This window comes from Gimesia sp. (assembly GCF_048260065.1).
Lineage (GTDB): Bacteria > Planctomycetota > Planctomycetia > Planctomycetales > Planctomycetaceae > Gimesia.
Window position 1 is genome coordinate 472,461 of record NZ_JBLXHC010000001.1, and the last position, 57,671, is coordinate 530,131.

Here is a 57,671-nt window from a genome sequence, read left to right on the forward strand (position 1 = left end):
CGACGGACGCGGTCTTTCAGTGAGAGCGGGGTCTGTTGTTTCTCGGGGGAATCGTTGTCTGGTTCTTCCTCTTCTGTGGAATGCTCACTGGAACGGGACAGAAACGTGCGGGGCTGAGGTGACGCTGTAGAATTCGATTCGTCATCCACCAGAAGTTCGGCAGCAGAAGCCAGGTCCAGGTCGTCGAGATTCACGCCTGCTTCGCTCTCGTCCTCAGTCGATTCCTCCCGTTTGGAAGACTTTGCTGATTTGGAAGACTTCTTTTTTTTGGGTTTCTTCTCTCTCTGTGATTTTTTATCCTGGGGATCTTCCTCTTCTGCTTTTGGCTTGAGCGGGTTCTGTAACACCAGTTCCAGTTCATCCTGGCTGACCGGCTTCAGATCGTACATGGAGCCTTCTTCATCATCTGAAACATCAGGCAGGGGGGCTTCGAGGTCAAGCAGATCGACTTGATCCACAAACAGAATGTCCGCCTCACCAATCCGGATCAGGTCGCCATCTTTCAGCAGGGATCGGCCGGACATGACACCGTTGATTTCGATACCCTCACTGGTTGCAGCGAGAACTTCGAAGCCTTTTTTATTCCAGCTGATACGACATTGCATTGAAGCAACACTCTCATCGTCAATCTGCAAATCATTGGAGGCATGACTGCCGATCGAAACGGGCTGTTGTTTGGACAGCTCGATGATCTGATGTTTTCCAGACAGGAATGAGATTTCTAAACTTGCCATTTCAAATACTTATCTATACTGAAGGTCGGAGTCATACATTGCAGGAGTCTTCTGCCAGGAATGGGTCAGTCTTCGGGCCCCTTGTAAGAGGCGAGTCGGATTTTTTGCATGCCGACTTCATTTGCTGCGTCCACCACTGCGACCACCGTTTCATGTCGGGCTGCCTTATGGGCGCTTAATACCAGTTCCGATTTCGGTTTTCCATCCGCATCGCGTCGATCCAGGATTGCCTGGACGATTTCCGAAGGATTGGAGAGTTTCGTGTCATCAACGTAAATCCCGTTATTATTATCGATTTCGACGATGATGGATTCTTCCCGAAAGTCATCCAGTGTCTGCAGAGACTGTGAGACGCCATCTTCATCCGGATTGGGGGGCGGCACCTGGATACTTTTCTGCAGACTGAATGAAGCGGTAATCATGAAGAAAATCAACAGCAGGAACGTGACGTCGACCATCGGCGTCAGATCCATCTCTTCAAATTCCGAATCGACGGAACGAATAGAAAAACCATCCTCGTCGTCATCCTCTTCATCGTCTTCTTCGGGATGATAATATTTTACAGCAGCAGTCGCGGCAGCAGTTTGGGTTTCTGATACCTCTTCGATCTCTGTTTCTGCAACGGGAGGAGCGGTTGTTTCTTCAGGCTCGGGTTCGATTTCACTGGTGACAGGTTCGGAAACCGTTTCGAGCGGAGGTTCCGGTTCGATCACTTCCTCGAAAACCGCTGGTTCACTTTCTGCGACTGGTTCAGGCTCCGGCTCTGCAGCGAAGGTCTCTTCGACTTCCTCTAAGATATCCTCCTCTTCGAACAGCTCTTCTTCATCTTCCAGGAGTTCTTCGGGAGCTGACTCCAGCTGAGGTGCTTCCTGTTCTGCCGGAGGTTCGGGTTCTTTTCGCTTGTCAGATACCGCAGGTTCAGGTTGCGAGAACGATTCCGGTTCGGTTTCCGTTTCCTGTTCCCAGTCACCGGCGAGCAGTTCGTCCCAGCTTTCGCCGATTGGTCCCAGGTCATCCAGGTCGTGTAATAACTGGTCCTGTTCCTCATCCAGTGGCGTGTCTGCGACTGGTGTGGGGGCTGGCTTTGAGGTTTTCTTTCGAGGCGGGGGAGGTGGTTCTTCCACTGGAGGCGGATTACTACGCTTCTCCTCGCTCTCAAAAGGGATGGTGATCCGGCTGCGGCACGCAGGGCAGGCGACAGACTTACCCGCTTTTTTGCTGGTAATGCTTAACCGTTGACCACACTTTTTACAATAAAACTTGATCGGCATTTGAAATTCAGTGTTTGAGTATCAGTTTGTCAGGATCTAATCTGTCTTACGCTCTTCTGAGCGGGAAATTCAGTTATTTTTCTTTTCTTCAATTCCAATATAAAATTTCACGCCATCCACTTCGGTCACCGCACGTGTGACTTCCTGTACAAATCCATGCGGCACTCCGCGATCCGCTTTGATAATGACATCCATGACGCCGTTCTGAACCCGTTCGCGCACGCGGGCCGTCAGTTCTTCCAGTGTAACTTCAGTTGTGCCACCAGCTTCTTTCATCTCGACCACACTTTGACCGTTAAGTCCGTTTCCATCGTTGTGAACCAGGACGATGGTGGAACCCCGCGTATCGACGCCAACTCCATGCCGTGCCACGGGAACATCGGAGTCCTGAGTGGCCTGCATGGTTGAAGTGACCATGAAAAAAATCAGCAGCAGGAATGTGACATCAATCATCGGCGTGATGTCGAGATCGTCACCCCCTCCAGCAGCCGGACGTTTCTTCCAGCCATCGGAATCAGAGTTGAATAATGATTTCTTGCGTGCCATGTTCTTTGTGCCTTATTGAATCATGACTTCCGGGAGTCTTCGAGAATCTCGAGAAATTCGCCCGTGTGTTCCTGCACGGAATCCTGCAGTTTGCCGATGCGTACATGGATTAGTGCGCCCGCGAGGACCAGTGGAATTGCTACTGCCAGTCCGGCGGCTGTTGTGAATAATGCAAAACTGATTTCTCCCGCCAGTTGACTGGGGTCGCCGCCCGATTCCTGCATGTTGCCGATCTTGTCAAACGCGTTGATCATCCCGATCACCGTACCCAATAGACCCAGCATCGGGGCGCTTTTGACAATCGTACTGATCCAGGACATGCGGTATTCCAGGTCGGCCAGAATATCCCGTTCAAACTTTTCCGCGAGCATCTGCCTGAGTTTTTTTGCAGGACGTTCCAGGTTTGCCATCGCGACCAGAATCAGCTGAGGGACTGCTTTGCTCCAGTAAGGAGGCGAATCGCAGAGGTTGATCACCGATTCATAATCCTTCTTTTCGATGTCTTCATGAATCTGATCGAGAAATTCATTGGCTGCATTTTGTGTCATGAAGCGTTTTTGTGAGATTTGTCTGACCAGCAGAATCACACAAAAGACGCCGTAGAGAGCCGTCAAACCCAGTGATACATAGATGGCAATTCCGGCGGCGTTTAAAATCGGAGCAAGGGAGTAGTTCATAGTTGCCTGCTGATTATCTCATTTAATGGAAATAAGTTTGTCGGGTCACATCAAAGGTATATCCGGAACGATTTCCTCGAACCGTAAAATAGGTTCTGCGGATCTCATCAAAATTTTTATTGCGATATTTTTTTTCCTGCGTCAGTAGCTGGTTTTCCGTTTCCTTGGGATAGAAATGGAACAGGATCGCGCCGGTAACATCATATCCGGCTTTATTAAAGAGGCTGATATCGCTGGTTCTGCGTTCGCCGCCCTGCCAGGTCATATAGAGCCGCTTTTCGTCGGCACCCGAAGTGGCAGTACGCGCGACAGGTTTGTCTGATGACAGATTGGAGAGATAAACCATTTTCCCGCTGCGGAGCAGGGCACCCAGTTCAATTTTGAAATAATCCAGCTGCCGGGCGTAATCAATCAGAGAGCCGCGGTCTGAGAATTTAATAAACCACCGTTGCTCGCGCGGCAGTCCTTTTTTGCCTGGTCCAAAGCCCAGTGCCCGTTTGCCTGTGCCGGCAGCGCTACCGACTTTTCCCGAGTTGGTCAGATCGGTCTGCATCTGCTGTTGAACCTGCTGGGTGGCCTGGTCTGACAGTTCCACGACGCTGTCCAGCATTTCTTCCACCTGATTTTCTTCGGTGGGAGTATCGACCTGGGAAGGATCATCTACCGGATCCTCGGGAGATTCGACCAGCAAGTCCTCGTCGGGTGAACCATCTTCTGCTCCTCCTGACAGATCGATCAGTTCCAGAGCCACCTCGTTTTCTGTTTGCGGCAGGCGATTGGTGAACCAGACGATCGACAGCCAGAGGACGGCAATGACCAGAGCCAGCACAATTGCGATCAGCGACGAACTCACCTGGTCATACTGGGTCACCCGCATGACCGGTGATTTGCGATGATCTTCTTGTGGTGGAGCTTGTGCCATCGTAGGTAACAAATCTGTAATGGTTATGGATCGGAGTTATTTCGACGCGGGGAGCTGGTTGAGTATTTCGTAGAGGTTGAACTTTTCTTCAAATGGTTTGATGCTGTTATACCATTTCTGCCAGCGCTTCGTGGCCTCTTCTGACCATTGGTTGGCAATCTTAATACGTTCTTTATCATCCAGGTTCTCTGGCACGTCTGCCAGAGGATCTTCAGGCATTCCCAGTCCTCTGATTTTACGGCTGAGAGTACAGAGACCGTTGCGCGCTTCTATGCGTACGCCTAAATCGGGATCTTTCAAAGCGTCAATCAGCCGCGGCGCAACCGTAAAATCATTGGTGCGCGCCAGCGCCCAGATCGCAGTTCTGCGGACATCGGGAGAACGGGCTTCGATCAGTTTCAAAACTCGTTCTTTCTGCTGGATCAGTTTCTCTCGATCACCGAGTGTGATCGTCTCAATCAATGATTCCTGCGTGGCTTCCAGATTTGCATTCGCAGGATCTTCGAGTTGTGCCAGCAGTTCGGTGAGATCACCGGCCAGTGATTTACTTTCCACTTTCCCGTTTCGCATCTGAACTTCTGCAAGATTTTTGGGCAGCCCTCTGCCTCCGGCCAGCAGTCCTGCCCCGACCGCTTCGGGTTTGTATTTCGGCTTAATCGATTTCACGGTTGCCTTGGACAGAAAGATGATGGCCAGGCAGGTCGAAGGTGGGACGTTTCCCGCCCCGACCCAGCTGCCGTCTTCGCGTTGAGTCGTGAGCAGGTGACGGGCTCCATCCGCGTACCAGTCGTGAGGTCCCAGTTTTTTTGCATCTGCCAGCGCTGCAATTCGTTCCAATCCATACAGATAATAAATGGGCCAACCGGTCGGGTTACGGATGTTGTAATTTTTAATGACCCAGTTTTCCCCTTTTGATTTACCATTTTCGATTGCACTCAGTGGTACGGTCGGTTTGGTAATCAGGTTTTTTTCCGCTTCTGCAGGATCAGTGAGATTGACAGCTTCCAGAAATCCAAATCGTTTTTTCTTAGTACCATCGGTTGAGGTCTGGTCGGCTATCAGTGGTTTACCATCGGGGTACAGCATCATGGAGATCACAAACAGACTGCCTGTGCCGGCGACACACATCGTATGTTTAGCGGCCGATTCAGAAGCGACTGCCGGATGGTAGCCGAATCCGCCATCACGTAGCTGAGTCGATAAATGCCAGCGGGCCGCTTTATCCCAGACCGTTGTGGGGATCTGTATGCCGGCACGTTCTGCTGCCCAGAGCCCCAGGATGGCATATTGTGTAATACTGGTATCTCCATTGTGGGGAGTATCGCCTGGATAGTACCAGCTGCCGGATGAATGTTGTGTCCCGACCAGAAAATCCACGGTGGTCTGAATCTCTGTGTGATATTTTTCCGGGTCGATTGCTTCGAGGACCATTAACTGGACTCCCGCGCAATAATTGTAGTCTCCCCCCGGATTATAAAATAATTCACCCTTGTCATTTTTCTGATTATGGTCGGCCAGGATATTCTTGACGCAATTCTGAATAATAGGGGAATCCGGCGACTCACCGGCTTTCAGAAGTGTGTAGGCAACAAAGGCATTCAGACCACTGCGACCATAATCACGGCGTTCTTTCAGAAAAGCGACGCCCCGTTTAATGGCAGCATCGATTTCTGCCTGAGGGGGTTGGGCACGTCCGATTGCTGGAAGCAGACTGCATAGAATCAGAGCAGGCATCCACATTTTCAAAAATTGAAGCATGTGATGTCTTACCGGTTTTCGAGTATCTGCTGCGCACTTTGTTTTCATAGTGATGCGATAGCAATTTGAGATGAGAGATCATTGCTGACAGGAAACAGGTTTCACTACTTTCCACGCATCACTCCAGTCTAAATTCCAGAGTGAAGCAGTGTCAATCTTTATGACACAAATCTTGATGGGAATCGCATTTACGATTCAGGGCTTCCATGCCAGATCACAGGTACAAACGGCCTGATTACAGCGGGGACAGCCCTGTACATACTTGCGGGATACCGCCTGTTCCAGATCCACTCCCGCGACATTGGCCATGGTTGCCAGCCAGGCGAGTACGTCCGCGAATTCTTCCTCCAGATTGTCGCGATCCGTGTTATCCCGGAGTGCCGATGACAATTCTCCCACCTCTTCCATGAACCACATAAAGGTCCCTTCAATGCCCCGCGATTGATCCTTTTCATAGAACATCTTGTGGATCACCGCCTGGAAATCAGACAGCGACAAGGCATTCTGCTGTTGCAGATCTTCATTAGTAGAGGCTGAAGAGGGGGGCTGGGGTGTCTCGCTCACGAGGGATCCTTTTGTTAGCTGGTATAATTCTACAGTTTTTCTTTTAATTTTTTGCCGGCAGCATGCTCGGGGTTCTGTTGTAACAGTTGCTCGACTTCGGTTTCCGCTTCCTGTTTTTTTCCGCTTTCGAACAGGGTGTTTGCCAGCTGGTAGCGAGCTTCCGTATTCTTACCATCGAGTTGCAGCAGAACACGGAATTCGCGAATCGCCAGTTCAGACTGCTTCAGCTTCAATGCTGTCTCTGCCAGACATTCATGCGTATCGGGGTCAAGCACGTCAATCTGCAGCGCTGCCTGGCCCCAATGAAGTGTCTCTTCCAGATTACCTTCACTCTGATAGAGATACATTAACTCCTGCATACTGTCTACATCAGTGGGATCGAGGTGGACCAGTTTTAACAGCGCCGCTTTCTGTTTTGGTTCCTCTTTCAGGTGGCGATAAATGATCACGAGTCCCTGCAGCCATTCGGTCTGATAAGGATATTTTTCATGAGCCGCTTCATAGATTTCTAATGCTTGCGGATACTGTTTCTGTTTCAACAGGATTTTACCTGCCAGTTCCAGCACTTCCACATCCTCTGTTTTAGCCTTCAACGCCGGTTGCATGATCGCCAGCGCTGCAGGCAGATCTTCAGACAGCAGCTCCAGTCGCGCCATGGTCAGTGCAGCCTGTGGTTGAGCCGTATCTTTACTCAGGACGGATTGAGCGAGTTCCCGCGCCTCCTGTTTTTTGCGATGTAGCAGCAGGTTTGCCGCATATTCTCCAGCCAGGGTCAGATTTTGTTTGTCGGCTTCATACGCCTTTTGCAGTTCTTTAAAACTGCGCGTTGATTCGGTCTGGTAACCTTTCAGCGAATCGGTGATTTTTTTCAGATAGCCATGATAGCGCTTCTCAAATTCTTCGAGACTGATATGAAAGCATTCTTTCACAGCATCTTCTGTGGAACGCTGGTTCTGGTAGGAAGTCAGCAGCTTTTTTAATGCATCTTCGCCGAATTCTTCCACCATGAAGTCCGCACACAACAGGCTCTGGCAGTAAGCGAAACTCCAGTTATCCGATGACTTCGGTCTGACGAAAACGCCGTCCAGTTCTTCCAGCGAATAGATTTCTCCTTTCGGAACCCGCTTAACCAGCAACTGGTTGAATCGCTGAGGACGCGCGCTGCCTTCACTGCGTACTGCCAAAGCTTCGGTAAACCAGTGGGGAATTTTGTATTTCGTCTGCTGCAGGGTGAAGACATGCACCAGTTCATGCTTCAGCACACTGGCCCAGTTAAAAGGTTCTTTCATCGCCGTCGGTGAAGTCAACGCGACGACAGCGCCTGTGGAAGCACCAATCGTCTGGATCCAGGGGAGACCAATCATGCGGGCGCTGAACCACTGATGAGCGCCCAGTCCTTTGGCATCGTGATAGATTTCAAACTGGGTTTTGCCCGGCGGCTCATATCCGAACTGTGCGGCGAGTTCCGGATAGATCTCTTCCAGGTAATCCGCCATGTACTGCCCGAGGATCGCGTCGGCTTTGGAATCGTAACGAATCACAAAGTGATCGGTCACTATGGCGCCGTAAGACTCCAGTACGCCGAGCACTTTCCGCATATTACTGACACGGACATGGTAAGGATCTGACTTGAATGCTTCATTTAAGGTCTGCTGTGCCAGATCCGTTTTTCCCATCTGCATGTAGAGCATCCCCAGTGACGATTTGGGGCCGGAAAGTTGAGGCATCAGGCTGATGGTTTTCAGGTACGCGAATTCGGCGAACACAAAACGGCGTTTCATTTCCATCAGCTGTGCCAGCTCATACAGGAAGTAGCCTGGCTTGGGATTTTGTTTCAGAAGTTCCATCGTCAGTTTTGTGAAACGCGTTTTTTCCGTTTTCGAAGCTGTCTCTTCAGAGCCTGCGAACAGTTCAGCCAATGATTCGCGGGCGGGGACGCCATCCAGCAGCAGATAACAGCCCGCCAGTCTGGCCAGAACCAGTTGGCTGCGGGCATTGATGTCGGCTGCGGACTGTGCCGTTTTCAACGCCTGTTGATATTGGCCGTTAATCAGCTCCAGGTCACAGCGGGTGAGCAGCGCGTCGATCGACCGGGGATTGATTTCCAGCGCCCGTTCAATCATTTTAGCAGCCAGGTCAAATTCATGCACTTCAATAGAAGAAAGCGCCAGCGCGACATAGACGTCGGCCGCCTGAGGATTGATTTTCAGAGCCGCAGTAAATTCATCCGCCGCTTGGGGACGATTGTATTTTTCCTGCAGAATCGAACCACTGAGGTAAGCCGCCTGCCAGGCCAGCGGGTCTGCTTTGATCGCATCCGGACAGACCGTATTGATGACAAAGGTAAAGATCTGCGACACACTGTTCCACCGTGCGTACTGAGTGGCCCCTTCCGCGATCAGCAGCAGTGTCTCGGCGTCTTCAGGTTGAGCCCGATTATAATAACGGACAAACCAGCGGTAACCTTCGTTGGCTTCATCGATTTTGCCGGCGTCGGTCAGCAGATGTGCCTGGATCAGGTGAGCCAGCGGCTGATTTGCATCCAGTGCCAGCGCGCGCGTCACATACTGATTCGCTTTCTCATAATCTCCGCTTTCATAAGTGAGCCGGGCACCAGTCGCATGTAGAACAGGCTGGTCAGGCAACTGTTTGATCGCTGCTTCCAGTCGCTTGATAGCATCACTGGATTTGCCCATCTGGCGATCCAGTTCGATCAGTCCCCGCTGTAGTTTCAGATAGGCTTCTGCATTCTGTTGTGTGAACGCTCCCAGCTGTTTCGCTGCGTCGTTGTAGACTTCGCGTGACTCTTCGTAACGGCCATGCTGCTGATGCTCGTACGCGGTCTTCAATAATTCTTTGACGTCGGAGGTATCTGTTTTCTCTGAATCAGCCGGTAACAGGACGGGATTCGATGTGACACTGCATATAATAGTCAAACAAAAAAACAGGTTTCGGAGCATGTTGCAAAGAGAGTCTGACATTCTTAGATCCAAAGTAATATGGTGACGTCACCGTTTCTCATATCACAGAAAAGAGGGACGTGGCGATTTTTTATCTGTGGGGCTTGTATCGTTACCAGAAGGGATCAGCTGGTCTTCTGCATTAGACTCGGATTCTGATTCTGCTTCCAGTGCATCGGTGGAATTCTCGTCCTGCAGCTGTTGTCTGTTGAGTTCCTGCTGGAGGGGGAGCCCGAATCCCAGGATCAGTTCCCGCTTGAGTTTCTCTGAAACTTTTGTCAGTAGAAACAGTTCTTCATTCTTGGCCCAGGCAACCAGATTCCCGTTCCACCAGGCAATGCGATTGGCAGGAGTCGCCGGTACGCGTGCATCTTTGGTAAGAATCCCTGTCAGGTTCAGCGGGTCGGTAGCCGACAAGATCGTCAACTCGTCGCTGGTGGGATCGTCACGCAGTTTGCGCAGTTCCTGAATCGTACCCGACATGGCGAACTGCTCACCCGCCACACCGGTCACAAACCGGCCGCCTCGTATTTCGCCACGCGCTTCCAGGCGGCGATAAACCTGCAGCAGTTCAAACCAGCGCGGTGCCCCCGATTCCTTACTGAGTAAATCGCGAAAGACCACGCCCCAGCGTCGCAGCAGCTGCCAGGCCCATTGCTCGACATATTCAAAGTACTGCAGACTGCGTTCTTCCACTTCGCCGCTGGCTTCCCGTCGCCAGATCGACCAGCGTCCGGTGTTGTTCGGCGTCGATCTTTTGCGCACCAGACCAATTCTCGACTTGCGGGAGGAACGTCTGGTTTTAGAGACACGATCTTCCGTAAACTGTCGCATGCCCGAGAAACTGTCCGAAGTGACCAGTCCGCGGGAGATCAGTTCCCCCAGTGAATCGGCAATCTGTGAAGGCATGGATTGTGTTTCCGCCATCAGGTCTGCAGCAAACAGGGCGCCCCGTCGCGTTAACAGTTCCTGAACTTCCTGGGCCGGGCTGCTCAGATAGTGTTCGGTTTCGCTCTCTTCCGGACTGGATGCGACCTGGTTGAAGTTGGTCAGCCAGGGGATGTCTTCTCTCAGAAAGAAGGAGACGGGGGCATTACGCGTGATGCCGGTCATCGACTTGCCCTGGTCCGCTGAACGGCGGGGAGGATACAGTCGACCCCAGCCCACTTCGCCGGTAAAGCAGAGCTCATCCAGTTGACTGCTCTGATAATTCGACAGTCGGGCGGGCAGGATATCCCGTTCCCAGCAGATCGCCGGGATATCGATGCCCTGCAGCATCGAGAGGACTTCAAACAGACCATTGGTACCCGACCGTTTTTCGTCCCCCGTCAGACCATGTAATCTGGTCAGGTATTGAATCAACACGCTGACATCCACGGGTTGAACCTGGACCCGTAATCCCTGCAGTGTCAGACGATGGATGCGGGACAGCAGTCGTCGGTGACACCATTCTTTGGGCGGAGCAGGGGATGTCTCATTTTTTGTTTCTGCAGTCTCAGACTCATCCAGGCTCTGATCCCAGTTTGGATCTTTGACGCGGAAATAGCCCTGCATGGCGATACCTTCGCCTTCCAGTGCCATCAAAGCGGCTTCGGTCTGCGCGTCTGTCATGCCGGCTTGAGTTGCCATTTCAGCAACCGTCAGTGGTCCACAGTTATCTAAAAGACCACGGATGATCGAAGTGCGGGCCTCCGTCGATTCCCATTCCTGCTGCACGCCGGCGGGAACATTTACAGGTGGTGCATGCTGGCTCTCCGGGAACGCAGCCAATGCCGCCGGCAGTCGTTCCGTAGCAACCCAGCTGCGGAAAGGCGCTTGTTCAGGCTCTGTGTTTGATCGAGTCAGAGTGGTGGCTCGTCCGGTCGCTTCCAGTTCCTGATACCAGTCGACCCATTCCGGATGTTCCTGGATGGGGAGATGAATGCGTCCGAGCAGCACATCGTGGAATTCGTCAGCGTTCCGCACGACAGGTTGCGCTTCCTGACAGACCTGCGCGATCGCTTCAGGCGAGAGTCTGCCCAGGTCCTCCACGCTTTCGACCGAAAGGGTATGCCTTGTCGCGACAGCACGGGCACGACGTTCCTGCGCTTCGCCTCCATCCAGAAAAGTATAGGGACTGGAGTTGAGCAGTTCATAACAGAAGGGGGATGGCTCCCGTGTATCACGGGGGATGAGTTTGACCGTTCCCTGTTCGATTTCGAGCAGCACGTTTTTTAAGCCGTCGATATCGAGTTGCTCATTCAAACAATCGGTGAGCGTCTGATCGACAAGGATGTGATCAGGGCGGACGATTTCGCCGATTTCGTTTTCGGGGCAGCCTGTCAGTCGTGGGAAGACTGCGGTCAGTAAGTCTTCAGCACGAAATCGCTGCAACGGAGGCGGAACTTTTTTGCCGTTCTGCATCCGTGAGACGAGCAGGGCTCGCGTGACATTCCATCGCCAGCGTACGTGGAACATGGGGTGATCCAGAATCGCCTGCTCAGACAACTGCTGCACATTTCGGGTATTGAGCATGGAAAACAGGCTCTCCAGCGGAAAGCTGTGCTGCGGCCCCAGAGAAAGAATGATGCCGTTATCGTCGGCCGTGGCTTGCAGTTCAAAGTTGTAGGAGCGGCAGAACCGTTTTCGCATGGTGTAACCCCACGCGCGATTGATGTCGCCACCAAAGGGAGCATGAATTACCAGTTGCATGCCCCCCGATTCATCGAAGAACCGTTCAAATACAATCCGTTTTTGTGTGGGCACCACTCCCAAGGCTGCTTTTTCTGCCTGGACGTATTCCACAATCTGCTTGCTGCCCCATTCGTCAGTGTTGGTTTCGCGGGAGAGCCAGAGGATCGCCTGTTCGGTATCTTCGATGCGGCGTTCGAGTTCTTCTCGCAGGTGAGAGATTTCCGTCGAAAGTTCCAGAGAACGACCGGGCGCTTCACCAAACCAGAACGGAATCGAAGGGGGTGCGCCATGCGCGTCGACCACGGTGACATCCCCGCCCCGCACGTAGCGCACCTGCCAGGATGTGTTTCCCAGCAGAAAGATATCGCCGGCCATACTCTCGACAGCGAAGTCTTCGTCCACGGAGCCGACCACGGTCTGATCTTCTTCAGTGACTACACGGTATGACGCGATTTCAGGGATCGCGCCGCCATTCATCGTGGAGACGAGGCGAGCATTTTTGCGGCTGCGGATGCGGTTCTGAACCTGATCATGATGCAGATAGACGCGGCTGCGACCGGATGTGCTACTGATCCCTTCACTGAGGAACTGAATTGTGCTGTCAAAATCTTTCCGCTTGAGATTGCGATATGAATAAGATCGTGTCAGGGCTGCGAACAGTTCGTCTGTGTTCCATTCCTGGCAGGAGACTTCCGCGGTGATCTGTTGCGCCAGGATATCAATGGGAGCTTCCGGCATGCGGACGGTGTCGAGAATTCCCTGTTTGATCGAACGAACCAGAGCCATGCTTTCTACGAGTTCGTCGCGCGAGAGTGCAAAGATCCGCCCTTTGGGAACCAGTCCCAGCGAATGCCCGGAGCGGCCGATACGCTGCAGAAAAGTGGCGATGCCGCGCGGCGAGCCGATTTGCACCACCAGATCGATGTAGCCGACGTCGATCCCCAACTCCAGGGAGGCTGTCGCAATGACGGCTTTCAGCTCTCCGCTTTTCAGTTTCTGTTCGGTACGATGTCGAATTTTCGCAGACAACGAGCCGTGATGGCTGCCCACGACTTCTTCTCCCAGCCGCTCGGTGAGCTGATGAGTGATCCGTTCTGCCAGGCGGCGGGTATTCACGAAGATCAACGTGCTGTGATGCGAGTTGATCAGTTCGACAATCTGTTCCAGGACTTCCGCCCATTGTTCGTGAGTGCAGATCGCACTCAATTCAGAGGGGGGAACCTGAATGGCGACATCCAGTGTTCGTGCGTGTCCGATATTGACAATGCGGCAGGTCTGCTCGGGGTAGTCAGTCGCAGTTTCAGCAGGGGGATCGGCGGTGATTTCGATTTCGGGACGATTTCCCACCAGATACTGCGCGACACGATCTAACGGTTTCTGCGTCGCAGACAGGCCGATCCGTTGCAGTGGATGCTCGACGAGTGCTTCCAGCCGTTCTAAAGTGATCGACCAGTGCGAACCCCGTTTGTCTCTCAGTAAAGCGTGTATTTCATCGACGATCACCGTCTCGACCGTTTTTAGTGTTTCCCGGCTTTTGGAACCGGTTAACATCAAATAGAGTGATTCCGGAGTCGTTACCAGGATGTGAGGCGGTCGTTTGACAATCGCGGCACGCTGGGAAGAGGGAGTATCTCCCGTACGCAGGCCGACACGGATGGGGGTGAAGATCTCGCCAGCTTCTTCTAACAGTTGAGAAATCTCTTCCAGCGGCTGTGTCAGATTACGGTGCATATCATTCGACAGTGCCCGCAGAGGCGAAACGTAGATGACAGAGATTTCATCATCCAGGTCGCCGGCAAGCGAACGTTTGACCAGACGGTCAATAACCGACAGGAACGCAGTCAGCGTTTTACCACTGCCTGTCGGAGCCGAGATTAAAGTGTGCTCACCCCGATTGATACAGGGCCAGCCCTGCTGTTGTGGTTCGGTCGGACCCTGAAACCGTGTCCGGAACCATTGTTCGATGATGGGGTGATATCCGTAAAATGACATGACTGTCCTTTGGAGTGTCGATTAAGAGTTGCGTCTGTATTGTAAGACGTTGAATCTGAGAATTTAACCTGTTTTCTCTGAAAATCTTCCGGTTTCAACTTTCTGCTCGCGCAGAGAACGTAATGCCATGTCGGTTCTTCAATTGGTTGCTGCCCGAACGAAGGATTCTGTTTGCGTGTCTATTCCAAAAACAGGGAAATTGTGAAGTTTCTGCATCTTGGGGCGTTCCATGGAAACAGCAGCTTATTTCACTCCGGAAAATCGTCTATAATTGGGGAAATGAATTGATCTGACGGATGTAAAATCTCGTTAAAAAGAGTACACCAGATGATCAGTATCTGGCTATGATACAATAATAAAGGATATTGAAACCGTTCCGGGTCCCATTCCGGCTTCAACGCCGAGGGATCACTGGCATTGCATATCTCATATTGATAACGGTGAAAGTCACACGATGAAACATGTCAACCAGATGCTACTGGCTATTATTCTGGGACTGCTGGTGCTCAATGGGAGTTCCACTCTCCGGGCTGACCCGGCTCCCTCTGATAAAAAAGAAAAGCAGCCTGCAGAAGAAAAGAAAAAAGCAGATGAGGAAGCTCCCCCTTCCAAGCCGGCATTGTTTATGACCATCGAGAGTCCGGTGGGGGAGGTGACATACGGCAGAGTTACCAACGCGGCTTTATCACTTCAGAATGAAGCGGCCAAAACAGGACAGAAAGGGTATCTGGTCCTCCAGATCTCTCCCGGCTCCAGCCCCTTTCATCAGGTTCAGGGACTGGCCAAGTTTCTGGCTTCCGCTCAGTTGACCGATTTGAAAACCATCGCCTGGATCCCGGAAACCGTAATCGGAAATAACGTCGTGCTGGCGCTGGCCTGTGATGAAATTGTCATGCATCCCGATGCAGAGCTGGGGGACATCGGTTACGGGAAAGCGCTAGACCGGGATGAACGTGAGTTCGTACTGTCCATTGTTGAAAAAAGGCACAATGCCAAGCTGAGTCGTGCCTTGGCGCTGGGGATGATGGACCCGCAGCAGGCTGTCCTGAAGGTGAAAATCCAACAGGGAGAAGGGGAAAATCGGCAGATTGTATCCCGCATTGTGACTCCCGATGAATTGAAACGGCTGCAGGATAATATGGCCGTGATTACCGACGTCGAAACCATCAAAGAAGTCGGATCAGTGGGAGTCTTTTCCGGAAGCAAAGCCCGCGCTCTGGATGTACTGGTTCAGCAACTGGCACACACACGCGGAGAACTATCCGAATTATATGGAATTCCCCGCGAGAAATTACGCGATGATCCGACCCTGGGTGATGCCCCCAAAGTCATGCTGATTAAAGTGGATGGAATGATTGAACCACTGCTGGAGGCATTCCTTGAACGGCAGATCAATCGAGCCGTTAATTCCGGGGCGAATATGCTGGTTTTCGAGATTGATTCAGGGGGCGGCTACCTGATGTCGGGAACGAATCTGGCAAATATGATTGCTAATCTTGATTCCAGGCAGGTGAGAACCGTGGCTTATATTCCCGATCATGCCATGAGCAGTGCCGCCATTATTGCACTGGGCTGTGACGAAATCTTCATGCGCCCGGGCGCACAAACAGGGGACGCCGGTCCTATTGAAATGAAAGAAGATGGGCAATTCGAGCACGTACCGGAAAAAATCCTGAGTTCGCTGCGTGTGACTTTGAAGGATCTGGCTGAGAAAAAAGGGCGACCAGCGGCAGTCTGCGAGGCGATGTCCGATAAAGACCTGATTGTCTATGAAGTGACCAACAGTAAAACCGGTCAACTCTGGTATATGAGCGAAGATGAAATCCATCAGTCCAACGGCGAGTGGATTCAGGGACCTGCTGTACCTGAATCCCGGAAAGCAAACCTGTTAACCGTTAATGGAGTACGGGCGCACGAATTGAAAATTGCCGAACCCCCTGTCCGCGATATGGATGAACTTAAACAGCGACTGGGAATTCCCGCGGATGTCAGGTTGAAGGCCGTTGGGCGGACCTGGGTTGATACTCTGGTCTATGTATTAAATACCCAGATCATTACCTTTTTGCTGTTCATCATGGGGGCGATCTTCGTCTATCTGGAACTCTACACGCTGACTGGCTTGTTCGGAATTATGTCAGCAGTCTGTTTTGGTCTGTTTTTCTGGAGTCGCTTCCTGGGAGGGACAGCCGGTTATCTGGAAGTGATGATCTTCAGCATTGGTCTGATCTGTATTCTGCTGGAAATATTTGTCATCCCCGGTTTTGGTATATTTGGGATTTCGGGCGGACTCCTGGTAGTGGTTTCGATCATTCTGGCCAGCCAGACCTTTGGCGATTTCAATACTCTCAATCCCGGTTCTGATTTTGCCACCATGTCTGGTACGGTGGGGACGATGAGTGCTTCACTGATCACGGTGATCGTGCTGGCGCTCGTATTGAATCGATTTTTACCCGAATCCAGATTCATGAGTTCCATCGTCCTGGCACCGCCGGGGGATTATCAGCAACCAGCTGCACATGAGATCCAGCTGGATCCCAAACTGCTTCCCGAAAAACCGGGTTTAAAGGTCAAAGGCCTCCAACTCGAAGTGGGAATGCAGGGGGTGGCATGCTCCGTTTTACGGCCGGCAGGGCGGGTTGAAATTGATGGCGTCTGGGTCGATGTCATCAGTGAGGGGCCGTTTATCCAGTCTGGTGCCACGGTGGAGATCGCACAGATCCAGGGGAATGAAGTGGTTGTGCGTGAAGTAACCTGATACTTTTAAATGGTTTACGTTAAACGGACTGTGGCGGAAGCCTGGTGTTCTCCTGTTTAAACAGGTCAAGATTACGAAAAAAAGCAGCCTGTCTGATTCTATTCAGTCAGTTTTCGTAAACGGGGTAGCGTATCCATTGAATAATCTATTCAAATTGCTACATTAAGTACCTTAAATACCCTGAAAGCTAGCGTAATAGCTTTGTTTTCTCTCGCCATTACCAGTCTCAGATGAAGTCAAGACACGGACGTAGTGGCTGTCTTTGCATTGGGTTTTCCCCGATCTTCTCTGTTTGTCAAGTGGTTTGTTTTAAAGGTTTAGGTTAGAAGAATGTCAGTCACGCAGGAACGAAGAGCAGAATTGATTCAAGAATATCAGTCCAAAACAGGGGATACCGGATCTGCTGAAGTGCAGATTGCTGTACTTACAGAACGGATTGTTAATTTAACAGAGCATTTACGGTCAAACGTGAAAGATCACGCCAGTCGTAGAGGTTTGCTGCAGATGGTAAGCCGTCGCCGCAGCCTGCTGGATTACTTGCATAAAAAGAATGCAGAAAGCTATAGGGAAATTCTGGAGAAGTTGAACATCAGAAAATAGTTTCGTTGTTTGCTGCTCTGTGTCGGTTTGTCGGAAAAGAATTAGGAAAATATTGTGAAAGTAGTTGTTGAATGTGAGGTTGGCGGACAGAAACTTAGTCTTACAACTGGTCAGTTAGCGAAACAGGCAGCTGGTGCTGTTCTGGTTCAGTATGGTGAAACAGTAGTCTTTGTTGCAGCTGCAACAGGCCCGGGCAGACCCGGAGCCGATTTTTTCCCACTGACGGTTGATTATCGGGAACGCGCTGCGGCTTCCGGTAAGTTCCCCGGTGGATTTTTAAAACGTGAAGGTCGTCCTACGACCAAGGAAATTCTGACGGCTCGTTTAACCGACCGTCCTATTCGTCCGCTGTTCCCGAAAGGGTTTTACGACGAACTGCAGATCCAGTCCAACGTGATGTCCTGCGACGGCATCAATGAACCGGACGTGCTGTCAATCAACGGTGCCTCAGCGGCGCTGTGTCTCTCACCTGTGCCCTTCAAGGGCCCCATCGGTGCGGTTCGCATCGGTCGTATTGACGGTGAGCTCATTGTCTTCCCGACACACGAGCAGATTGCCGAAGGCGATCTGGATCTGATCGTGGCCGGAACCGTCGAGTCGGTGCTGATGATCGAAGGTTTCGGAAACCAGATTCCGGAAGACGAAATGGCAGAAGCCATTATGCTGGCTCACAAAGAACTGGCAAAAATCTGTAAATTACAGCTGGAACTGCGGGAAAAAGCAGGGATCGAGCCCTTCGAATACGAAGCCCCTCCGGAAAACCCGTTTACTGCCAAGCTGGATGATGCCATCTTCCAGAAACTCAGTTCTGCCATGCAGAGCACTGTGAAGGCAGAGCGACGTGATGGTGCGAAAGCAATCGAAGAAGAACTGATTGCCAAATTCTTCCCGGAAGGTGCCGAAACAACAGAAGACGGTGCCACGATTGGAGAATTCAAAGAAGCATTCCACGATCTGGAAGCCAAAGCAGTCCGCGAAATGGCGATCACCGGTCGCCGACTTGATGGACGGGCCACTGATGTTCTGCGGGATGTTTCCTGCGAAACAGGTGCCCTGCCACGAGTGCACGGTTCTGCAGTCTTTACGCGTGGTGAAACTCAGTCAATGGCTACAGTCACGCTGGGAACCTCACGGGATCAGCAGCGTGTCGACGGTCTGTTTGAAGAAGAACTGCAGCGGTTCATGCTGCATTACTACTTCCCCTCATTCTCAGTTGGTGAATGCCGACCGATCCGGGGACCAGGACGTCGTGAAATCGGTCACGGTTGTCTGGCAGAGCGTTCCGTGGCACCCGTGCTGCCGAACGAAGAAGATTTCCCGTATACGATCCGCGTGATTTCCGACATTCTGGAATCAAACGGCAGTAGTTCAATGGCTTCTGTCTGCTCCGCCACACTGGCTCTGATGGATGCCGGTGTACCACTGCGACAGCCGGTTGCCGGGATTTCCATTGGTCTGGTGACCAAGGGGAAAGAATATAAGATTCTAACTGACATCATCGGCGACGAAGACCATTTCTGTGATATGGACTTTAAAGTAGCCGGTACTCAGAAAGGGATCACCGGAATTCAGCTGGACCTCAAGAATGACGGCATCAGCGAAGAAATCATTCGTGCCACTCTGGATCAGGCGAAGAAAGCCCGTCTGGAACTGCTGCGAACCATGCTGACGGCCATTCGTCGTCCGCGTGCTGAGATTTCTGCTTATGCTCCCCGTCTGCATCAGACCAAGATCAATCCCGAGAAAATCGGTCTGTTGATTGGTCCTGGTGGAAAAACGATTCGTGCGATTCAGGAAGAAACAGGCGCCACCATCGACATTCAGGATGATGGTACTGTGACTGTTTCCGGCGGCAATGTTTCTGTGGTTGAAAAAGCCATGGCTCATATCGAAGCTCTGACAGAAGAAATTCGCGTCGGACGGATCTATGACGGTGTGGTCAGTTCCATTAAAGAATTCGGTGCCTTCATCGAGATTGCTCCCGGTAAAGATGGACTGTGTCACATCAGCGAACTGTCTGACGGATTCGTCAAGTCGGTCAGCGATATCTGCAAAATGGGTGACCGTCTGCAGGTAAAAGTGATCGCCGTTGATGATCAGAATCGTGTCAAACTGTCCCGGAAAGCAGTCCTGGCTGAACAGGCCGGCGAAAGCAACGGAGATGTTGATACTGAAGCAGAAGAAGAGTAAGAGAAGCTTCTCTTTAATCTGAGAAAATAAAAAACGATGAAGGAGCTCGCCGTGAGATGACTTCATCGTTTTATTTTTGTAGATACGGTACTGGCAGTGGTTTGCCGGCGACCTCTTTTCCTGGACGATCTGGATAATTCTATGACAAGATCATCAGCAATCAATGACAGTCCGTTGAGCGCACAAGAGCGTGAAAAGTTTGAGGCGCAGTATTCGGAAATTGCGACGCTGGCAGGGGGGCTGGCACATGAAATCAAGAATCCACTCTCGACGATGAGTATGAATCTGGAACTGCTCACTGAAGATCTGGAAACGCTGGATGTCCCTGCAAAACATCGGATGCTGAAGAAGGTGGAAAGCGTCCAGAAGGAGTGTAAGCATCTGCAGGATATTCTGGATGCCTTTCTGCAGTTCGCCCGTGTGGGAAAACTGGCATTGAGTTCAGCGAACCTGAATGAACTGGTGAGCGATTTTATTGACTTTTTCCGTCCTCAGGCGCGTGAAGCCTGCATTGAAATCAGCCCGCATTTCGATGCCGACCTGCCGCAGGTCCAGGTGGATCACGCTTTGTTCCGGCAGGTCTTGATGAACCTGGCCCTCAATGTGATTCAGGCCATGCCCGATGGCGGGTTGATTGAACTGCAGACCTCGCATAAAGACGGGATGGTCTATCTCGACATCATCGACAACGGAAAAGGCATTGATGAAAAAGTGAAATCGCGGATTTTTGAAACGTTCTTTTCCACGAAGCCGGGAGGGAGCGGACTGGGACTGCCGACAGTCAAAAAAATCATCGATGCACATCACGGGAAAATTGAATGCGAAAGTGAACTGGGGAGAGGAACCCGTTTCACGATTTCATTTCCCGTTTGCTGAAGTTTGACAACTCCCGGGAATTTATTTGTATTTCTGACTTGAATATGATGGGGGCTGACTGGTCCGACAGCGATTCGTTTTAATCAGATTCGTCATGTTCCACTGATGTTCTCCGCGGGAAAATGAATTTCCCCAACCAAACTGGAAAGGCAGAGAGTCCGCTCAATGAGCTCGAAAGACGCCACGGAAACCGATCTGGAATCGATCGTCATTCGCGTACTGATTATTGACGACGATGAAGCCCATGCGCAGGCCGTTGCAGAAAGTCTGGAACGGGTTGGCTGCGACTGTAAAATCGCTACTTCCGGCGAACAGGGGGCCAAGCTGATCGAAAGCGAAACCGCGGATATCGTGATTACCGATCTCCGCATGGATGGCGTCGACGGGCTGGCGATCCTGCGAACGGCAAAAGACGAACTGCCCGATGCAGAAGTCATTGTGCTGACCGGGCACGGATCGATCAATTCAGCTGTGACTGCCATGCAGCTGGGCGCTTATACCTATCTGACCAAACCCCTCGATATCAATGAACTGCGGAACGCTGTCGAGAAAGCATCCACGCGGGTACGCCTGATGCGTCGGAATGCGGAACTTCATCGGCGACTGGATGAGAAATTTGGCTTTGAAGGGGTGATCGGAAACACGCCTCAGATGCATAAGATCGTCGACAAACTGAAAAATGTCGCATCAACGAACAGTACCGTACTGATCGAAGGGGAGAGCGGCACGGGAAAAGAACTGGTGGCCCGCGCGATTCATCAGAACAGCGAACGCAAAAGCAAGCCATTTGTGCCCCTCAATATTTCTGCACTGCCTGACAGTATTCTGGAAAGCGAACTGTTTGGTCATGAGCAGGGAGCATTTACCGGAGCGGTGGGTAAACGAATCGGTAAGTTCGAACATGCGAACGGAGGCACGCTGTTTCTGGATGAAGTCGGCGAAATGCCCATGCAGACACAGATCAAACTGTTGCGTGTTCTGGAGGATCGAAAGATTGCCCGTCTGGGGATGAATGAAGAGATCAGCCTGAATGTCCGACTGGTGGCTGCTACGAATGCCGACCTACTGGAGATGGTGAAAAAAGGGACGTTCCGCCAGGATCTGTATTACCGGCTCTCCGTCGTCAAAATCGAACTCCCTCCTCTGCGTGAGCGACGGGGGGATATCCCCCTGTTGACGGATCATTTTCTTAAGGAACTGTCTTCGCAGTACCACAAACCCTACGATGGCGTTTCCCGCGCTGCCCGTCGGGCCCTGATGTCCTACGACTGGCCTGGCAATATTCGCCAGCTCAAAAATGCCGCCGAGCGCATGCTGGTGCTGGACACCGATGGCATTCTGGATCTGGATGACCTGCCCGAAGAAATCGTGCCCATCACAGGACCGGAGGGTGACAGTGGTTTTATCTCAGATCGTTCAGGCGCTGACTTCCTGATCGGACGGCCTTTCTCGGAAGTCGAACGCTACTACATCGAACGGGCCCTGGAACTTGCCGACGGCAAGCGGGAAGAAGCTGCCAAGATGCTGGGGATCGGGGAACGAACCCTGTATCGCAAGCTCAAGGAATATCAGAAGCAGCGGGAAGAGCAGGCATAGAAAATTGCGGCGACACGCCAGCTTCCCTGAATTCTCAAATTGACGCAACGTACGAAAGCTTTTTCAGGAGACCCCTTTTGAGACGAGGCTGTTTTTTCTGAGTCTGCATGTGTCTTCTCTATGGTTCTTTTGAGATAAGTCTCTGATATGAAATGGGATAGTGCCTGTTGTTACGTGCGGTTTACGGGTGCCTCAGAGGTCACTTCTTCGCGTAGTCCTGCAATGTGAATTATTTCGATTAATATCTTGACATAAAATGACGATCCGTCAAAATAGTGAGTTATGAGTACCCGAGAACGCAAACAACGTGAAAAGCAGGAACGCGAAGCGAAGATCCTGGAATGTGCGCGCCCGATGTTTATCGAAGGCGGGTATAACGGTCTGAATATGGACCGGCTCACCAGTCTGCTGGAGTACTCCAAAGGAACGATTTATAACCACTTCTCCTGTAAAGAGGAGATTATCATTACTCTGGCGATTCAGACGCTGGAAAAACGACTGGCGATGTTTCAGAAGGCATCTCTGTTTCAGGGAACTTCGCGCGAGCGGATTGCCGCCATCGGCGCTGCGGCTGAGCTGTTCGTAAAAACTTATCCCGATCATTTCTGTGTTGAGCAGACAATTCGACTCGATTCGATCTGGGATAAAACGTCAGAAGAACGTCGTAAGCTGATGTCAAATTACGAACACCGCTGCATCGGAATCGTAGGCGGCATCGTGCGGGATGGAGTCGCTCGAGGCGATGTGATCCTCGGAGATTCTGCCACGCCTGAAGAAATTGTGTTCGGTCTCTGGTCGATGTCTGTAGGCGGTTACTCGATCATCACGACCAGTAACTCACTCAGTGAGCTGGGGATTCCTGAACCTTATGAAATGCTCCGCCGAAATTTTAATCGTTTTCTTGACGGAATTCAGTGGCAGCCACTGAGTACCGAAGTCGACTATGACGCGGTTTACGATCGTGTTACCCGGGAGGTGTTTGGAAATGAACTTCAGCACAACACAGTCTGAGTCGTTTTTTTTTGGAAACAAATTGACGTTTCGTCAAAAAATAACACGGTATGGTAAGCGGTTCGCTCTGGCTGGTGCAGTCATGCTACTGGCGGTTTTCATGGGGTTATTCCGGGGGAATCTACACAGCGCCTTTTCCACAGAAGTCCCTGTGAAGCAGACAAAGCAGTCTGGGGTACCGGTAAATGTCATTGAGCTGCAGCCCGTTGATTCCTTTTCACGCAAACGGAGCTATACCGGAAAAGTGACGGCGGCCCGTACCAGTGAACTGGCGTTCGAACGGAGTGGCAAGCTGATGGAAATTGTCGTCGATGAAGGGGAACCGGTTCAGGCAGGAATGGTACTGGCCCGACTCGATACCCGGCATCTGCAGGTGATCCGGCTGAAGCTGCAGGCAGAGCGCGACGCTGCGCAGGCGAAGCTGGATGAACTGGAAGCAGGACCGCGACCTCAAACAGTGGCTGTCGCAGAAGCGGAAGTCAGACAGCTGAATGCCCGGCTCAAAAATCTGCAGGCAGACCACGCCCGAAATCAGCAGTTACTGAAACGTAATGCGATTTCCAGTTCCGATTATGAAGCCTCTCAATATGAGGTGGAGCAACAGCAGGCGCAACTTGATGCAGCCCGGAGTCGACTGTCTGAATTGGAAGAGGGGACCCGTAAAGAACAGATTACAGCCCAGGAAGCCGTGGTGGCCAACCTGGATGCCTCACTCGAAGACAATCAGGTCGATCTGGATGATACCGTACTCAAAGCCCCTTACGGTGGTCGGGTTTCAAAACGCTATGCCGATGAAGGGACTGTCATTTTTCCTAATGCGCCACTGTTCCGCCTGGTGGAAGATCAACAGTTGGAAGCACACATTGGTGTGCCCGTGGAAATGGCCGTTCATCTGAAGCATGGAAGTCAGCAGGAAGTGGGACTGAACGGCAAGCTCTATCAGTCGACTTTGAAGGCGATCCTGCCTGAGCTGGATCCGGTAACGCGGACGCAGGAAGTGGTATTATCACTCAATAAACTGGCTGCAAAACAGCTCGTTCCCGGACAGGTGATTCGCATTGAAATCTCTGAACCGGTCGAAATGCAGGGGTTCTGGCTCCCCCTCAGTTCCCTGGCACGGGGGGAACGGGGGCTCTGGTCTGCGTACGCAGTGATTGAAGGGACAGAGCCGGGAGAAAAAGTTCTGGAGAAACGCCAGCTGGAAGTATTGCATACGGAAGACAACCGGGTCCTCGTACGTGGTACTTTGAAAACCGGCGATCTGATTGTAGTCGATGGCATTCATAAACTGGCAGGCAATCAGCGTGTGGTCATCAAAGACCGTCGTTGAATCAGAATGACAGTCATGCAGTTCTCAGTCGTATAACGTTGAACGGGCAGGGGAATCAAATCATGCTGGATGGGTTATTTTATCGAAATCGGCGGTTGCTCATATTGCTGGTCGCGCTGATTACCGTGGCCGGTCTCTCCAGTTACTATGTGCTGCCGCGAATGGAAGACCCCGTGCTCACCCAACGGGTCGCGCGAGTCAATACCCGCTTCCCGGGCGCTGACGCCACCCGTGTGGAATCGCTGGTCTCTGAAAAGCTGGAAGAAGAACTCCGCGAGATCGACGAGATCAAAGAGCTGCGGACCATTTCCCGCAGCGGAATGTCTTCGATGACGATTGAACTCCGCGATGATGTCTACGAGGTCGATGAAGTCTGGTCGCGGATCCGGGATAAAATTGATGATGCCCGGGTCGAATTTCCAGCCGGTGCTGAAGAACCTGATTTTGAAGAACTGGAAGTCAAAGCCTATGCCTTGATCGTGGCGCTGGTGTGGGACAATCCCAATGCAGTCAACTATGCTGTGTTGCGTCGTTCTGCCAAGCAGTTGGAAGATCGACTGCGGGCCATTTCCGGAACTGAAGACATCGATACGTTCGGAGATCCGGATGAAGAGATTGTAGTGGAAGTCCAGCCCGACAGGATTGCATCGCTGGGATTGAGCGTGACAGAAATTGCGCGGCAGGTGGAATCTTCTGATGCCAAGCTGACTGCCGGCCAGTTGCGTGGCACGAAAAGCGATTTACTGATTGACGTCGACTCCGAACTGGATTCTCTGTCCCGCATCGCCAACACGCCGGTGCAGTTTGGTTCGGAAGGGCATTCCGTGCAGCTGGGAGATATTGCGACCATTCATAAAGGAGTGGCATTGCCGTTGAGCAGTCTGGTGATTGCGGACGGCAAGCCGGCGGTGACGCTGGGAATGTTTGTCCGGGACAGTGTGCGGATCGATCATTGGAATCAGGCGGCGAAAGCGGCGCTGGCTGAGTTCGAACAGTCGCTGGCTGACGATGTGAGCGTACAGACACTGTTCGATCAGAACCGGTATGTCGAGGCGCGTCTCAGCGGGCTCGTCTGGAACCTGGTGCTGGGCGGACTGGCAGTGATCGCGGTAATTGTATTCATGATGGGGTGGCGAAATGCGCTGGTGGTGGGAACCGCCTTGCCGTTATCCGCGTTCATGGTGCTGGCGGGACTGCGTTTCCTGGATATTCCCATTCACCAGATGTCGGTCACCGGTTTGATCATCGCGCTGGGATTACTGATTGACAATGCGATTGTAGTGGTCGATGAAGTCCGGGCCAAATTACATACGGGAATGGCTCCCGAGGATGCCGTGATCTCAACTGTGAAGCATCTGGCGATACCTTTGCTGGGGTCAACTTTGACGACGGTCCTCGCGTTTGCACCAATCGCATTAATGCCCGGACCTGCCGGCGAATTTGTCGGGTCGATCGCCATCAGTGTGATTCTGGCAATCTGCAGTTCGTTCTTCCTGGCAATGACGGTAGTTCCCGCGATCGCGGCTCTGTTTGCTGATCCGAATGAAGATCCGGCACACGCACACTGGTGGCAGGTGGGTTTCAGTCATGCTGGTCTGCGCGACATGTATCAGAAGTCGCTGGATTTTCTGTTTGCACGTCCTGTGCTGGGGGTGGCGCTCGGATGTCTGCTGCCGATCTGTGGCTTTATCGTAGCTGGCTCACTGCCCGAGCAATTTTTCCCGCCGGCAGACCGCGATCAGGTGAATATTGAACTGGAACTGAATGCGCATGCGTCATTGGCAGAGACGCGGCAGACGATTGAAACGATTCGACAGGTCGTGCTGGAGCATCCCCAGGTGAAGGGGATCGAATGGTTTCTGGGAGAGAGTGCTCCCCAGTTTTATTACAACATCGTAGCCAAACGCGAAAACGCTTCGAACTATGCTCAGGCACTCGTGCAGTTAAATACAGCCGCGGGGGGTGAAGCCCTGATACATGAACTGCAAAGGGAACTGGATCGCAAGGTACCGCATTCACGAGTTCTGGTGCGTCAGCTGGAGCAGGGGCCTCCCTTCGATGCACCGATTGAAGTCCGCCTGTTCGGGCCCGACCTGCATCAGCTCAGTCAGAGTGGGGATGAGCTGCGGACGATCTTGAGTCGCACGACGAACGTACTACATCACAAGGCGGAACTCGCCGATCCCCTGCCGAAACTGACATTGAAGATCGATGAGGAACAGGCGCGACTGGCGGGGCTGGATCATGCGGAGATCTCGAACCAGTTAAATGCGGCTCTGGAAGGCTCGCTGGGAGGGAGTATCCTCGAAGAGACAGAAGAACTGCCCGTACGCATCCGTGTGCCACAGGCGCGGAGAGAAGCGATCAACGAGATTGCTTCACTGCAACTGATTTCCAGTAAAAAGAGCGAAGACGGACAGCCTCAGTTTGTGCCGTTGACGGCGATTGCCAAAGTCAAAATGTCTTCTGAAGTGGCCGCCATTTCACACTTCAATGGTGAGCGGATGAATGAAGTGCAGGCTTATCTGAAAGCGGGGGTTCTGCCTGCAGAGGCACTGGCGGAATTTCAGTCGAAGATGAAACAGGCTGGATTTGAACTACCGCCCGGCTACCGACTGGAGTGGGGAGGAGAAGCATCCAAGCGGGATGACGCCGTTGGAAATCTGATGGCGAATGTCGGCGTGCTGATGGTCCTGATGGTGGCGACGCTGGTGCTGTCTTTCTCTTCCTTTCGCGTAGCAGCGCTGGTGGGAACGGTTGGTATCCTTTCCATTGGTCTGGGGCTGGGGATGCTCTGGCTGTTTGGTTTCCCGTTTGGGTTCATGGCGATTGTCGGTTCGATGGGACTGGCGGGGGTCGCGATTAACGATGCCATTGTGGTGCTGGCCGAACTGCGCGCGAACCCCGAAGCCCGCAAAGGGAACCGGATCGTAGTTCGCGATGTTGTTCTGCGTTCGACGCGGCATGTGGTCGCCACTTCACTCACAACGGTCGCCGGTTTTGCACCACTGGTCATTGCGGGAGGCGGCTTCTGGCCTCCGCTGGCGATTACGATTGCCGGCGGTGTTGGCGGTGCGACGCTGCTGGCCCTCTATTATATTCCCTCGGCTTATATCCTGGTGATGTGCCGCCAGTGTCCGCTTCGCGCGCCAGCAAGTGAACCGGCGCAGGCAGACAGCGAGGCAACCCTGTTCTCGAAACTGAAAGACCGTTTACCGGTATTACGCTGAAAAAATGATGGACGCGAAAACATTCAATTCTGTATCATGGAGCGGTACTGGTTTATTTCGATCACGTTTCATGTCATGGAAAGATTGTCAGGTGTCCTCATGCGTCTCTACACGATTTGTTTTGCCGTTTTCGTGCTGACTTTTGTCTGTCATTCAGAACTTGTTGCAGAAGAACCGCATGTTCTAAAGCAGGTGGTTGCTGTCGAAAACGTTTGTGCCTGGCCTAATCTGACGCTGCTGCCGGACGGAACGATCATCGCAGTCTTTCACAATCAGCCCAGCCACGGACAGCAGGAAGGAGATATTGACTGCTGGGCCAGCCCGGATGGTGTAAACTGGGAGAAACGCAGCACGGTAACGCAGCATGAGCCAGACACCGTGCGAATGAATCATGCGACGGGACTGGCGAAAAATGGCGATCTGATTGTGCTCTGCTCCGGCTGGAGTAATCTCAAACAGACAGAGCGTCCGAAACAGGCGGCATTCCGAGATGACATTTTGAGAAGCTGGGTGCTGCGGTCCAGTGACGGGGGACGCACATGGACGAAAACGGAAGCTTTTCCTCCAGCAGAAGCGGGGTGGTCTGAATATATCCCTTTCGGTGATATCTGGGTCGGCGCAGATGGGGCTTTGCATGTCTCCTGTTATCAGGGGGAGTTTAAAAATCCCCGCCAGTCAACCAAAACGAAAGGCTGGAAATCATCACATTTAAGAAGCGACGATGACGGCCGAACCTGGAGTGTGGTTTCCGTGATTGGTCCGGCACATAACGAAACCGACTTGTTTTACCTGGGCGGGAAAAACTGGCTGGCAGCAGCGCGCATCGACAAAATGGAACTGATTCGCAGCACTGATAACGGAGTGACCTGGCAGAAACCGCAACCTGTGACCGGGCGCAATGAAATCAACGGACACCTGACCCGTTTGAATGACGGACGCCTGCTGCTGAGTTACGGCATTCGTGTGAACGGGGCGCGGGGAGTCTGCGCGAAACTCAGTAGCGATGAAGGACAAACCTGGAGTGAACCACTCCGAATCTCGCATACAGCAGATGGCGGAGATTGCGGCTATCCCTCCAGTATCCAGAAGGATAACGGCGAGATTGTGACGGCCTGGTATTCCAGTAATTCACCACAACATACAGGGTATCATCTTGGCGTGACGGTCTGGAAAGTGCCTGACGGAAAATCGAAATAAGCAGACAGGTGACTGTCGTTTGCGATTCTCGTCAGCCAGCGACAGAAACTTTTCTGGCATTGATTGTGAGCTGTTGAAGACTTACTCTTTGTCTATGAATTGATTCCTTTTAAGTTAACTTTCCAAACGAACTCTTCACAAAAATTTCAAAAATTGCTTTCCAATATTACTGGCAACTTAGTATTGTCTAAGCTCAAGTCAGTTCCTGATTGCGAATTTCTTCGCCGCGTTTATCTGCTTTTACTCTGATTGTGTTTTAAAGATTGCATGTCAAGCCTCGCGAGATGCAGTCGATCTACATACGAAAGCGCTTGCAATGGATTCCTCTCATCTAAGTGAGGAGGTGACGGTTCAGGATCCGTCAACTGATTCCTCACCGTCGACTGCATCAACTGATAAGCCATCTCAGTCGACATTACTGTTGATTGCCTTTTCAGGCCTGTTGTTTGCCGGCTGGTACGGATGGGTCAATCAGGTCTATTTTCTGGCATTCTGGCAGAATCGTCCTGTGGCCGCTCTGACACAAAAGCCCGAGTTCAATGTGGAAGGTCTGATGTTGTCACGCGATGAAATTATCAACGCACACATTCCCAAAGATGGAATTCCCGCTTTAACGGCTCCTGACTTTGTTCAAGTCACAGAGGCGACGTTTATGAAACCAGATGATCGAGTAGCAGGAGTCTGTTTCGAAGGTGAGGCCCGCGCCTATCCACTTAAAATTCTGGACTGGCATGAAGTCGTGAATGATCAGATTGGTGAAACCTCATTCATTGTGACCTATTGCCCTTTGAGTGATTCACTGGCGGTTTATAACGGAGTGGGACCCGGCGGAAAAATTGAGTTCGGAATCTCAGGTTACCTTTTTAACAGTAATCAACTATTGTATGACCGTACCGGTTCCGGTGAGACGGATGGGCTCTGGTCGCAGATGATGTCTCAGGCTATTTGTGGCCCGCGAGTACAGGAGTCGCTGATGTCTCTGCCGGTAGAACTGACGGCATGGCATGACTGGCAGAAACGCTACCCCGAGACAAAGGTCCTTTCAAAGGAAACCGGTTTTCCCTTTGAGTATCAATCGGGAACTTACGCTGAGTATCTGGGGAATGACAGATTGCTCTTCGAAGTCAGCAGGCAGGATCTTCGTCTTCCGAAAAAAACACCACTCCTGGGGATCTGGGCGGGTGACCGAAAACGGGCTTATCCCGTGACCGCTTATCAACATCTGAAAGAAGTGACCGAGTGGGAAGAAGAACTGGATGGGAAAAAATTCACACTGGCGTATCACCCGGAAGCAAAATCATTGCGCGTGGTGAAGTCGGAGGCAGGACTCAACTGGATGTATGCCCTGTGGTTTGCCTGGTACGCTTTTTACCCCGATACAGAGGTCTATCCCGAATCAGAATATGCTGTTGCGAATGAAGTAGAAAAGCCGGTTCTTAAACTCCTCGCGGATTGAGTGACTTGCTGAAACAGCATTACGAACTCCCTCTGGTCACTGATTCTGCATGACCAGAGGGAAACATGAAAGAGCGGCGTTATTTCTTGAGATTGACGCGAACCAGTTCCTTATCATTTCGGGCAAAGAGAGACTGGTTGGCAAACGCCGGATGACTCCAGACAACGGGGCGTCCGAACGCTTCATTGGTTGGTTCCAGCACATGGAAACGGCTGATTTCTTTGTAACCTTCCGGAGTGAGATCAGCGAGAATCAGATCTCCTTTTTCCGTGAACAGGAAAAAATGCGCATCATGTTTCACAATAAAGGCGGTTGCATGTCGATCGCGTCTGCCTGCATTAGTCACGTCTTTGGTTGACCAGCGTCGACTGCCATCTTTCAGATTGACGGCCACAAAATCACCCGACTGAATATCGCTGCCATAAACGGTATCGTCAACGATATACGGTGTGCTGTTGCAACAGAATAGAGCGGAGCGCGGTTTCCCTTTCCAGACGACTTCTGCAGCAGGTTGTTCGTCTCCCTTGAGTTTGATCCAGGCGGCTTCGTCACCGATCGCAGAGACATAGAGAAAGTCTCCCTGTTGTCGGGGGACTGTCACAGACATTCCATAACCGGGTTTGAGGGGGAGTGACCAGTAGACTTTGCCGGTTTTGTGATTCAACGAGTTTAATGAGCCTGGATGCCAGATGAGCAACTGTTTCGTTCCGTTGTGGGTGATCATCGTCGGAGGGCAATAGCCTGTTTCTGAATGATCGAGCGCACGCCAGAGTTCTGCGCCGGTGTCTTTATTAAATGCGACGGCAATGGAATCTTTTCCTCCAACCAGGCAGTATAGCGTATCGCCATCCACAAGTGGGCTCGCGGAGTGACCCCAGAACGGAGATTTGGCCTGGTAGTCTTTTTTGAATTCTTTTTTCCAGACGACTTTGCCTGTTTCTGCATCCAGACAGGTCAGGTTTCCTTCGGCTCCCAATGCATAGACCTTGCCATCAGCAACTGTGGGGGTACAGCGTGGACCAGCTGCGTAGGAAATTTCATACGGGCAATTGTATTTATATTCCCAGATGACCTTTCCTGTATCAGCAGAGAGGCACAGGATGCGCTCTTCACCCTGCAGGCTGGAAGCGCCCCCCGGGTTATTCTCAACCTTCCCCGACTTTTTCAGGTAGTCCATTACATAGACTCTGTCGCTGACAACCGCAGGACCACTGTAGCCTAACCCCACGGGAACTCGCCATTCCACCTGCAGGCCGGAATCAGGAAAGACATCAACGATATCAGTTGCCTGCCACTGACTGGATCGATCCGGGCCGAGCCACTGAGGCCAGTCTTCAGCAAAACCAGATGACGAACCAATGAGCAGCAGAGCAGTTACAAAAGAGAGAATACGCGTCAGCATGATTAGGCGTTCCTTTTCCGGGCGGCGGCAATTGAGATCCAATATTCCAGAGAACTGAATCTGTGAGATGTTTTCAGTCACTTTAATTATTGATCAGTGAATGATCAACGTTCCGATTATATCCCGTCCAACATGTTGAAGAGTGAAGAGCAGGTGAAGTGCACGTAATCATGCATCAAACCGACCTGCACCTGATATGGACATTTAAGATTTCATATGAGACGAGAGAATCTGCTTTTGATACAGAAATTCAAAAAATTTCTAAGCGGTGATAAGTTGCTGTTCAAACAGGATGATCTGTTCAAATGATATTAATCGAAAATTCACGAAACCTGTTTTTATACATGGTTTTGTGGCACTTATTTAAATGGGGGTGTTCAGTATTGGCGTGGAGGTAAATACCCCGTGATTTGAAGTAATTAAAATTTATTAAGTCTTTATTTATTAATGGTTTACGTTATTGCTGGTTAATTTTTTTGACAAATCAAAAACCGTTGTTTAAATAAGTGGACAAAGTCGGTGTTTCAGTAATGTTTCCACTCTTTGAGTGCTTCTATCTGTTCATGATAGCTGATTATTTTCAATCGCTTCCATCATCACAGTCATTTCCAGTTGATCCTTCAGGGGCCGTCCATTTTTTAAGCCAGGTTCAGTCTTCCTGAGATCTGAGCATCAATGAGGTAAACCAAACTTAGTGTTTCCTTTTATTCTTTTCTTTGTTTATCACGCGGGAGAGCATTATGAAAAACGAAAGAGGTCATCGTCAGAAAGCCGGTTTTACTTTGATTGAGTTGCTGGTTGTAATTGCAATCATTGCGATCTTAATTGCCTTATTGCTACCGGCTGTGCAACAGGCGCGTGAAGCTGCCAGAAGAAGCACCTGCAAAAACAATCTGAAACAGATGGGGCTGGCTTTACATAATTATCATGAAACGCACAAAGTATTTCCCCCTGGTGCCATTGTGACAACAAGCGCTTCTGGTTCAGGTACCAGTACCCAGTGGACGCCATGGCTGGAGGCTGGTAATACAACCGGTGTGGCGCTGCATGGGACCAGCTGGATGTTAATGATCTTGCCGTTTGTTGATCAGTCTAACATCTACAATAAATGGAATTTTAGAACCAATGTTATCGGAAACCGTGCGCAGGCAGAGGTCGATATTCCCGGATTTTACTGTCCAACACGACGAAGTAAGGTCCGGAAGAACGAATTGAGACTTCAGTTGGGAGAAGATCCATCGGCAACGTCACCAGTCAACGGCTTTACCAAAGGCGGCACTGACTATGGTGCATGTATTGGATCTGGAAACAGCTTTGGTGATGGTTCGGCTGGTCACAATTTATTAGATTCTGACTGGAGTGGTTATTTGAGTGGTGGTGAGTTGGGTATTTTTTACGCGAACAGCGATACTCAAATCCGGGATGTAAAGGATGGAACGACCACCACCATCATGACTGGAGAAATGCAACGTTTAACCAGCAGTTCCTGGAATACGACGCGGAGTAACGATGGCTGGGCAGTTGGCGGTGTGAGTAACATCTTCGATACTGACGCCGGGAGCAATGGCATCAATGGAAATCATTTCCAGGGACCGGGCAGTGATCATGCTGGTGGTGCGCACTTTGGCATGGCAGATGGTGCGGTTCGCTTCATTTCCGAAAATATCGATGCGACAACTTTCCAGCGTCTTGGCAATGCCGACCAGGGGGCGATTGTTGGTGAGTTTTAACCAGCGTGTGTCCCCGTTTACCGTAGTGTCTCCAGGACATTTGAGATATCAGGATTGTCAGAAGAATTGTCTACGGTAAGCGCTTACGTTTTGTATTTATCAGGAAGAGAAAGCATAGAGAACGGATCGTGTTCTCTATGCTTTATAAAACCAGATAAAACTTTAAGAATTACATCTCGATAAGGATTTATTCAATATGCAATCAATACAGGGGCTTTGTAAGGCTGTTATTTATTTCATGATTATCGCGTCTCTCACTGCATGCGGTGGAGGGATCGCTCCCCCTGAATTAGGACAGGTGACTGGAAAGGTGACCCTGGATGGTGTCCCGCTGACTGATGCCAGTGTGACTTTCATGCCTGAAAAGGTGCGAGCTTCTTCCTGTATGACGGACAGCGAAGGAAAATTTGATCTGGTTTACATCCGTGATGAAAAAGGAGCCGCGATTGGTCATCACAAGGTGATCGTGAGTAAGCTGAAAAATGAAACGGAAGTTATACCGGAAGAGTACAACAGCGAGACAGAATTGACGGCTGATGTCAAATCCGGGACAAATGAAATCAATTTTGATCTGACTTCAAAATAGAAGAGAGGCAACGCCTCTGAATTTAAGTGATTGATCATGTTTTGTGGCTGCAGACATCCACAATTTTGTGATGCGATTTAGCCTGTGTCCCCGTTTACAGTGCGTCTAATGAGAGTTTCAGCTTTTAGAGGACGTAATGGTATGAGAGGACGCGCACTAGATAATTATTTTCATTTCATCTTCATTTCTATTATCTAAAAGGGCTTGCGTATGTATTTTCGGAACAGAAAATCAGGGTTTACATTAATAGAATTACTGGTGGTGATTGCCATCATCGCCATTCTGATAGCTTTGCTGTTGCCTGCAGTACAGCAGGCGCGGGAAGCTGCCCGGCGCAGTACCTGCAAGAATAATCTGAAACAGATTGGCCTGGCGCTGCATAACTATCACGAAATTCATCGCGTGTTTCCCCCGGGCGCGATTGCGACCACAATGACTTCCACGGCATTTAATGTCTGGGGGGATGCGGGAAATACCAGTGGTGCTGGTCTGCATGGGACAAGCTGGATGGTTCAGATTCTCCCGCTGGTAGATCAGGCCAATATCTACAATCAATGGAATTTTAATACGAATGTGATCGGGAACCGGTCTGCTGCTGAAAATGATCTCCCCGTTTTTTACTGTCCCACGCGTCGGAATAAAGTCCGTAAAGTGGATCAAAAAATTATGATCGGAGAAAACCCGGGTACCACAACGCCCCCCTCCAATCGCCTGCAAAAAGGGGGCTGTGATTACGGCGCCTGTATTGGTGGTGGAAATGGCTGGGCCGACGGAGATCTGATCCACATGACACACTGGACCAATTCCCTGATCGGGACATTTGGTGGGGGAAGCCAGGGATATCTGGGGATGTTTTCCGTGAACAGCGATACGGCGATTCGCGATATCGATGATGGAGCGTCGAACACCATTATGACGGGAGAAGTTCAGAAGCTGCATGGATCAACGGCACCCAAAACCAGTCATGACAGTTGGGCCGCCGGTGGCGTGGCGAACATGTTCGATACCGGGATTTCCGGAGGGACCGCGGGGGGATTTAATAACAATTTCTACCAGTCTGCCGGCAGTGATCACACGGGAGGCGCTCATTTTGGCTTCGCCGATGGGTCCGTTCACTTTCTCAGTGAGAATATGAGCTCCCAGGTTTACCTGGAACTGGGAACAGCCGACGGAAGAGAAGCCACGAAGTTTGTTCCCTGATCCCAGGATGAAATCCAGAACTGAGGACCGCGAGCGGGGGTGTTATACCAGTTCGCGGATCGGGGTCTGTTCATCGATCAGGTACTGAGGTCGGCCGTTATTGTCCTCGATGGTTGTGGACGCGACATCGATACCCAGGTTGTGATACAGGGTCGCGAAGACTTCCTGCATATGTACGGGACGGTCGACCGCTTCTTCTCCCAGACGGTTCGTGGAACCGATGACCTGACCGGTTTTCATGCCACCACCTGCCATCAGAGCAGCGTGCACGCGCGGCCAATGATCGCGACCAGCATTCTTGTTGATTTTAGGAGTGCGTCCGAATTCACCCCAGACCAGAACGGTGACATCTTTGTCCATGCCTCGTTCGTGCAGGTCTTCTACCAGGGCGGCGACGCCTTGATCGAGCAGGGGGATGACACTGCGGGCATGGCCAAAATTATTCCCATGCCAGTCGAAATGCGCAAAGCTGCAGGTGACACAACGTGCTCCTGCTTCCACGGCGCGACGGGCCAGCAGGAAGCGGGACATGATCGCCTGGTACCCCATATCCAGCGGGTATTTCAGAACTTTCGGATCATCTTTTCCGTATCGTGCCCTGACCTTGGGATCCTCTTTTTCAAGGTTCAACGCCTCAACCAGTCGGGAGGAAGAAAGGACTTCCAGTGCCTGCTTCGTGTAGCCATCGTAGGTTCCGTCTGTCAGTTTTGTCTCAGAGACGCGACGGAAACGATCCAGGTTATTTAACAGGCTGGCACGTTCATTGAGTCGGGAATTCGAGATGGAGTTGAGTGTCATGTTCTCCATCACATCGCCATCCGGCCGGAACGGTGCATGTTCCAGACCCAGAAAGCCCGGGCCTTTAATGTTCCATGGATTGTGTGCCATCGTGTGTGACAGGTCGATGTAAGCCGGCACCGTTGAATGCACGGGCCCTTTCACTTTGGAAATTGCTGATCCGACGGCAGGCCAGCCCCCCTGTGGTTGTGCGCTGCGGAAATGATGTCCGGTACAGCATTCGAATGAATCGTGACGTCCTTCTGCACCAACGAGTGAGCGAATGATCGAAAATTTATCCATCATGCCGGCAACACGAGGCATGAGTTCGCTGATCTGAATGCCGGGGACGTTGGTATTGATCGGTTTGAATTCGCCGCGGATTTCATCAGGGGCTTCCGGCTTTAAATCAAACATGTCCTGGTGAGGAGGACCGCCTGCCAGGAAGATCATGATGACGGCTTTATGAGAAGAACGCTTCCCGCTTTCTTCCTGTGCTTTCAAAATCTGAGGCAGAGACAGCCCGCCCATGGCGAGGCCACCAATCTGCATGAAAGAACGTCGCGGCATCCGGTCGCATAAACGAATCGATTGATCTTCAATCCTGAGCATCTATTAGGAGCTTTCCGATAAGATGAAACTGCTTTTAAATCGAGGCTTGAAAAAGGCTTATCTATCACATAAGCGTACACTCATGAGATGGATTTGAATAGAAGAATCGGCTAAAATGAAAGGAAAATTAAGAAATTATCCGAAACCTGTTCTATCCTTACAGAATGACGTGTTCAAACTCTGCCTGTCTTTCAATTCAGAGCAGGCAGTACGAACCGGATTTCTTGTTTGACAGGGTGATTTCAGGATCTTTTTTTGAAGGCGACCCGACGGTCTTCGATATCACCACAGACTGCGAGACGGTAAGAATTGCCATTTTCTACCAGCGCAATTCCGCCTTGTGGTGCGGCATTGCAGGTAATCCAGCCTTTGCCTTCCAGGGCGTGCAGATATTGAGTGACCCGGTTGAGAGAAGGGATTTCAAATTCGGAAGCAATCTGTTCCGTGTTGGGGGCAATCCCTGAGCGATCAATTTCTCGAGTAATAAAATCCAGAATTTTCTGTTGTCGATCAGTTAAATACTGGTTCATGATTTCTCCTGTGCGCATCACGGCGCGCGTTGCGGGGCGCAAAATGAGCCCACATCATCCTTGAGAATCAGACCCGGATTCCAATACAGGTCTTTTAGAAGAAAACAGTAATTTTAATTTTCAACGTGACTTCCTTCAGCGAGCCACACGCGGCCACCACCTGGTGAACGGGGAGGGAATCAGTTAGCGAAAAGCATATATACGGTATCGTCGATCGTCAATCAGAATTTGAAGTGTGATTTTCTGATTTGATCTCATTCTGCTGAATTTACAGTGAATCAAAGCCCGAAAATTTTCCAATGAGATTATCGTTACCAGTTGTCCCTGATTGAGAAAAACAGCATCGGATGAGATACTTTCTTTCAATTGGACTTTTACTCAGTATCACATTAGATTATATTGATGTGAATATATAAGGTATATTAAGATAACTGCTTGCGCCCACTGTTTCATCTCTTGTCCTCAGGAGAGTCATGATGCCTGCGAATACGCCTGCCTGCCATCCCGCCATGTCCCGCCGGACCGCATTGGAAGTTGGCTCAATCAGTCTGCTTGGTTTTGGAATCAACCATCTGGACGCGCTCCGCGCGGAAGCTGCTGCTCCCCCCAAACATCAGACTGCAAAGTCCTGTATCTTTATTTTTCTCTCGGGTGGACTTTCACAGCATGAAAGCTTCGACATGAAGCCGGAAGCGAGTGCCGAGGTTCGTGGTGAATTCAATCCGATTTCAACTAAGATACCCGGCCTGCAGGTTTCAGAACATCTGCCGATGCTGGCGAAACGCAGTCATCTCTGGTCAGTCTGTCGGACACTGACACATGGCACGAATGAGCATTCGATGGGCCATCACATTATGCTGACAGGACGCTCGGATATTCCCGTGGGATTCAACCCGAGCCGACCGATGAGTACCGACCATCCTTCGATTGCCGCGATTGCCGGCGATGTCATCCGCTCACGCACGAACCTGCCTCCGGCGATTGTGCTTCCCGATAAAATCGTGCATCGCACCGGGCGTGTTGTACCGGGACAGTTCGCCGGCCGCATGGGTTCCAATCGTGATCCCTGGTTTATTGAAGCATCGCCGTTTCATGTGCAGTCGTATGGCGCGTTTCCTGAATATGCGTTCGACCATCAGCAACGCGGAGGCAGCGATAATCGGGTCTTCCAGACACCACATCTGAAACTCTCGCAAGGCATGACCCAGAAACGGATGGGCAATCGAATCGGTTTGCTCAAGGAACTGGGGAAACAGCGCGAAGTTCTCGACATCGCCGGTCAGGTGGAAAGTTTTGATCGCTATCGCAGTGCTGCCATTTCCTTGCTCAATGATGACAAAGTGCATTATGCGATGGATGTCACTCACGCTGACGATAAAGTCCAGGAACGTTACGGCAAGAATTCGTTCGGCTGGTCCCTGTTGATGGCACGACGTCTGGTGGAAACCGGAGTCAACCTGGTTCAGGTCAACCTGGGAAATAACGAATCATGGGATACGCACGGCAATATCTTTCCGCATCTCAAAGATAAGCTGCTGCCACCAACCGACCGGGCTGTCTCCGCTTTACTGGACGACCTGGAAGCCAGTGGCCGCCTGAAAGATACACTGGTCGTGATGTGCAGCGAATTCGGACGGACTCCGAAAATTTCGCAACTGGCGAAAGTCTATGCCCGACCGGGCCGCGATCACTGGGGGGCGACGCAGTCGGTCTTCTTTGCGGGCGGTGGTGTCAAAGGGGGACGTGTGATCGGGAAGACGGATAAGATTGGCGGCTTCCCCATCGATCAGCCACAGAAACCGGAAAATTTCGCCGCAACCATTTATCGCGCCTTAGGTCTACCACAAACCACTTACTGGCACGATGATGTCGACCGTCCCCACTTCATCTATGAAGGGGACCCGATCGCCGGACTCACCTGATCACAAACAGAATTGTAGATCAGGCATTACGTAAAGCGGGGACGATTTCAGCACGCGAGGCATAGCTGGCAGGGATGATGCCGGCACAGATTCCTGTCAAGCAGGCCAGCAGCATGCCAACCCAGGCCAGATGCAGCGATGGAATAAAGGCGACCGTCACCGCTTCTGCACCGACAGACAAGCTGCTTAATTTGAGTGTCACCAGTGCAGTTCCGACCCCCAGAATACCGCCTGCAACACTGAGGAAAGTGCTCTCTGCCAGAACCAGCGCGAAGACTTTGAATCCGGAAAAACCGAGTGTACGCAACACCGCATGTTCCTGGATACGGTCTTCGACCGACATCAGCGTGGTGGTCGCAACCAGAGCCAGCACCAGTCCTACACAGGCCAGCCCCAGGTAGTGGGCCATCTCAATCAACTGCGACAGATCACCCAGACTCTTGGCCTGAAACACTCCCTTAGCTCGTGTATTCGTTTCTACCGGACCTTTACGATATCGCTCGTCAATGGCGGCTCCGATTTGGGTGGGATCTGCGCCGGGCTTGAGTATCACTTCCAGTTGTGTCACAGTGCCGACCAGATTCGCGCCCTGACGACGCTGCAGAAATTCCAGATGGCTGTAGATGTAATTTTCTTCTGCGGGATTGTCCGATCGATAGATGCCGGCGACATTCACAGAGAGATCCCCGATCGAAAACTTGTCCCCGACTTTGATCTTCCTGCGACTGGCAACGGCCTGACCCACAATGGCCGCATCCTGATGAGTTTCGAATTCATCCCAGTTACCTGTCACAAATTCAAAGTCACGCGCGGAACGCAGTTTTTTCGGCGGGACGCCATAAAATACCACCACGTCCAGGCTCGCACGACAGTTGTTCGTAAAGACCTGAATGGGAATCACATCTTTCACCCCTTTCAATCGGGAAATCTGCTGATCGTAATCCTGGGGAAGGTGACTGGTGGCGGGACAAAATTTGTTGGCCTGAAAGACGATTAACGATCCCCGGGCTTCCTGTCGCTGCTTGAGATCGTTCATGCCTTCCTGAATCGACTGAATAAAGCAGAAGACAAACAATGCGACCGCAGAACCTGCGACGGTCAGCATGGTCCGGGCACGATGCCCCCACAGCGTTTTCATGATGTAAGCGATCAGTTTCATAATGCCTCTCCATGCGGGGCGGCTGCCGCAGTCATTGCAGATTTCGCTGAAGCGAAACGTTGAACCAGCTTGCCGTGATCCAGGTAAAACTGTCGGTCAGCAATGGCAGCCGCTTCGGCATCATGGGTGACCATCAGCATGGTAATGTCCAGCTCCCGGTTCAGTCGTTTTAATAACGCCAGAATCTGGTCGGAAGTTTCCGGATCCAGGTCTCCCGTCGGTTCGTCAGCAACGACGATCTTGGGGTGTTTAACGATGGCGCGGGCGATGCCCACCCGCTGTTCCTGTCCCCCTGACATCTGGCGGGGATAGTGATCCGCCCGGTCCAGCAGGTCGACTGCCTGCAGAGCGACTTCCACCCGTTTTCTGCGTTCTGAACGGGACATGGGTAACAGCAGCAGTGGAAGTTCTACGTTTTCGTAAGCAGTTAAAACGGGGACCAGGTTGTGTGTCTGAAAAATATAACCCAGGTTTGCTGCCCGCCAGTCTGCCAGTTGCGAGCGGGATAGTTTTGTGATTTCGACTCCATCGACACTGATTGAACCAGAGTTCGGATGATCAATGCTGGCGATCAGATTGAGCAGCGTTGATTTTCCCGTTCCGCTGGCACCCATGAGTGACAGGAACTCTCCCTGTTCAATCTCCAGGCTGACCTGATCCAGGGGAGTGATTGTTTCTCCCCCTTTGTGATATCGTTTTGTCAGATTGTTGATCACAACAAGTGGCATATTCAGTTTCCTTTTTGATCAGTTTCACCGGTGATTGTGATCCGGTCGCCAGATTCCAGATCGGCAGTGGAGGATGAAATCAGGTGGCTCGTCAGATTCAAACCGTCTGTCACCTCGACCAGGGGACCGCTGGAACTGGTAGCAGTTTGAATGATTTGTGGCTGTGCTCTGCGGGTCGATTGATCGGCGACCCAGACGATATTTTGCCTGGCTGCATTCTGTTCGATCATATTCCTTGGAATGTAAATGCGTGTTTCTTCTTGATCTGCCTCCGTATTTCCTGCAGGCTCAGGGGCCAGAAAGGTGACATCAACCAGCATCTCCGGTTTCAATACCGGGTTGGAACCATCGATGTCGACTTTGACCTGCAGCGTATTTTTCTGGATGTCCGCTTCGGAGCTTATGAAGAGCACCTTGCCGGTGACTGGCTGGCTGAGTGCGGGGTTGTTGATTTGCACGGGCTGGTTCAGCCTGACTTTGGGGATATCCTCAAAGCGGACATCGACACGGATCTGCAGCATCTCCGGCTGATACATGGTGACAACGGTGCTGCCGTCATGGCTTGACATCTGAGTCAGCATATTGCCGATACTGGATCCCGGATGACCGATCAGTCGATAAATGCGACCGGTAACCGGGGCACGAATCGTCATGCGGTCTACTGTCAGTTGAGCCTGATCGACGGCGACACGCGCCTGGTCCAGCCGGGCAGTGGCTGCCTGAATCAAAGCGATCGTTTCGTCCCGCGCCTGGGTTTCTTCGGTCAGCAGTTCCAGTTCCCGTTGCAACGCAACGCAGCGGGCTTTGAGCGCTTTGCGTTCTGCGACCAGAGATACGTTGCGGCCCTCCAGCTCTTCGGCAGCGGCCCGCGCTGATTCCAACGCTGTTAATGCTTCATCAACGGCCCGTTGAGTGACAGCAGCTTTAGCTGACAATCTGCGTTTGTAGTCCGTCTGGGCAAAATTTAATTCTGCCTGTGCCCGACGGATCATGAAGGGGAGGTTCTTGAGTTCGGTTTCAATTTTCGCCAGTTCCGCTTCAGCGGCTCTGAGTGTGGCTTCGCGGTGTACGGGTTGCGCCAGGCGAACTTCTGCCGCCGCTAAGGTGGCTTTAGCCTGTTCTAACTCTGCCTCGCGGAGCTTGAGGTTTGCAGTCGCAGCACGCAATGAAAGTGCGGCGTCTTCCTTGACCAGCTGGGCAATCGGTTCTCCCTGTTTAACTTCCTGATCTTCGACAACCAGTAGCTCTTCGATTACGCCGGGTGATAACGCAGCCACACGGATAGGGGTGGGCCGCGGTTCAACCCAGCCTGCTGCCTGGAATAAAGGGGTGCCGGCATTGCGAATCGACGTTTGCGTCACAATGACGGGCATTACTGTCACCTGCCGGGGAGGGAAAATCAAATCTCGGGATGCCCAGGAAATGAGCATCAGAAAACCCACTATAAGCAAGCCTGGCAGGAGATATCGTGTGATAATCCGCAATCGCGTGTGCCCTCGTACCTGTGAGGGCGCACTGCGATCAATGGCTAATTGAGAAAGGTCTACTTGCGACATGACTTACTTCCGTACAAAGATACCATTGGCAAACACGGTCAGGTTTCCAGCATCGTCCCGTTTGGCTTTCCCTTTGACCACGACGGTCTGCAGCTCTTTCAGGTTTAACAGCTTGCGAGCATCTTCGTTGATGAGAGTGCCATCCTGATTCACGACTTTAACCAATGCTGTTGCAGTCGGGAGTTTGTCGGTTTCACAGCAGTAATCCCAGGGTTTTTCACAACCGTCTCCTTCAATGTCAGAGCACGCTTTCAGCGAGTTATCGACGATAGAAAAGGCGGCACGACCATCGACCCAGGGGTTTTCACTCCCACCAATGCGGCCCACTACGACGACTTCCGCATCATCTTCAGCCGATTGACGCGCCGCGATGACTTCTTCTGCTCCCGCGGGTTCGCTGGTAAGCAGAACCTTAGTGGTGGTGGCAGATTCAGATGCAGTCGGTTCGTTCGAAGTAGACTGTTCTGGAGTAGAAGCAGACTGTCCGCATCCGGAGACCAGGCCGATAAGAACAGCAGAGAAAACAAAGTGGTTTACTAGACGTTTCATTCGTATCAATCCTTTTGAAAAATAAATGTTCGAACACAGCGTTCGAGAGTTGGTTAAACTGATTTTAAACCATCGACCACAGGCAAGCGGAGTGCACGCAGAGCAGGGGGAATGGCTCCCAGCAACCCCAGTAGCACACCGACACCGCAGCCGATTAACAGGGAAATACTATCGATCTGGAGCGAAAATGCTCCCATGGTAAAACGCACCGCAATTCCATTAATCAGAAATACGGCGATCAGAGCGGCAATCAGGCTGGCGGCAGTCGACAGCAGCATACCTTCCTGAATCAGACTGATCACAATCGCGCGGCGTAAAAAGCCGAGTGTCTGCAGGGTAGATAACTCACGTGTGCGGCCGACGACGGCACCATAGAGTGTATTCAAGCCGGCAAACACTCCTGCACCCGAAACAAGAAAGACGACCAGCCAGGCCAGCATCCGAATCGGGCCGTAATCTTTTTTCAGCCCCTGGTAATAATTAATTTCACGCAAGGCCTGCAGTTCGAGGTCGAGTCGTTCCTTGCAGAACAGATCCAGGTCGGGGAAGTCGGCTGGAGAGTTCATTGTGACGGCGACCAGACTCAGGTCCTGCCGTTTCATGGCCTGCTGCAGTTCATCCAGGCGACACCAGATTTCCGATTCGAATGCAGAATCAGCTGCTGAGAATGTCCCGCTGATCCGCCACATACGTCCTTCCAGAAGAATATTCTTTCCGACAGCCAACTGCTGATCAGTGAGACCCAGTTTGGTGGCGACGAGTATGCCGATCAGTACTTCGCCCGGACCAGGCCAGGACCCCGATTCCAGTTCCACCTGCCTGCGGACCAGCAGGGCAGACTGAGTGACGCCCCGGACCAGTCCCATTGAGGAATGCCCTTCGTCAGCCAGTTCAATCTGAGTTCCCAGATAAAGTTCCGGCGAGACATACTTGCGATCATTCAATTCTTTAATCCCGGACACACTGGCGGCCACCAGTTCACTGCTACGCATGGGAATGGATGAGTATTCCAGGTTTTCGCCCATACCCAGCGAAAACAGCAACGCAACCTGGGGATCGCCACTGGCAGTCAGCGAGTGTTCCAGCCCGCGGATAAATCCGATGACGATGAAGACCAATACGATCACAGTGGTCAAGCCGGAGAGTGTCAACAGAGTGCGCACCGGTCTCCTGAAGAGATTACGTACGCCATATTCCCAGGGAATAAGTGAGAACCAGTGCATTAATTGTCATTCTGTAAATGTCCGCAGACGCACCGTAACAGGCGCGCAGCAGAATCGATTCCAGGATCAAATAACAGGAGCGAATCGAGGTTTCAGAATGAAATCAGCACTGAAAGGACATGTGCAGAGAGCGCAGCGCGCGCCCATAGAGAGGAACAGTTTCCGCGAGAATAGAGGGATGAATCTGTTCGATACTGCCGGTCTGAACGGAGAGGTTGATCAACGGTAGCGTGATCCAGCAGGCAGGAGCAGAAATGTCATCCAGCTGTGTTACCTGTTCCTGAATGGCTCCCGAGCAGAGACATTGACAACAGTCCGTATCTGAAGCAGGAACGAGCGGCGGTTGTTCTGAATGCGACTGACAATGGCTGCAGCAGCTGTGTGTCGTTGTTTCCGTACCGGCAGTGTCTTCTGGCATGCAGTTGAAGGGGCAGACCAGAATCAGCAGCGAAAACAGGATGGATAAAACGTTGGTCGTCACAAAATGCTTTCAGGTTAAAGTACCATTACATCGTAATGGCCAACGCAACGTCTGACAACATCAGTTTGGTTTGTTCAATAGAAATTCGGGGAAGCGCTCCTTATCCCGTTCACGGATACGAATCCAGTGATCCGTGAACGGCAGGTTATCGTGGACCTGAACCGCAGGCATATGACATTGCAAGCATTGACTTTGCATGGATTCTTTAGAGCAGACCGGAGCGTGATCTTTCAAATCGCTATGACACTTCAGACAGATCTGGCGATAAAATTCGGGATCTCTGCTGGCCTGTTGATGAGGGTTGTGGCAGGTTGTGCAGTCCATACGTGCTGTTTTCCCATCGGCAAATTTCACATCACTCTGCTTCAAAAAACAGGGGCTCTGAGACAGGCCAACAGGGGCGAAGCGAATCAGCAGCTCATTATCCGGATGGATTTCGTCCGGCTCCAGTTGATCGGATCGGCGATGGCATTCGCCGCAGCGGTTGATCGAATCGAGAGGCGTCAGCTGATTCCAGTTGAGAATGTGCAAATTCTTATCCCCCCGTTCTGCCGCCTGGATATGTTCTTCTCCCTCCAGGTGGCAGCGAACACAGGAGACGCCGGGAATCATCTCTTTCGTATTGATTTGTCCCCGTACGTCACCCAGATAGGAAGTATGACAACCAAAACAGTTCAACGTGCTGGCGTGAGAACTGATCTCTCCCAGGGCCTGAATCCCGGTCTGGTCGTGGGCGAGTTCCTGCAGGCCAAGGGTGATGCCTAACTTGTCTGACGGGTACCAGGAGACAATGTGCTGCAGCAGTTCCGACTGGCCCGCTTCATTCGGGAACAGCGAGACCGGAGTGATCGCATGCAGGCCGGAGCCAAAGAGCCATTCAATGCGAACCGGGTTGGGATAGCTGTCGCATTTCACCCAGAGTTCGTTTTTGTCTTTATAAAACTGATATGTGTGTCCATTCTCTTTGAGCGTGATTTCCCTGCCGGCAAATTTATCGATGACATCGGGATCAGAGGCCTTGCGCAGTGTTCTTAAATGCGGCGCACCGGTGTATTGCTGGCAGACTTTGTCGTGGCATTCACAACACTGCTTCATTTTGACCGGTTGTTCGGTGGCACGTACTTTGGGAATAAACAGATTGGATTGATGAGAGTCATTCAGATACCAGGCGGTTCCTGAAATACAGGCCAGCAGCAGAATCAGCAGTGGTGGTATCAGCGGATGTTTCAGGCTCATGGCAGTGTATCCACCATATTCTTGCTGGGGTTCGCCAGTTGATCGTCGGGGTGGAGTTGAATCAGCTTTTGAAATGTTTCTTTAGCCCCCTCCGGGTTTCCCGATTCCAGCTGGATCTGAGCTTTCGCGTACAATGATTCGCTGTCTTCGGCGGTCAGTTCTTTCAGGGCTGCTTCCCAGTCTCCGTGAGTATAGTGTTCGATGGCACGAAAGAGTGAATCAGGGACAGTTCGCGGCTCTACCAGTTCTTTCATGAGCGGACCAGCATTGGGTAGAGTGACATCTGATGCTCCTCTGGAATCGAAAGCGGCATTAGATCGTAAGAGACTGGAATCCAGATGCCCGATCTCCAGTTTTTCCTGGTAGGCCAGCTCTTCCTGACAGAGATGGAATTCCTGACGCACCGCCGGTGTCGGGTAATGCTGCAACAAGGGATGCAGTACTCTCAGGGCAGCGGTATAGAGCTCCATGGCGCGAAAAGTTCGTGCCTGCAACAACGCCGGGTGCAGATTGGGAGAACCGGTCAGAATACCCCACCAGTCAGAACACTCAGGTGTGCCGGACGGATCGGGCAGAGAATAGGTCCACTGTTTCCGGTTCAGAAAATCTTTGACGGGCAACAGGGCCACAATTTTGGGGCTGCTCAATAATTCCCCCGACCAGCCATAGGGGATGACGGCGGCATCGACCGACATGGGCTGCCAGCGGCTGTCGACCAGCGCGCGAATTGTCTGAGTGTCTCCGTTGGGGACGAGCAGGAGCTGGCAGTTTCGTTTTTTCAGGCGAATCCACCAGCCACCCCAGCTGTTATCGGCCCGGGGATGTTGAAACTCCCAGCCATGAGACAGTTCTGCATTCAGCGACAGTTCGTCGAACAGATGTCCCTGAAGTAATGCCTGTCTTAAGGTTCTGACGGGGCGGATTTTACGGTCGGCTTTGATCCAGGTCAGCATGCCGGTGGATGTGATGTCCATTCCATGCGCGGTCCCTTCGTATTTGACCGGGCCGATGGCTTGTACCAGCAGTGTGGTGTCCAGTTCGGGAGTGATCCCCCAGCCCAGTCGCTGTGACTGCCCTGCCAACGTTCCAGAAGCGGACTTGAAGCAGATGACGAGAACTGCGATGACCAGCAATGCTCTGCCCATTAAAGGCGAGATGTACTTGGATACTTTCAAACTGTTGAATGAAACCGAATGAGCAGCCAGGCACTGACAGGCAAGCAGACAGATGCCGATCGAACAGGGAGCCAGGCAGTCCTGATTCGTCCAGGCGGGAATCGCGAACAGGACGAAGGTGATGCTCTCGATCCAACCTCTCGAAGAAACCAGCAGACAGGCGGCCATCCCCACAGACAACAGGCCCAGCCCGATGACTTCGATTGTCACACCGTTTAAAAATGTCGGTTTCCAGACGGTCGAAGCGAGCAGACCATGTTCATAGAACAGACCGGGGAAGAGTTGAAGCAACGAATCACAGGGAGTCAACCAGCCCCGAGGGGTGAGCATGATGGCGATTAACGCAGCCAGGACAAGCAGGCCAGATTGCTTACGTAACAAAGCATGATCAGTTCGAATTCCCGGCAGCCAGGGAACACAGGCGACAACAGCGATTCCCAGAAGACTGAGAGGCGCCAGATTGGCCCAGGCTAGCAGAGTCAGTAAAACAGCGAGTAATTTTTTCGTATCGGGACCCCGCGCCCAGCGTTCTGTCAGCAGCCAGGTCAGGAATAGAAACCAGCAGTCGAACAGTCGCGGCGAGGGTTGCCAGGCAGCGTTTGCTGTTACAAATGCCAGGATGACAATGGTAAAAGCAGTCCACTGCAGACGTGTTTCGAAGTGCCGCAGGATCCCATACGACAGTAATCCGGCGGCGAGAAATTTGAACAGCATCAACCCTGATACTCCCGCGATCTGCAGCGTCAGGAAAAAGGGGAGTCCGCCCAGCCAGTCTGCCTCTGCGACATTTGTACCTGCCGTCAACAGGGGGCCTGGGGGAGTCAGATCGGACAGGACAACGCGTCCCCGACTTAACTGCCACCAGAAATCCGGCGCTGCGATCGGCGTCAGGGCAAAGCTGACGGTGACCACGAAGAGCAACCCGCGGCGCAATCTCCGGTCGATCGTGGAATAGTCGTGTTCAATCATGTGGCGCTGGAATCAGAGTTGAAAACGGTATGCAATTGCTGAGAGATGATATCTCTTCCATTATAGAATCGATAGGTGGGTATGAATATGCTGGATTCCAGCCCGAGTCGGAGAAAGTGAAATTCTCGAGCAAACCAACAAAATCAGCCCGATCACAGAGATGATCGGGCTGAAAACTTAGATCAAATGGAATCGTAGATCGCTATTTGGACAGTTTCGCAACTTCCTCGGCTGAGAGAACGCGATTGAATACCGCAATTTCATCCAGGCGACCTTCCCAGTTAGACTGGTTGTCAGTACGTCCACCAAAGAAGAGTTGATCGAGCAGGGGACCGGATTTCGCTGAAGCTGTTTCCAGATCGAGTTCCGGTTTGCCGTTTAGATAGACTTTGAGTGACTTTCCGTCGCGGACCAGAGCCACGTGATTCCAGGTCCAGCGTTCGATGGCAGTTTTACCCGCATGCAGTTTGCGGTCGGCGCCATTCATGAAGACCAGTTTGCCGGGAAACTCGGTACCACCCACTCCCAGGTGATCACCGTAAGCTGCCAGTCCATGATCGGGGCCCTGAGAGAACATCCAGCCACTGATCTCGCGGGCATCCAGTGGCATGCCGTTCCACAGCCAGAGTGAAATCGTAAACTGATCGCTGAGGTCATTGATGCGGGCCTGCAGACGATCTCCGGCAAAATGCACCGCCCGGTTGGTTTCGCCATCCTTGCAGAATGATTTTGAATCCGAGCCTTCCAGGAAATAGGCGATGGCAGGTTCATAGAAGGCATCGCGCTGATTGCCAGACAGATCGCGGGCACGCGGACCGTTGAATTCATCCAGTCGCCAGTATGCAGCTGGTTTGAGTGCGAGAATGTTTTCTACAGCCGGTCCTCGACTCTGATGATAGAACTTGCGACGCTGATTGGTCACTTTCTCCAGCAGTTCCAGATCGGACTCGACGATGCGAGGTTCAGCCAGAACTTCCAGACCCGCTGATCGGGCGGCCCAGGTATTGTAGCCACCCAGCAGATGCTGCTCGGGGGGAGGAATATAGCCGTCGCCCCCATTGGCCAGTTCAATGACCATCGTCTGTTTGAGCGGACTTTGTTTTTTCAGTTTCAGGCCGGTGAGGGCATAAGTTTCATTCGGAGTGGTTGTGATGGCAATATTGCCGATACGCAGTGCCTGGGTGACGATTTCCGTAGACTGACGTTCGTGCAGAATCACCTGCTCACGGGCGTAGATTTCTTCCTGGGTTTTAGGAAGGCGGTCACCCAATTCAGCGACAATCCGTTGTGACCACTCGAGCAACTGTTTATTGGGAACGCGATAGTTCATCTGCAGTCGGTTTTCCGCCATTTCGATATCGGCGTCTTCAAGGTAGTTGATGTTCTCGTATGCCTGCATGGTGATTTTGATCAGCCCGTTTGCATATTCATTGATATCATCGGTGATCGCCCATTGATCTTTGGGCTTTGTGTAGTCGCGGCGGTAAATGTCACCACTGCAGCCATGCGACATGATGGCGACAAACGGGGGCGTATCCTTCGCATCTTTTTTACCGAGCTTTTCCTGCAGGCCATTACAGTACAGTCCGAAGTAGTCGGCAGACAGCGAGGCATCGCCAAAATAGTGCATGGAGAAATTCGCCAATAGGGCAATCGGACGCCCATTTTTGGCACGGAATGAGATCAGCGATAGCTGTGGATCTTCCGGACCGGACTCGCCGACGGCGTTATCCCAGTTGGTACCGGCATGCATGGTGGCACGGACAGTCGGGTTGCCGAACGGATCATTGCGGAGCCGATCGGGACGCAGGATCCAGCGCCTGAGGGCTGTATAGTCGGCGGCGTTTTCCGAACCCCAGCCGACTTGAGCCGGTTCGAGATTGGCTTCTGCGGCTGTGATGGCATCAACCAGTTTTCCTCTGAGGAAGGGGACATAATTAGGGTCAGCGTCAGTTCCCAGACAGGCCAGACTGGAAGGGGCCGAGTGAGCGTGCGTCGCGGAAATCAGAATATGGTCTGCGGGAATTTTGGTGCGCTGTGCGGTCAGTTTTTTTACTTCATCCAGCAGGGGGCGTGGCAGCATGCAACTGTCGACAACAACAATCGCCAGCCGCTCTTCTCCGTCAGCAACGACAATGGCGCGGGCATTCACTTTGGTTTTGACTGTACTCACGCTGCGGCTGGTCATGCTGCCGTTTACGAGTACGGGAAATTGAGTCGGGGTGACATCTACGATGACGGCGCCTGCCTGAAGTTCGGCAAATGCCTGCGAAGGTATCAATAGTGCCAGGGTGGCAAGCAGGAGCGGGGCGAGTGGCGATTTCATAAGAGGGTCCTTTTTGATGGTCAGCCAGTGAGGTCTGTTTTGATGAATCATCACCTTAGAATTGAGTATATCGTCCCGAAATTCCGAGTGAAACGCATATAGTTAAAAATGTTAATTTAATGGGCGTTTCAAAAAACGGACTCCAGGGGAAATCGTAGAATTCCGTTATTTACTTTTCAGATCAAAATTGGCTTCGTGAGTTCCTGCCTGTTCGATTTGTGTGGTCAGCCCGCTGGATGTGCGACTGGCGTATTTCGCGGGAATTTTACTGGCTGCTTTTTCCTTAGGCTGTTCTGCTAACGCCATCGCATTTTGTTCGTCGACCACCGGGGGCGTAACAGTGATTTCATAGACAGAACCGATGTCGGCTTTTGGAAATGTAATTGAATACTGACCGTTGGCATCCAGGTTGGCATAAGCACTTTCTCCGGTCTTAGGAGAGGTAAACTGGATGCTGGCTTCCTGTAGAGGAGAACCGTCTAATGTCACGATTCCTTTGATTTCGACGGCAGGGCGTGAGTCGGTATCACTCCCACAGCCTGAGATCAACAAGGTGGGTATGAAACAGCAGGCGGTGAGATACAACAGTCGAAATTTCATTATGCGATTCCAGTTGAATTGAAAATGATACGATCATGATGGAATCAGATCGTATCATGGAAAAACAGTTTTTCAGCAGCGTGAGAGTTTGAGACCGTTGCTTACCACTCGCCTACTGTTAGGCCATCATCGCGGACACAGAGTTTCTGGATCAGAACCAGATCCGCATTGTCGCTGAGAAAACGAGTGGCACCATCACCGAGCAGAACGTGCACGCCCCCGGTATGATAGGATGTCAAAGGTGTGTTCCAGTCCCACTTGGCATCGGCTTCGGTCCCTGTTGACTTCGGATTGGGGCTATGGAAGACGGAAGTCACGCCGGTTCCGAATTTATGCAGGCCAGCGCCTTCGGCAATCCATTGTGTGACGGTGCCGGTCACGCTTGTTCCGGCCCAGCCTGAAGTATAAATTGACTGGTTCAGTCTGGGAGAACCAGTTGAGCTGCGTGACTGCTCACCAACAATAATGGTATTGGAAGAGCCATCGGTAACATCGCGCAGTCCACGGCATTCATTAATCAACAGGCAGCCTGTGTTGGTAGCATTGCTGAAGTACTGTGTCTGATACGACACATTCGTTCTGCCTGCCGGATCCGGATAGGCACCCATGATGCCGACATACTGGTGCCCCTGTGAGCCCTGTCCCAGTTCGCCATTTGCATACTCAAACTGGGGAGAGGCACTGGAGGGGCACATGAAAATCGGTGTGATGATTTTGTCTTTGAAGTACAGTGTATCACCATTATAAGTGCCGCCGCCCCCTTCCCAGAAATCGACGTCCGTGTTCGGTCCGGTTTTGGTTTTCTCATAAATATTGGCCTGATCCATATAAGGCAATAACGCGAATCGCCAGTTGTTGGGCTGATCGTTGGGGTGCCGGGATCCAATCGGGAATTTGATATACACATCATGATAATTGTGCAGTGCCAGTCCGATCTGCTTCATATTATTCTTGCATTGACTGCGGCGGGCTGCTTCGCGGGCCTGCTGAACGGCAGGCAGGAGCAGGGCAATCAGAATGGCAATAATCGCGATGACAACCAGTAACTCAATGAGTGTAAAAGCAGAACGACGCGTTGGACGCGGAGAGAATACATTCATGGGGAGCCTTTGTAACGTCTTCAGGTGGGACAGGAAGAAGGTAGGAATTTGATAGCGCAAAATGTTTATAATTATTATTTTAAGAGGAATTTAAACATAAAGCAAGGAAATTAAGTAAGGAGTGTTAATAATGTGGTTCGACAGAAAAAAGAGCCACAGGTCCGACTGTGGCTCTTGAGAAATCGTAGCAACTTATTCCGGCAATCTGAATATTGTCAGAATGAACGTCAATTAATATTCGCCGATTACCTCTCCGCCATTTTTGGTCGCGAGATGTACATAAAGCTCGCGATTGATATTCTCGGAGATGAAGCGGACTTTTCCGTCTCCCAGGAGGAAGTGGCATCCACCCGTGTGGGTACTGTTGAATGCATCTGAGTCGGTTCCATTGATTGCCCAGGTAGTCGTGTCGGTCACGTTGGCCATATTATCATGGACATCATCGATCACTCCCATCCAGACTGCACCCACATAATTGCCCATGGTAGCAGCTTCACCTATCTGAATGGTATTGCTGGTTCCATCGGTGAAGTCGCGCATGCGGGAAGTGACAGCACTGGTACCAAAAGTGTAAGCCTGGTTGGTCGCTTCGTTGGTCACACCCTTGTAATTGGATTTACCAAATACTTTGGTGGAGATATCTGTGTTGATGCCACCCATGGGATCAGAAGGGCAGTTATAGACGGGAATGGAAGCCCTGGCTCCAGTTCCACCGGTGTCAATCAAAGCGGTAGTAGTATGCCAGATCGGACAATCTGAGGCACCTTTGGAGTTGCAGTACTGATAGAGAGGAGCCTGATCAATAAACGGCAGAATAAAGAAGCCCCACCCGGTCCGGATATCACCGGTTCCGTCAGCACAGCCACCACCGGGAACGGTATTGTAGCCATAAGGGAAGATGCGGTGTGTTTCATGGTAGTTGTGCAGTGCCAGCCCGATCTGCTTCAAGTTGTTTTTACAGGTACTGCGACGAGCAGCTTCGCGTGCCTGTTGAACAGCTGGCAATAGTAAGGCAATCAAAATCGCGATGATTGCAATAACCACAAGTAGCTCAATCAGGGTAAATCCCTTCTTACTCTGTACGTTCCTCGACATCAAAATAACTCCCCCCTTGAAATTTACAGGATTAAAAAGTGTTGAAGTGAATATTGGGATAGATAGATTTGGTGCAGGTGATCAGGTGTGATAAGAAGTTTTTCAAGAAAAACTGAACATCAAAATCCATTTCTAACGGAACGCAGGGGGGAGGACAACTAATTATTAAAAAATTTTACATATATTCTTAATAATGGATAAAGTGTATAGCAGCAATGTGTTGTGAATCCACACATTAATGTCCGTTTTCAGTGTCGATGTAGCATGATTTGAGGAAGTGAGGATTGCAGACCACGAAGAAGACCAGATCGTCTTCGCCGATATTGGTGATGCTCTGATCGGTATCAGGGGGGATGCGAACAACATCGCCGGGATGGACTTCGGTGGGGGGATAGTCGCCGACTTCGACGAGACCGGTTCCGGAGAGCATGATGTAACGCTCAAATGTACCTTTGAGTCGATGGAAGCGGGTTTTCTTTCCGGGTTCCACGCGGGCTCTGGCGAGGGAGACTTCCGGATCGACATCGGGGTGTGACATTTCGAGAATGAAACAGCCTTCATCGAAAAAGTATTCGTCTTCTTCTTTGGGGCGAGTGATGTGATCCATGCTGCAGCTTCCTTTCATCTCGTCAGGGATTCGATCTGTTACTCTTCTTTGAATTGACTTGAATTCAGATTATGACAGGACATGAATAGATCGTCAAAGGTAACAAAAAACTGCGTGTCCCTTTTTGAAAACAGGAACACGCAGTCTGATTAATTTCGTGATTGCTTTGTATCAGTGAATCAGGTCAGTTCAGAGATGATTCCATCGCCGCAGAAATCGGGATTCCCGAATGTTTTGACCCGATGCCCCATCGCGTGGGCGAAAGACATCAGCAGGCGGTTGTGGGCCACGTTTTTAAACTGCAGTGAACGGCCCATTTTGAAGTCGAGGCCTTTTCCGATTAGGACCAGGGGCACATCATTCAAGGTGTGTGAGTTCCCTTTGCCCAGTTCGTTAGTCCAGACGATGGTCGTATTATCCAGCAGAGTTCCTTCACCGTTGGGCTCGGGGGTGGTGTCGAGTTTTTTCACAAGGTAAGCAAGCTGCTCACAGAACCACTTGTTGATCTTCGTCAGTTTTTCCTGTGAGTCTTCATCACTGTCTGGTTTGTGTGACAGTGAATGGTGACCATCGTCAATACCCAGCCACTTCATTCGTGCCTGACCGACGGAGTTAGTGTATTGCAGTGTCGCGATCCGAGCCATGTCATTGGCCAGGCTGTTGACCATCAGGTCGATCTGCATTTTACTGTTGACCGGCATATTGTCGTTGTCATTTTTGACGCCGACTTCCTGGATGGGAACTTCGACTGCCAGTTTCTGGTCCTGGCTGGCTTTCAGTTCCTGCTCCATCTGTCTGACATAGCTTTCGTGTTCTTCCAGCAACTGGCGATCCGCTTTACTGAGTTTGGTTCGCACCTTCTTCAGGTCTTCACGCACGTCATCCAGAATGCTGGCGAGACTCTTACGGTCTTTCATGGATCCGTAAATTTTTTCGAACATCTGGTACGGGTCATCGATGGGAGCGATCGGTTTATTGGAACCGGCGTAGACCATACGGGTCCATGGATCGGCGCGATGCGGAACGTTCACACCAAATTCCAGCGATCCAAATCGCGTGCGGGTTTCCTTCTGACTTTGCAGGAACTGTTTGATTTCCTGGTCGATTGACTTTCCACTGGCCCAGCCGGCGGGAGTGTGAGAGCCGCCCTGGATATTACCGGGCAGTAATTCGATACCGGTCAGCAGGCAGCTCATGCCCCGCATGTGGCTGTCACCGTCTCCGCGCACACGGTCGGCGATCCCTTTAATTACCAGCATCTGATCCTGGTAAGGTTTCAGCGGCTCCATGATTTCTTTGAGTTCAAATTTATCACCCACTTCATCGGGCCAGTAGGTTTTCGGCACGATACCGTTAGGACTGAACATCACGATGAGACGCTGTTTGCGAACGCGGGCGTCTGCAGCAAAGCCGAGGCTGGGCAGATGCATAACCAGTGGCAGAACGGCAGCAGAGAGTCCGAGTTCTTTCAGGAATGCGCGGCGGGATTGAAAAGGCATGGTCTGTTTCTTTCTCAGGATTGAGGTTGGTGCAAGGCAGCAACCTGCATGATTTCGATCAGAAGCTGTTTGATATTATAACCGGATTTTTCAAAATTGGTGGTTAATTCTTCACGGATATTCTCTCCGTAAGCATTAATCGGCTGTTTGACCGCCTGGTGAAACAGCTGGTCGACAAAGGCAGCGTGCGCCTGATGATCACTGGCAATAAACTCCGCCAGATCGCGGGCGCCGTTAAATTTGGCAGGATCACCCGAGAGGACAGGCAACTCGGATGAGGCATTGATGGTTCGATCTGCTTCTTTTTCTCTATATCGGCCAATCGCGTCAAAGTGCTCCAAGCTAAAACCAAGTGGATTAATGATACTGTGGCAGGACATACAGGCCGAAGGTTTGGTAATCAGGGCCACTTTTTCGCGGGTTGTCATTCCTGGTTTGAAGTCACCATCTTTAAACTCGGTTGCCTGTGGTGGAGGCTTCAGAGAACGTCCCAGCAAACGCCGCGTGACAAACACACCCCGGTGAATCGGGGAGCTCAGGTTGTGATACGCGAAGTTCGCCATCAGGTAAGGATGAGTAATCACGCCAGCCCGTTTGTCCTCGTCGAGAGATACTTTCTGGAATTCCTCATTCTCGGGCATCTCGACGCCGTAAACTTTTGCCAGGCGCGGGTTGAGATACACGTAGTCTGCCAGCAGCAGCTGACGATAATCTGAGCCGCTGTTCCAGACGACATCGTCGATAAACAGGTCGAGGGAAGTTCTTAAGTCGGAAACAACCTGTGCATCAAAATCGGGGAAGAGGGCTTTGTCTTTCGCCAGCTCTTCTTTTTCATCCAGTTGCAGCCAGTGATGGAAGAAATAACGCAGCTTGGCCTGAGCCCGTGGGTCTTCGAGCATCCGCTGCGACTGCTGTCTGATCTGTTCTGCTGTCTTCAGGCGCCCCGCTTTCGCAGCATCGTACAGCTGTCGATCAGGCATGGAATCCCATAAGCCATACGAGAGTCGAGTAGCGATCTCAAAACTGTCGGGAGCATTCAACTCGTGATCGGTGTATAGGAAGCGGGGTGATTTCAAAATCAGCAGGACGGATCGTTTCGTAGAGAGTTCGACGGGCAGTTCTTTCTGGAAATGCTGATCGACGAAAAACGTTTTCTGTTCATTTGTCAGAGGACGACGAAAAGCATATTCCGCGAAGCGATGACAGAACTGTCTGATTTTTTCGGTTCGGTTTTTATCATCCTGTTTTGTGCCCGCCATCCGGTCCAGGTGTTTGATGACGACTCCCATCACTTCAAGTGCTGCGGATGTTGTCGCTTCATCCCACGATTTGGAAACCGCGATACCGCGTTCGTAGCCCGAGACACTGTCGTCCGGTGGAAAGACGGTCGAGCAGATAAAGGTGCCGGGGACCTGTTGTGGTGTCAGATTTCGTGCCGGGATGACTTCCTGAGCCTTATGTGGCGGTTTCCACTCCAATACGACAGACGAAGATTTCTCTTTGTATTTGAAGACGTGTAATTTCAGTGTGTAGGGTTTTCCTGCCAGCAGGCGGATCGTCGCTTTGTGCTCTTTAGGACGCCCCTGCGAACTGACCCATTCGTCGATGATCGGCTCCTGTTCGTTGACCCAGAGTCGCGCCCCATTTTCTGTTTTGAGAATGAATTCGTATTCGCCCGTTTCTTCAGCGAGTACCGAACCTTCCCATTTCATGGAAAACTCTTCAGCATTCTTGATTTTGTCGACGGGGGTTTTGTCACCAAACTGAAAGTTCACGACGGGATCGATACGTTTCTCAACCCGTTTGTCGCCACGAAAATTCCTGGTTGAGTAATATTCGGCACGTAATCCCCGTTCTTTGGTTGTGGTTTTTGCCGTTCCCAGAAATGCTGCCATCAGATCGGCGGTGGTATACAGGTACTGTCTGACCGTCATATGGGATAGTTGAACCCGCGCGCTCTGGCTCTCCTGTTCGGAAGGGGATGTGAAGAAATGCTGCAGGACGTATTCAGCAACCTGTCGTGCGTCTTCCCCTTCGCAGAGTTCCGGATCTTCTTCGGGCATGGTTTCTTCGATGAGCATGGTCAGCTCTTCGAGAGTTTTTCTCCCGTGGAATGGATTGGCTTTGTCAGTGACCCCTTTTCCATTCGACGCGTGACATTCAATACAGAGTTTGCGATAGATGGCCGCGCCAGTCTGCTGTTCTTTCTCAGGGGCGGCAGATACAGGTTCCACGCTGCAGAGAATACTGCCAACCGCTCCTAACAGGAAC

41 protein-coding genes (1 of these 41 only partly in view) are annotated in these 57,671 nt (G+C 51.5%); 14 read left to right on the plus strand and 27 right to left on the minus strand.

Annotated features, from left to right (window positions below; genetic code table 11):
- The 9 genes from ACN0YN_RS01690 to ACN0YN_RS01730 all read right to left on the minus strand — a co-directional run.
- On the minus strand, positions 1-734 hold the beginning of the coding sequence (locus tag ACN0YN_RS01690; RefSeq protein WP_417383242.1) for a PQQ-binding-like beta-propeller repeat protein. 2,935 nt of this gene lie to the left of the window's left edge; 734 of the gene's 3,669 nt are visible here — the first part of the coding sequence; it begins with the start codon at positions 732-734; its stop codon lies beyond the left edge, outside the window.
- Between the two features lie 65 nt (positions 735-799).
- On the minus strand, positions 800-2,005 hold the full coding sequence (locus ACN0YN_RS01695; RefSeq protein ID WP_417383243.1) for a biopolymer transporter ExbD: 1,206 nt from the start codon (positions 2,003-2,005) through the stop codon (positions 800-802).
- A 69-nt stretch (positions 2,006-2,074) separates the two neighbouring features.
- The gene (locus tag ACN0YN_RS01700; protein ID WP_417383244.1) at positions 2,075-2,551 is read right to left on the minus strand and encodes an ExbD/TolR family protein; all 477 of its coding nucleotides are present in this window, start codon (positions 2,549-2,551) and stop codon (positions 2,075-2,077) included.
- 20 nt (positions 2,552-2,571) lie between these two features.
- Positions 2,572-3,228, minus strand: coding sequence for a MotA/TolQ/ExbB proton channel family protein (locus ACN0YN_RS01705; protein WP_417383245.1), 657 nt, complete (start codon positions 3,226-3,228; stop codon positions 2,572-2,574).
- A gap of 22 nt (positions 3,229-3,250) precedes the next feature.
- Entirely contained in the window at positions 3,251-4,150 is a 900-nt protein-coding gene (locus ACN0YN_RS01710; RefSeq protein WP_417383246.1) for a hypothetical protein, read from the minus strand.
- A 36-nt stretch (positions 4,151-4,186) separates the two neighbouring features.
- Positions 4,187-5,908 (minus strand): HEAT repeat domain-containing protein, encoded by a 1,722-nt coding sequence (locus ACN0YN_RS01715; protein WP_417383247.1) that lies wholly within the window; start codon positions 5,906-5,908, stop codon positions 4,187-4,189.
- Positions 5,909-6,103: 195 nt separating this feature from the next.
- Positions 6,104-6,472 carry a MazG nucleotide pyrophosphohydrolase domain-containing protein gene (locus ACN0YN_RS01720; protein ID WP_417383248.1) on the minus strand — a complete coding sequence of 123 codons (369 nt, stop codon included), beginning with the start codon at positions 6,470-6,472 and terminating at the stop codon, positions 6,104-6,106.
- Positions 6,473-6,501: 29 nt separating this feature from the next.
- The gene (locus ACN0YN_RS01725; protein ID WP_417383249.1) at positions 6,502-9,408 is read right to left on the minus strand and encodes a tetratricopeptide repeat protein; all 2,907 of its coding nucleotides are present in this window, start codon (positions 9,406-9,408) and stop codon (positions 6,502-6,504) included.
- Between the two features lie 87 nt (positions 9,409-9,495).
- A complete protein-coding gene (locus ACN0YN_RS01730; protein WP_417383250.1) occupies positions 9,496-14,097 on the minus strand; it encodes a DEAD/DEAH box helicase in 4,602 nt (1,533 codons plus the stop codon).
- Positions 14,098-14,551: 454 nt separating this feature from the next.
- Between ACN0YN_RS01730 and ACN0YN_RS01735 the strand changes: the two genes are divergently transcribed.
- From ACN0YN_RS01735 to ACN0YN_RS01780, 10 genes are all read left to right on the plus strand, one after another.
- Positions 14,552-16,852 carry an NfeD family protein gene (locus ACN0YN_RS01735; protein ID WP_417383251.1) on the plus strand — a complete coding sequence of 767 codons (2,301 nt, stop codon included), beginning with the start codon at positions 14,552-14,554 and terminating at the stop codon, positions 16,850-16,852.
- Between the two features lie 330 nt (positions 16,853-17,182).
- Entirely contained in the window at positions 17,183-17,452 is a 270-nt protein-coding gene (gene rpsO, locus ACN0YN_RS01740; RefSeq protein ID WP_417383252.1) for a 30S ribosomal protein S15, read from the plus strand.
- A gap of 54 nt (positions 17,453-17,506) precedes the next feature.
- Positions 17,507-19,642 carry a polyribonucleotide nucleotidyltransferase gene (pnp, locus tag ACN0YN_RS01745; protein ID WP_417383253.1) on the plus strand — a complete coding sequence of 712 codons (2,136 nt, stop codon included), beginning with the start codon at positions 17,507-17,509 and terminating at the stop codon, positions 19,640-19,642.
- Between the two features lie 141 nt (positions 19,643-19,783).
- Entirely contained in the window at positions 19,784-20,518 is a 735-nt protein-coding gene (locus ACN0YN_RS01750) for a sensor histidine kinase (RefSeq protein WP_417383254.1), read from the plus strand.
- A 165-nt stretch (positions 20,519-20,683) separates the two neighbouring features.
- Entirely contained in the window at positions 20,684-22,114 is a 1,431-nt protein-coding gene (locus ACN0YN_RS01755; RefSeq protein ID WP_417383255.1) for a sigma-54-dependent transcriptional regulator, read from the plus strand.
- A 282-nt stretch (positions 22,115-22,396) separates the two neighbouring features.
- On the plus strand, positions 22,397-23,125 hold the full coding sequence (locus ACN0YN_RS01760; protein ID WP_417383256.1) for a TetR/AcrR family transcriptional regulator: 729 nt from the start codon (positions 22,397-22,399) through the stop codon (positions 23,123-23,125).
- The gene (locus ACN0YN_RS01765) at positions 23,100-24,455 is read left to right on the plus strand and encodes an efflux RND transporter periplasmic adaptor subunit (RefSeq protein ID WP_417383257.1); all 1,356 of its coding nucleotides are present in this window, start codon (positions 23,100-23,102) and stop codon (positions 24,453-24,455) included. The genes ACN0YN_RS01760 and ACN0YN_RS01765 overlap by 26 nt, the downstream gene beginning before the upstream one ends.
- A gap of 62 nt (positions 24,456-24,517) precedes the next feature.
- Positions 24,518-27,685 (plus strand): efflux RND transporter permease subunit, encoded by a 3,168-nt coding sequence (locus ACN0YN_RS01770; RefSeq protein ID WP_417383258.1) that lies wholly within the window; start codon positions 24,518-24,520, stop codon positions 27,683-27,685.
- 99 nt (positions 27,686-27,784) lie between these two features.
- Positions 27,785-28,882 carry a sialidase family protein gene (locus ACN0YN_RS01775; protein WP_417383259.1) on the plus strand — a complete coding sequence of 366 codons (1,098 nt, stop codon included), beginning with the start codon at positions 27,785-27,787 and terminating at the stop codon, positions 28,880-28,882.
- A 316-nt stretch (positions 28,883-29,198) separates the two neighbouring features.
- Positions 29,199-30,338 carry a DUF3179 domain-containing protein gene (locus ACN0YN_RS01780; RefSeq protein ID WP_417383260.1) on the plus strand — a complete coding sequence of 380 codons (1,140 nt, stop codon included), beginning with the start codon at positions 29,199-29,201 and terminating at the stop codon, positions 30,336-30,338.
- Between the two features lie 79 nt (positions 30,339-30,417).
- Here ACN0YN_RS01780 and ACN0YN_RS01785 read toward each other — a convergent pair whose 3' ends face one another.
- Positions 30,418-31,740: a PQQ-binding-like beta-propeller repeat protein gene (locus tag ACN0YN_RS01785; RefSeq protein WP_417383261.1), complete on the minus strand. Its 1,323-nt coding sequence runs from the start codon at positions 31,738-31,740 to the stop codon at positions 30,418-30,420.
- A 740-nt stretch (positions 31,741-32,480) separates the two neighbouring features.
- Here ACN0YN_RS01785 and ACN0YN_RS01790 point away from each other — a divergent pair.
- The 3 genes from ACN0YN_RS01790 to ACN0YN_RS01800 all read left to right on the plus strand — a co-directional run bounded on the left by ACN0YN_RS01790 (position 32,481) and on the right by ACN0YN_RS01800 (position 35,256).
- Complete coding sequence (locus ACN0YN_RS01790) at positions 32,481-33,470, plus strand: DUF1559 domain-containing protein (RefSeq protein WP_417383262.1); 990 nt, start codon at positions 32,481-32,483, stop codon at positions 33,468-33,470.
- 196 nt (positions 33,471-33,666) lie between these two features.
- On the plus strand, positions 33,667-34,056 hold the full coding sequence (locus tag ACN0YN_RS01795) for a hypothetical protein (RefSeq protein ID WP_417383263.1): 390 nt from the start codon (positions 33,667-33,669) through the stop codon (positions 34,054-34,056).
- 210 nt (positions 34,057-34,266) lie between these two features.
- Positions 34,267-35,256, plus strand: coding sequence for a DUF1559 domain-containing protein (locus ACN0YN_RS01800; protein WP_417383264.1), 990 nt, complete (start codon positions 34,267-34,269; stop codon positions 35,254-35,256).
- 42 nt (positions 35,257-35,298) lie between these two features.
- On the opposite strand, the gene ACN0YN_RS01805 is transcribed toward ACN0YN_RS01800, so the two are convergent.
- Together ACN0YN_RS01805 and ACN0YN_RS01810 are read right to left on the minus strand one after the other, a co-directional pair.
- A complete protein-coding gene (locus ACN0YN_RS01805; RefSeq protein WP_417383265.1) occupies positions 35,299-36,645 on the minus strand; it encodes a DUF1501 domain-containing protein in 1,347 nt (448 codons plus the stop codon).
- A gap of 242 nt (positions 36,646-36,887) precedes the next feature.
- A complete protein-coding gene (locus ACN0YN_RS01810) occupies positions 36,888-37,175 on the minus strand; it encodes a hypothetical protein (protein WP_417383266.1) in 288 nt (95 codons plus the stop codon).
- A gap of 473 nt (positions 37,176-37,648) precedes the next feature.
- Here ACN0YN_RS01810 and ACN0YN_RS01815 point away from each other — a divergent pair, with 473 nt between their 5' ends.
- Positions 37,649-39,097 (plus strand): DUF1501 domain-containing protein, encoded by a 1,449-nt coding sequence (locus ACN0YN_RS01815; RefSeq protein ID WP_417383267.1) that lies wholly within the window; start codon positions 37,649-37,651, stop codon positions 39,095-39,097.
- A gap of 19 nt (positions 39,098-39,116) precedes the next feature.
- Here ACN0YN_RS01815 and ACN0YN_RS01820 read toward each other — a convergent pair whose 3' ends face one another.
- The 15 genes from ACN0YN_RS01820 to ACN0YN_RS01890 form a co-directional block, all read right to left on the minus strand.
- Positions 39,117-40,256, minus strand: coding sequence for an ABC transporter permease (locus tag ACN0YN_RS01820; protein ID WP_417383268.1), 1,140 nt, complete (start codon positions 40,254-40,256; stop codon positions 39,117-39,119).
- On the minus strand, positions 40,253-40,984 hold the full coding sequence (locus tag ACN0YN_RS01825) for an ABC transporter ATP-binding protein (RefSeq protein ID WP_417383269.1): 732 nt from the start codon (positions 40,982-40,984) through the stop codon (positions 40,253-40,255). Before ACN0YN_RS01825 ends, ACN0YN_RS01820 begins: the two co-directional genes overlap by 4 nt.
- A gap of 2 nt (positions 40,985-40,986) precedes the next feature.
- Positions 40,987-42,540, minus strand: a complete 1,554-nt coding sequence (locus ACN0YN_RS01830) for an HlyD family secretion protein (protein ID WP_417383270.1) — start codon at positions 42,538-42,540, stop codon at positions 40,987-40,989.
- A 3-nt stretch (positions 42,541-42,543) separates the two neighbouring features.
- Complete coding sequence (locus tag ACN0YN_RS01835) at positions 42,544-43,089, minus strand: hypothetical protein (RefSeq protein WP_417383271.1); 546 nt, start codon at positions 43,087-43,089, stop codon at positions 42,544-42,546.
- Between the two features lie 53 nt (positions 43,090-43,142).
- Entirely contained in the window at positions 43,143-44,312 is a 1,170-nt protein-coding gene (locus tag ACN0YN_RS01840; RefSeq protein ID WP_417383272.1) for an ABC transporter permease, read from the minus strand.
- A gap of 103 nt (positions 44,313-44,415) precedes the next feature.
- A complete protein-coding gene (locus ACN0YN_RS01845; RefSeq protein WP_417383273.1) occupies positions 44,416-44,793 on the minus strand; it encodes a hypothetical protein in 378 nt (125 codons plus the stop codon).
- Between the two features lie 60 nt (positions 44,794-44,853).
- Positions 44,854-46,029, minus strand: coding sequence for a multiheme c-type cytochrome (locus tag ACN0YN_RS01850; protein WP_417383274.1), 1,176 nt, complete (start codon positions 46,027-46,029; stop codon positions 44,854-44,856).
- Entirely contained in the window at positions 46,026-48,173 is a 2,148-nt protein-coding gene (locus ACN0YN_RS01855; RefSeq protein WP_417383275.1) for a tetratricopeptide repeat protein, read from the minus strand. Before ACN0YN_RS01855 ends, ACN0YN_RS01850 begins: the two co-directional genes overlap by 4 nt.
- Before the next feature lie 202 nt (positions 48,174-48,375).
- Positions 48,376-50,499, minus strand: coding sequence for a neutral/alkaline non-lysosomal ceramidase N-terminal domain-containing protein (locus ACN0YN_RS01860; protein WP_417383276.1), 2,124 nt, complete (start codon positions 50,497-50,499; stop codon positions 48,376-48,378).
- Between the two features lie 165 nt (positions 50,500-50,664).
- Complete coding sequence (locus ACN0YN_RS01865; RefSeq protein ID WP_417383277.1) at positions 50,665-51,099, minus strand: carboxypeptidase-like regulatory domain-containing protein; 435 nt, start codon at positions 51,097-51,099, stop codon at positions 50,665-50,667.
- Positions 51,100-51,200: 101 nt separating this feature from the next.
- Positions 51,201-52,199: a DUF1559 domain-containing protein gene (locus tag ACN0YN_RS01870; RefSeq protein ID WP_417383278.1), complete on the minus strand. Its 999-nt coding sequence runs from the start codon at positions 52,197-52,199 to the stop codon at positions 51,201-51,203.
- Positions 52,200-52,430: 231 nt separating this feature from the next.
- A complete protein-coding gene (locus ACN0YN_RS01875) occupies positions 52,431-53,294 on the minus strand; it encodes a DUF1559 domain-containing protein (RefSeq protein ID WP_417383279.1) in 864 nt (287 codons plus the stop codon).
- Positions 53,295-53,529: 235 nt separating this feature from the next.
- Positions 53,530-53,901 carry a cupin domain-containing protein gene (locus tag ACN0YN_RS01880; protein ID WP_417383280.1) on the minus strand — a complete coding sequence of 124 codons (372 nt, stop codon included), beginning with the start codon at positions 53,899-53,901 and terminating at the stop codon, positions 53,530-53,532.
- 179 nt (positions 53,902-54,080) lie between these two features.
- Positions 54,081-55,400 carry a DUF1552 domain-containing protein gene (locus ACN0YN_RS01885; protein WP_417383281.1) on the minus strand — a complete coding sequence of 440 codons (1,320 nt, stop codon included), beginning with the start codon at positions 55,398-55,400 and terminating at the stop codon, positions 54,081-54,083.
- 14 nt (positions 55,401-55,414) lie between these two features.
- Entirely contained in the window at positions 55,415-57,634 is a 2,220-nt protein-coding gene (locus ACN0YN_RS01890) for a DUF1592 domain-containing protein (RefSeq protein WP_417383282.1), read from the minus strand.
- Between the last annotated feature and the right edge of the window lie 37 nt (positions 57,635-57,671).

Coding starts and splice junctions, on each gene's coding strand:
- ACN0YN_RS01805 (WP_417383265.1), bottom strand. CDS start 36,645: ATGCTCAGGATTGAAGATCAATCGATTCGTTTATGCGACCGGATGCCG.
- ACN0YN_RS01835 (WP_417383271.1), bottom strand. CDS start 43,089: ATGAAACGTCTAGTAAACCACTTTGTTTTCTCTGCTGTTCTTATCGGC.
- rpsO (WP_417383252.1), top strand. CDS start 17,183: ATGTCAGTCACGCAGGAACGAAGAGCAGAATTGATTCAAGAATATCAG.
- ACN0YN_RS01730 (WP_417383250.1), bottom strand. CDS start 14,097: ATGTCATTTTACGGATATCACCCCATCATCGAACAATGGTTCCGGACA.
- ACN0YN_RS01810 (WP_417383266.1), bottom strand. CDS start 37,175: ATGAACCAGTATTTAACTGATCGACAACAGAAAATTCTGGATTTTATT.
- ACN0YN_RS01710 (WP_417383246.1), bottom strand. CDS start 4,150: ATGGCACAAGCTCCACCACAAGAAGATCATCGCAAATCACCGGTCATG.
- ACN0YN_RS01875 (WP_417383279.1), bottom strand. CDS start 53,294: ATGTCGAGGAACGTACAGAGTAAGAAGGGATTTACCCTGATTGAGCTA.
- ACN0YN_RS01705 (WP_417383245.1), bottom strand. CDS start 3,228: ATGAACTACTCCCTTGCTCCGATTTTAAACGCCGCCGGAATTGCCATC.
- ACN0YN_RS01850 (WP_417383274.1), bottom strand. CDS start 46,029: ATGAGCCTGAAACATCCGCTGATACCACCACTGCTGATTCTGCTGCTG.
- ACN0YN_RS01795 (WP_417383263.1), top strand. CDS start 33,667: ATGCAATCAATACAGGGGCTTTGTAAGGCTGTTATTTATTTCATGATT.
- ACN0YN_RS01755 (WP_417383255.1), top strand. CDS start 20,684: ATGAGCTCGAAAGACGCCACGGAAACCGATCTGGAATCGATCGTCATT.
- ACN0YN_RS01775 (WP_417383259.1), top strand. CDS start 27,785: ATGCGTCTCTACACGATTTGTTTTGCCGTTTTCGTGCTGACTTTTGTC.
- ACN0YN_RS01830 (WP_417383270.1), bottom strand. CDS start 42,540: ATGTCGCAAGTAGACCTTTCTCAATTAGCCATTGATCGCAGTGCGCCC.
- ACN0YN_RS01735 (WP_417383251.1), top strand. CDS start 14,552: ATGAAACATGTCAACCAGATGCTACTGGCTATTATTCTGGGACTGCTG.
- ACN0YN_RS01885 (WP_417383281.1), bottom strand. CDS start 55,400: ATGCCTTTTCAATCCCGCCGCGCATTCCTGAAAGAACTCGGACTCTCT.
- ACN0YN_RS01765 (WP_417383257.1), top strand. CDS start 23,100: ATGAACTTCAGCACAACACAGTCTGAGTCGTTTTTTTTTGGAAACAAA.
- ACN0YN_RS01860 (WP_417383276.1), bottom strand. CDS start 50,499: ATGAAATCGCCACTCGCCCCGCTCCTGCTTGCCACCCTGGCACTATTG.
- ACN0YN_RS01840 (WP_417383272.1), bottom strand. CDS start 44,312: ATGCACTGGTTCTCACTTATTCCCTGGGAATATGGCGTACGTAATCTC.
- ACN0YN_RS01800 (WP_417383264.1), top strand. CDS start 34,267: ATGTATTTTCGGAACAGAAAATCAGGGTTTACATTAATAGAATTACTG.
- ACN0YN_RS01695 (WP_417383243.1), bottom strand. CDS start 2,005: ATGCCGATCAAGTTTTATTGTAAAAAGTGTGGTCAACGGTTAAGCATT.
- ACN0YN_RS01715 (WP_417383247.1), bottom strand. CDS start 5,908: ATGCTTCAATTTTTGAAAATGTGGATGCCTGCTCTGATTCTATGCAGT.
- ACN0YN_RS01825 (WP_417383269.1), bottom strand. CDS start 40,984: ATGCCACTTGTTGTGATCAACAATCTGACAAAACGATATCACAAAGGG.
- ACN0YN_RS01770 (WP_417383258.1), top strand. CDS start 24,518: ATGCTGGATGGGTTATTTTATCGAAATCGGCGGTTGCTCATATTGCTG.
- ACN0YN_RS01820 (WP_417383268.1), bottom strand. CDS start 40,256: ATGAAACTGATCGCTTACATCATGAAAACGCTGTGGGGGCATCGTGCC.
- ACN0YN_RS01785 (WP_417383261.1), bottom strand. CDS start 31,740: ATGCTGACGCGTATTCTCTCTTTTGTAACTGCTCTGCTGCTCATTGGT.
- ACN0YN_RS01870 (WP_417383278.1), bottom strand. CDS start 52,199: ATGAATGTATTCTCTCCGCGTCCAACGCGTCGTTCTGCTTTTACACTC.
- ACN0YN_RS01855 (WP_417383275.1), bottom strand. CDS start 48,173: ATGATTGAACACGACTATTCCACGATCGACCGGAGATTGCGCCGCGGG.
- ACN0YN_RS01750 (WP_417383254.1), top strand. CDS start 19,784: ATGACAAGATCATCAGCAATCAATGACAGTCCGTTGAGCGCACAAGAG.
- ACN0YN_RS01790 (WP_417383262.1), top strand. CDS start 32,481: ATGAAAAACGAAAGAGGTCATCGTCAGAAAGCCGGTTTTACTTTGATT.
- ACN0YN_RS01760 (WP_417383256.1), top strand. CDS start 22,397: ATGAGTACCCGAGAACGCAAACAACGTGAAAAGCAGGAACGCGAAGCG.
- ACN0YN_RS01700 (WP_417383244.1), bottom strand. CDS start 2,551: ATGGCACGCAAGAAATCATTATTCAACTCTGATTCCGATGGCTGGAAG.
- ACN0YN_RS01880 (WP_417383280.1), bottom strand. CDS start 53,901: ATGGATCACATCACTCGCCCCAAAGAAGAAGACGAATACTTTTTCGAT.
- ACN0YN_RS01815 (WP_417383267.1), top strand. CDS start 37,649: ATGATGCCTGCGAATACGCCTGCCTGCCATCCCGCCATGTCCCGCCGG.
- ACN0YN_RS01865 (WP_417383277.1), bottom strand. CDS start 51,099: ATGAAATTTCGACTGTTGTATCTCACCGCCTGCTGTTTCATACCCACC.
- ACN0YN_RS01780 (WP_417383260.1), top strand. CDS start 29,199: ATGGATTCCTCTCATCTAAGTGAGGAGGTGACGGTTCAGGATCCGTCA.